The 57168-nt window shown below is 67.8% G+C and carries 50 protein-coding genes and 8 pseudogenes (1 of these 58 only partly in view); 36 read left to right on the top strand and 22 right to left on the bottom strand.

Translation table 11 applies throughout. The features are described from left to right. Positions 1-68, bottom strand: partial view of an alkane 1-monooxygenase gene (locus ACFRIC_RS39985; protein WP_382796734.1) — the start only. The gene continues 1105 nt to the left of window position 1, outside the view; 68 of the gene's 1173 nt are visible here — the first part of the coding sequence; its start codon is at positions 66-68; its stop codon lies beyond the left edge, outside the window. A gap of 278 nt (positions 69-346) precedes the next feature. Here ACFRIC_RS39985 and ACFRIC_RS39980 point away from each other — a divergent pair, with 278 nt between their 5' ends. Beyond that, positions 347-910 (top strand): TetR family transcriptional regulator, encoded by a 564-nt coding sequence (locus ACFRIC_RS39980; RefSeq protein ID WP_382796733.1) that lies wholly within the window; start codon positions 347-349, stop codon positions 908-910. 835 nt (positions 911-1745) lie between these two features. Here ACFRIC_RS39980 and ACFRIC_RS39975 read toward each other — a convergent pair. The 6 genes from ACFRIC_RS39975 to ACFRIC_RS39950 all read right to left on the bottom strand — a co-directional run bounded on the left by ACFRIC_RS39975 (position 1746) and on the right by ACFRIC_RS39950 (position 7346). Then, positions 1746-2111, bottom strand: coding sequence for an STAS domain-containing protein (locus ACFRIC_RS39975; protein ID WP_382796731.1), 366 nt, complete (start codon positions 2109-2111; stop codon positions 1746-1748). After that, positions 2108-3367, bottom strand: a complete 1260-nt coding sequence (locus tag ACFRIC_RS39970; RefSeq protein ID WP_382796729.1) for a PP2C family protein-serine/threonine phosphatase — start codon at positions 3365-3367, stop codon at positions 2108-2110. The genes ACFRIC_RS39975 and ACFRIC_RS39970 overlap by 4 nt, the downstream gene beginning before the upstream one ends. A gap of 381 nt (positions 3368-3748) precedes the next feature. Continuing rightward, positions 3749-4951: an IS110 family transposase gene (locus ACFRIC_RS39965; RefSeq protein WP_382796727.1), complete on the bottom strand. Its 1203-nt coding sequence runs from the start codon at positions 4949-4951 to the stop codon at positions 3749-3751. 551 nt (positions 4952-5502) lie between these two features. Continuing rightward, positions 5503-5643, bottom strand: a complete 141-nt coding sequence (locus ACFRIC_RS39960; RefSeq protein WP_382796725.1) for a hypothetical protein — start codon at positions 5641-5643, stop codon at positions 5503-5505. After that, positions 5640-5864: a hypothetical protein gene (locus ACFRIC_RS39955; protein ID WP_382796723.1), complete on the bottom strand. Its 225-nt coding sequence runs from the start codon at positions 5862-5864 to the stop codon at positions 5640-5642. Before ACFRIC_RS39955 ends, ACFRIC_RS39960 begins: the two co-directional genes overlap by 4 nt. 48 nt (positions 5865-5912) lie before the next feature. Further along, positions 5913-7346, bottom strand: a complete 1434-nt coding sequence (locus ACFRIC_RS39950; protein ID WP_382796721.1) for a cyanophycinase — start codon at positions 7344-7346, stop codon at positions 5913-5915. A 318-nt stretch (positions 7347-7664) separates the two neighbouring features. On the opposite strand from ACFRIC_RS39950, the gene ACFRIC_RS39945 reads away from it, so the two are divergent. From ACFRIC_RS39945 to ACFRIC_RS39895, 11 genes are all read left to right on the top strand, one after another. Further along, a complete protein-coding gene (locus tag ACFRIC_RS39945) occupies positions 7665-8615 on the top strand; it encodes an ABC transporter substrate-binding protein (RefSeq protein ID WP_382796719.1) in 951 nt (316 codons plus the stop codon). 2 nt (positions 8616-8617) lie between these two features. After that, positions 8618-9577: an amino acid ABC transporter permease gene (locus tag ACFRIC_RS39940; protein ID WP_382796717.1), complete on the top strand. Its 960-nt coding sequence runs from the start codon at positions 8618-8620 to the stop codon at positions 9575-9577. Between the two features lie 8 nt (positions 9578-9585). Then, positions 9586-10338 (top strand): amino acid ABC transporter ATP-binding protein, encoded by a 753-nt coding sequence (locus tag ACFRIC_RS39935; protein ID WP_382796798.1) that lies wholly within the window; start codon positions 9586-9588, stop codon positions 10336-10338. Beyond that, positions 10335-11555, top strand: a complete 1221-nt coding sequence (locus tag ACFRIC_RS39930; RefSeq protein ID WP_382796715.1) for a M20 family metallopeptidase — start codon at positions 10335-10337, stop codon at positions 11553-11555. Before ACFRIC_RS39935 ends, ACFRIC_RS39930 begins: the two co-directional genes overlap by 4 nt. Positions 11556-11706: 151 nt before the next feature. Continuing rightward, entirely contained in the window at positions 11707-12999 is a 1293-nt protein-coding gene (locus ACFRIC_RS39925) for a cyanophycinase (protein WP_382796713.1), read from the top strand. A 179-nt stretch (positions 13000-13178) separates the two neighbouring features. Further along, the gene (locus ACFRIC_RS39920) at positions 13179-14057 is read left to right on the top strand and encodes a MurR/RpiR family transcriptional regulator (protein WP_382796712.1); all 879 of its coding nucleotides are present in this window, start codon (positions 13179-13181) and stop codon (positions 14055-14057) included. A 144-nt stretch (positions 14058-14201) separates the two neighbouring features. Then, a complete protein-coding gene (locus ACFRIC_RS39915; protein WP_382796711.1) occupies positions 14202-15158 on the top strand; it encodes an ABC transporter substrate-binding protein in 957 nt (318 codons plus the stop codon). Between the two features lie 506 nt (positions 15159-15664). Further along, positions 15665-17272, top strand: coding sequence for a phospholipase D family protein (locus ACFRIC_RS39910; protein ID WP_382796710.1), 1608 nt, complete (start codon positions 15665-15667; stop codon positions 17270-17272). A gap of 816 nt (positions 17273-18088) precedes the next feature. Then, positions 18089-19246 (top strand): glutathione-independent formaldehyde dehydrogenase, encoded by a 1158-nt coding sequence (locus tag ACFRIC_RS39905; RefSeq protein ID WP_382796709.1) that lies wholly within the window; start codon positions 18089-18091, stop codon positions 19244-19246. Positions 19247-19497: 251 nt separating this feature from the next. After that, on the top strand, positions 19498-19725 hold the full coding sequence (locus ACFRIC_RS39900) for a DUF5133 domain-containing protein (RefSeq protein ID WP_382796707.1): 228 nt from the start codon (positions 19498-19500) through the stop codon (positions 19723-19725). 207 nt (positions 19726-19932) lie between these two features. After that, complete coding sequence (locus ACFRIC_RS39895) at positions 19933-20781, top strand: ANTAR domain-containing protein (RefSeq protein ID WP_382796705.1); 849 nt, start codon at positions 19933-19935, stop codon at positions 20779-20781. A 596-nt stretch (positions 20782-21377) separates the two neighbouring features. Here the strand turns inward: ACFRIC_RS39895 and ACFRIC_RS39890 are convergent. Together ACFRIC_RS39890 and ACFRIC_RS39885 are read right to left on the bottom strand one after the other, a co-directional pair. Then, the gene (locus ACFRIC_RS39890; RefSeq protein WP_382796703.1) at positions 21378-21545 is read right to left on the bottom strand and encodes a DUF6233 domain-containing protein; all 168 of its coding nucleotides are present in this window, start codon (positions 21543-21545) and stop codon (positions 21378-21380) included. Between the two features lie 8 nt (positions 21546-21553). Continuing rightward, on the bottom strand, positions 21554-21751 hold the full coding sequence (locus ACFRIC_RS39885) for a hypothetical protein (RefSeq protein ID WP_382796701.1): 198 nt from the start codon (positions 21749-21751) through the stop codon (positions 21554-21556). An 89-nt stretch (positions 21752-21840) separates the two neighbouring features. Here ACFRIC_RS39885 and ACFRIC_RS39880 point away from each other — a divergent pair, with 89 nt between their 5' ends. The 5 genes and pseudogenes from ACFRIC_RS39880 to ACFRIC_RS39860 all read left to right on the top strand — a co-directional run bounded on the left by ACFRIC_RS39880 (position 21841) and on the right by ACFRIC_RS39860 (position 27047). Beyond that, positions 21841-22533, top strand: coding sequence for a hypothetical protein (locus tag ACFRIC_RS39880; protein WP_382796810.1), 693 nt, complete (start codon positions 21841-21843; stop codon positions 22531-22533). Then, the gene (locus ACFRIC_RS39875) at positions 22440-22847 is read left to right on the top strand and encodes a hypothetical protein (RefSeq protein WP_382796796.1); all 408 of its coding nucleotides are present in this window, start codon (positions 22440-22442) and stop codon (positions 22845-22847) included. Before ACFRIC_RS39880 ends, ACFRIC_RS39875 begins: the two co-directional genes overlap by 94 nt. A 145-nt stretch (positions 22848-22992) precedes the next feature. Beyond that, positions 22993-23388, top strand: a pseudogene (locus ACFRIC_RS39870) (SOS response-associated peptidase family protein); the annotation flags it as partial. A 373-nt stretch (positions 23389-23761) separates the two neighbouring features. Next, positions 23762-24187 (top strand): SRPBCC family protein, encoded by a 426-nt coding sequence (locus ACFRIC_RS39865; RefSeq protein WP_382796700.1) that lies wholly within the window; start codon positions 23762-23764, stop codon positions 24185-24187. A 253-nt stretch (positions 24188-24440) separates the two neighbouring features. Continuing rightward, positions 24441-27047 carry a SpoIIE family protein phosphatase gene (locus tag ACFRIC_RS39860; protein WP_382796794.1) on the top strand — a complete coding sequence of 869 codons (2607 nt, stop codon included), beginning with the start codon at positions 24441-24443 and terminating at the stop codon, positions 27045-27047. A 236-nt stretch (positions 27048-27283) separates the two neighbouring features. Here ACFRIC_RS39860 and ACFRIC_RS39855 read toward each other — a convergent pair. Further along, positions 27284-27854: pseudogene (locus tag ACFRIC_RS39855) on the bottom strand (sigma-70 family RNA polymerase sigma factor); the annotation flags it as partial. Positions 27855-28559: 705 nt separating this feature from the next. Here ACFRIC_RS39855 and ACFRIC_RS39850 point away from each other — a divergent pair. Next, positions 28560-28895, top strand: coding sequence for a MerR family transcriptional regulator (locus ACFRIC_RS39850; protein WP_382796699.1), 336 nt, complete (start codon positions 28560-28562; stop codon positions 28893-28895). A gap of 637 nt (positions 28896-29532) precedes the next feature. Here ACFRIC_RS39850 and ACFRIC_RS39845 read toward each other — a convergent pair. Beyond that, a pseudogene (locus tag ACFRIC_RS39845) lies at positions 29533-29804 on the bottom strand (transposase); the annotation flags it as partial. Between the two features lie 92 nt (positions 29805-29896). On the opposite strand from ACFRIC_RS39845, the pseudogene ACFRIC_RS39840 reads away from it, so the two are divergent. Beyond that, positions 29897-30361: pseudogene (locus tag ACFRIC_RS39840) on the top strand (Tn3 family transposase); the annotation flags it as partial. A 189-nt stretch (positions 30362-30550) separates the two neighbouring features. On the opposite strand, the pseudogene ACFRIC_RS39835 reads toward ACFRIC_RS39840, so the two are convergent. After that, a pseudogene (locus tag ACFRIC_RS39835) lies at positions 30551-31170 on the bottom strand (type III effector protein); the annotation flags it as partial. Between the two features lie 128 nt (positions 31171-31298). On the opposite strand from ACFRIC_RS39835, the gene ACFRIC_RS39830 reads away from it, so the two are divergent. The 3 genes from ACFRIC_RS39830 (at position 31299) to ACFRIC_RS39820 (ending at position 32735) form a co-directional block, all read left to right on the top strand. Beyond that, on the top strand, positions 31299-31730 hold the full coding sequence (locus tag ACFRIC_RS39830; protein WP_382796697.1) for an Hsp20/alpha crystallin family protein: 432 nt from the start codon (positions 31299-31301) through the stop codon (positions 31728-31730). 108 nt (positions 31731-31838) lie between these two features. After that, the gene (locus ACFRIC_RS39825; RefSeq protein WP_382796696.1) at positions 31839-32234 is read left to right on the top strand and encodes a DUF2267 domain-containing protein; all 396 of its coding nucleotides are present in this window, start codon (positions 31839-31841) and stop codon (positions 32232-32234) included. Between the two features lie 57 nt (positions 32235-32291). After that, on the top strand, positions 32292-32735 hold the full coding sequence (locus ACFRIC_RS39820) for a DUF2267 domain-containing protein (protein WP_382796695.1): 444 nt from the start codon (positions 32292-32294) through the stop codon (positions 32733-32735). On the opposite strand, the gene ACFRIC_RS39815 is transcribed toward ACFRIC_RS39820, so the two are convergent. Further along, entirely contained in the window at positions 32719-34122 is a 1404-nt protein-coding gene (locus ACFRIC_RS39815; protein WP_382796694.1) for a PP2C family protein-serine/threonine phosphatase, read from the bottom strand. The genes ACFRIC_RS39820 and ACFRIC_RS39815 overlap by 17 nt on opposite strands. A gap of 313 nt (positions 34123-34435) precedes the next feature. On the opposite strand from ACFRIC_RS39815, the pseudogene ACFRIC_RS39810 reads away from it, so the two are divergent. Continuing rightward, positions 34436-34854 (top strand): annotated as a pseudogene (locus ACFRIC_RS39810) (FKBP-type peptidyl-prolyl cis-trans isomerase). Positions 34855-35377: 523 nt separating this feature from the next. Here the strand turns inward: ACFRIC_RS39810 and ACFRIC_RS39805 are convergent. Next, positions 35378-36064, bottom strand: a complete 687-nt coding sequence (locus tag ACFRIC_RS39805; RefSeq protein WP_382796692.1) for a maleylpyruvate isomerase N-terminal domain-containing protein — start codon at positions 36062-36064, stop codon at positions 35378-35380. A 599-nt stretch (positions 36065-36663) separates the two neighbouring features. Here ACFRIC_RS39805 and ACFRIC_RS39800 point away from each other — a divergent pair. Together ACFRIC_RS39800 and ACFRIC_RS39795 are read left to right on the top strand one after the other, a co-directional pair. Further along, positions 36664-36948 carry a hypothetical protein gene (locus ACFRIC_RS39800; RefSeq protein WP_382796691.1) on the top strand — a complete coding sequence of 95 codons (285 nt, stop codon included), beginning with the start codon at positions 36664-36666 and terminating at the stop codon, positions 36946-36948. Then, entirely contained in the window at positions 36945-37343 is a 399-nt protein-coding gene (locus tag ACFRIC_RS39795) for a hypothetical protein (protein WP_382796689.1), read from the top strand. Before ACFRIC_RS39800 ends, ACFRIC_RS39795 begins: the two co-directional genes overlap by 4 nt. Here ACFRIC_RS39795 and lexA read toward each other — a convergent pair. Both lexA and ACFRIC_RS39785 read right to left on the bottom strand, forming a co-directional pair. Then, positions 37336-37820 (bottom strand): annotated as a pseudogene (lexA, locus tag ACFRIC_RS39790) (transcriptional repressor LexA); the annotation flags it as partial. The gene ACFRIC_RS39795 and the pseudogene lexA overlap by 8 nt on opposite strands. Before the next feature lie 163 nt (positions 37821-37983). After that, a complete protein-coding gene (locus ACFRIC_RS39785) occupies positions 37984-38271 on the bottom strand; it encodes a hypothetical protein (RefSeq protein WP_382796687.1) in 288 nt (95 codons plus the stop codon). A gap of 1582 nt (positions 38272-39853) precedes the next feature. Here ACFRIC_RS39785 and ACFRIC_RS39780 point away from each other — a divergent pair. The 4 genes from ACFRIC_RS39780 to ACFRIC_RS39765 all read left to right on the top strand — a co-directional run bounded on the left by ACFRIC_RS39780 (position 39854) and on the right by ACFRIC_RS39765 (position 44474). Next, the gene (locus ACFRIC_RS39780; RefSeq protein ID WP_382796685.1) at positions 39854-41215 is read left to right on the top strand and encodes a helix-turn-helix domain-containing protein; all 1362 of its coding nucleotides are present in this window, start codon (positions 39854-39856) and stop codon (positions 41213-41215) included. 960 nt (positions 41216-42175) lie between these two features. After that, positions 42176-42427, top strand: a complete 252-nt coding sequence (locus ACFRIC_RS39775; RefSeq protein ID WP_382796683.1) for a hypothetical protein — start codon at positions 42176-42178, stop codon at positions 42425-42427. 400 nt (positions 42428-42827) lie between these two features. After that, positions 42828-43532 carry a GAF and ANTAR domain-containing protein gene (locus ACFRIC_RS39770; RefSeq protein ID WP_382796681.1) on the top strand — a complete coding sequence of 235 codons (705 nt, stop codon included), beginning with the start codon at positions 42828-42830 and terminating at the stop codon, positions 43530-43532. A gap of 300 nt (positions 43533-43832) precedes the next feature. After that, a complete protein-coding gene (locus ACFRIC_RS39765; protein ID WP_382796680.1) occupies positions 43833-44474 on the top strand; it encodes a carbonic anhydrase in 642 nt (213 codons plus the stop codon). Between the two features lie 19 nt (positions 44475-44493). Here the strand turns inward: ACFRIC_RS39765 and ACFRIC_RS39760 are convergent, their stop codons facing one another. Beyond that, entirely contained in the window at positions 44494-45471 is a 978-nt protein-coding gene (locus ACFRIC_RS39760) for an L-threonylcarbamoyladenylate synthase (protein ID WP_382796678.1), read from the bottom strand. A 361-nt stretch (positions 45472-45832) separates the two neighbouring features. On the opposite strand from ACFRIC_RS39760, the gene ACFRIC_RS39755 reads away from it, so the two are divergent. Further along, complete coding sequence (locus ACFRIC_RS39755) at positions 45833-46009, top strand: hypothetical protein (protein ID WP_382796676.1); 177 nt, start codon at positions 45833-45835, stop codon at positions 46007-46009. A 359-nt stretch (positions 46010-46368) separates the two neighbouring features. Here ACFRIC_RS39755 and ACFRIC_RS39750 read toward each other — a convergent pair. Beyond that, a pseudogene (locus ACFRIC_RS39750) lies at positions 46369-46635 on the bottom strand (helix-turn-helix domain-containing protein); the annotation flags it as partial. 69 nt (positions 46636-46704) lie between these two features. On the opposite strand from ACFRIC_RS39750, the gene ACFRIC_RS39745 reads away from it, so the two are divergent. After that, the gene (locus tag ACFRIC_RS39745) at positions 46705-47205 is read left to right on the top strand and encodes an SMI1/KNR4 family protein (protein ID WP_382796675.1); all 501 of its coding nucleotides are present in this window, start codon (positions 46705-46707) and stop codon (positions 47203-47205) included. Positions 47206-47989: 784 nt separating this feature from the next. Here the strand turns inward: ACFRIC_RS39745 and ACFRIC_RS39740 are convergent. From ACFRIC_RS39740 to ACFRIC_RS39730, 3 genes are all read right to left on the bottom strand, one after another. After that, positions 47990-48235, bottom strand: coding sequence for a DUF2630 family protein (locus ACFRIC_RS39740; RefSeq protein ID WP_382796673.1), 246 nt, complete (start codon positions 48233-48235; stop codon positions 47990-47992). 917 nt (positions 48236-49152) lie between these two features. After that, positions 49153-49970 (bottom strand): IS5 family transposase gene (locus ACFRIC_RS39735; protein WP_382796671.1). Its coding sequence is split into 2 segments (ribosomal slippage): positions 49153-49619 and positions 49619-49970, totalling 819 coding nucleotides; the frame shifts between segments, so codons are not numbered across the junction. A gap of 159 nt (positions 49971-50129) precedes the next feature. Next, positions 50130-51335 carry an IS256 family transposase gene (locus ACFRIC_RS39730; RefSeq protein ID WP_382796792.1) on the bottom strand — a complete coding sequence of 402 codons (1206 nt, stop codon included), beginning with the start codon at positions 51333-51335 and terminating at the stop codon, positions 50130-50132. 501 nt (positions 51336-51836) lie between these two features. Here ACFRIC_RS39730 and ACFRIC_RS39725 point away from each other — a divergent pair. From ACFRIC_RS39725 to ACFRIC_RS39705, 5 genes are all read left to right on the top strand, one after another. After that, a complete protein-coding gene (locus ACFRIC_RS39725) occupies positions 51837-52004 on the top strand; it encodes a hypothetical protein (RefSeq protein ID WP_382796669.1) in 168 nt (55 codons plus the stop codon). Between the two features lie 683 nt (positions 52005-52687). Next, positions 52688-53041 (top strand): HNH/endonuclease VII fold putative polymorphic toxin, encoded by a 354-nt coding sequence (locus tag ACFRIC_RS39720; RefSeq protein ID WP_382796668.1) that lies wholly within the window; start codon positions 52688-52690, stop codon positions 53039-53041. A 61-nt stretch (positions 53042-53102) separates the two neighbouring features. Continuing rightward, a complete protein-coding gene (locus ACFRIC_RS39715; RefSeq protein WP_382796666.1) occupies positions 53103-53513 on the top strand; it encodes a hypothetical protein in 411 nt (136 codons plus the stop codon). Between the two features lie 178 nt (positions 53514-53691). After that, positions 53692-53907: a DUF6417 family protein gene (locus ACFRIC_RS39710; RefSeq protein ID WP_382796664.1), complete on the top strand. Its 216-nt coding sequence runs from the start codon at positions 53692-53694 to the stop codon at positions 53905-53907. Between the two features lie 419 nt (positions 53908-54326). Continuing rightward, positions 54327-54872 (top strand): DUF6328 family protein, encoded by a 546-nt coding sequence (locus ACFRIC_RS39705; RefSeq protein ID WP_382796662.1) that lies wholly within the window; start codon positions 54327-54329, stop codon positions 54870-54872. Positions 54873-56077: 1205 nt separating this feature from the next. Here the strand turns inward: ACFRIC_RS39705 and ACFRIC_RS39700 are convergent. Continuing rightward, complete coding sequence (locus tag ACFRIC_RS39700) at positions 56078-56917, bottom strand: RNA polymerase sigma factor SigF (RefSeq protein ID WP_382796660.1); 840 nt, start codon at positions 56915-56917, stop codon at positions 56078-56080. Between the last annotated feature and the right edge of the window lie 251 nt (positions 56918-57168).

Genomic DNA, 57168 nt, shown 5'->3' with positions numbered 1-57168 from the left:
GCGAGTGCCAAAGGCCACCACAGACGCTTGGGGTCCCGCCAGCGAACGCCCTCAGCAGCCTGGCTCATCGCGCCCACTCCTTCATGGTGAGATCCGCGTGCTTCCGCCTCTGCCGACCGGGTGGAGGCGGAAGCACGCGGTGGGGGCCCTCAGACTGGCAGGCGACTGAACGGCTGACAAAGCCAGCACAGTGTAAATATTCTGACTACCTATCAAGAGTGGTAGAGGGCGGAGTGATGTGATGCAGCAGGCAGTCGGCTCTGGGCAGCAAGCTCGGCCGCCCGAAGGACAGTTGGCGCAGGCCGCACAACTTCCAGATCCCCCTCGTGTCGCCTGGCGCAAGGAGATGCGCCAGCGTGTGCTCGATGAGGCGTGGGCCCTTGCTGCGGAGAACGGATGGGACCGGGTGCGGGTCGCCGACCTCGCCCAACGAGCCGATGTCTCCCGCCCCTCGATCTACGCCGAATTCGGCGACCGCGCGGGAGTAGGGCACGCCCTGGTACACCGGGAGTCAGACCGCTTCCTCACCGGCTTGGGGGATGTGCTGGAGCGCCATCGCACTCACGTGGGCTTCGCACTCCAGGCAGGCGTCGGACACGTTCTGGCTGAGGCCGAACGCGATCCGTTCATCAAAGCCGTCCTCAGCGCCGCCCGCGGGGGAACCGACGCCCTCCTACCCTTCCTTACCAGCCGTCCCGAACCGATCCTCACCGCCGCTTGGACCTTGGTCTCCACGTGGCTGGACGACGTCCTGCCGCAAGTGGAGGAGGGCCGGCGTGCCGAGGCCGCCGACCTCTTGGTGCGCCTCAGCATCAGCCACATGCTGCTGCCGCTCCCCGAGCCCGGCACTGCGCCGGCCCGACTGGCACGGGCGGCCTGCGCAGTGCTGGGGATCAGACCGCAGGAGTAGGTTCGCAGCAATTAGTCGGCGCCGGGCCGCAAGGCCAGGCTGCATCGGCGCGACCTGGGCGCTGCGTGGGTGCGGCACAGGGGTGAGGGCCCGAAGCGGGCTCCTCCGTGCTTCGAGCCCTGGAATGGGCGCGCGGGTCTCAAGAGCGTCGATGTCCCGCGCCGATCCGTTCAACGATGTGAGGCTCTGCCCTATACCGCCTCGTTCACTGTCCGTGCCCCATTGTGCAAGGGTGTGCCATTTGCCGTCGGACATGGCGAGTGCTTCACCGGCTGTGAGGCCGTAGGTGTCGGCGTCGAGCAGGAGGCGTACCGGTGCGTCGTCGCGGCTGGCGAGGTCGCGCACGATCCGGGCGATGATCTCAGGTTCGGGGGCTCGCGCCCGACATCTCCTGCAGCAGGGCGGCGGTCTGGCCGGTCTGTGGTTTGCTCACCAGCCATCGGGTTGGGACCCGAGCTTCGTGCTTCAGATCGGAGGCGCGGCGCCGAGTCGGAATCTTCACACGGCTCCCTCTGCGAGCTGGTGAATTTCCGCACGACGGATCTGGCAGACCTCACTCGGGCTGTGCCCGAGCGACGTTCGGGGGATGTTCCGGCCCCGTTCAGGAGCCATCCTGTGCATGCTGCAACGAACTTGCCCGGGCTAGGTGCGCGCGAAGCACGCTGTCCCGCTTCCGGGCTTGGCCCGGACTCGCCGCAACCTTGCTGGTTGGTTCGCGGTCTTGCCTCAAGCGTTGTCAGGGCCGGCCCGTCCTGGGCTGCCCGGGATACGGCCTTGGGAAACACTTGGCCCGCAGAAGGCGTGACCTTAAGGGGCAAGGCCTGACCCCATGGGGTCAGGTCGTGGGCGGAGTGCTGGGAGCGGCCTGCCAGGCTTCGGCCAGGCTGCTGTAGATGGGGAACACGCTGTTGGCGCCTGTGACCGTGAGCAGGCGCATCATCTGAGGCGGTGGTGCGGCCAGGATGAGCTCGCCGCCGGAGTGCTGAGCGTGGCGGCGTAGGCGGATGAGGGTGTTGAGGCCGGAGGAGTCGCAGAAGGTGATGTCGGCCAGATTCAGGATCACGGTGTGACGGCCGTTGATGGCCTGGTCCACGGTGTGCTCCAGGATGGAGGTGGTTTTCAGGTCGAGAGGCCCTGCCACGGTGAGGGCAGCGGCTTGGCTGCGGGCGTCGGTGGTGTCGATGCGCAGGAGGGAGTTCATCGCCGACTATTCCCGTCCGTGGTTGAGATGAGCGGTGGATCGCGGTCCAGCAGTCCGGTCAGGGCCGCCGCTGGTTCGGTGTCCTCGGTGGTGGGGCCCAGCCATTCGCACATCAGCACGGTGGCGTCGTCCTGGAGGCTGCCGTCGTGGTAGTCGAGGACGGCTTTGATCAGGCGGCGCAGGGTTTCGGGAACGGGCAGGCCGTCGGCGTGGTAGCGGATGAGGAAGTCGGTGAAGCGTTCCAGGCCGAATTCGCTGTCGTCGGCGCTGCGGGCTTCGGTGATGCCGTCGGTGTAAAGGACGATGCGGTCACCCGGTTGCAACTGTTCTTGGCACACGGTGCTGGGCAGTCCCAGGTCGGTGCCCATGGGGTGGGTCGGCGGGCACGTGAGGTGGCTGCTCCAGCGGTTGCCGCGGATGATGACCGGCGGGTGGTGACCGCGGTTAACCCAGCTCAGCACCCCGGTTCGCGTGTCGAGGCTGGCCAGGATGCCGGTTACGTAGCGCCGCTGGTGATACTGGTCGATCAGGGCGGCTTCCACGGCTTCCCCCGTGGCGGCGAGGCTGGCGCCCTGACGGCGGGCCTGGCGGCATGCACCGAGCGCGAGGGCTCCGCACAGCCCCGCTGCGTTGTCGTGACCCATAGCGTCGAAGATCGTCAGGTGCACCAAAGGGCCGTCCAGAGCGTACTCGTACACATCACCGCTGATCCGGTAGGCGGGCTCCAGCGACGCAGAGATCACGATGCGACCGTCGGCGTAGGTGCTCGGCGGCATCAGGTTCCACGCCATCTCGGCCCCGATGTTCAGCGGCTCCGTCCGTGTCAGCTTCGCGAGCGCGTCACTGGAGGCCCGCTTCGCGACGATCAGCAGCGCCAGGAGCGCGGCGAGACGGTCGGCGTCCTCGCGGGCGCGGGCATCGTCGTATACAGAGCGCACGCGCAGCACTCCGATGCGCTCGGTGCCGTCCACGATGGGCAGCCACCAGTCGATGCCGACCGCTTCGTTCAGGGAAGAAGAGGTGAGCCAGCCGTACTGGTAGGCCCGTCCCGGGGTGGTGCCCTCGATGCGGATGTCTTGTGCGGTGTCCGGCAGGGGCCCGTTCGGGCCGGTCAGCAGGTGCAGCTCCCGGCGCTCCAGATCAGTCACGTAGATGAGCAGGTCGGTGAAGCCTGCGGCCTGGGCATACTTGCTGGCTTTTTCGGGCAGGGCGTCTAGTGGCATCAGATGGCTAGCGTCCAGCAGGCCGGCGAGCATCGCCCGCCCTCCTGCCTCACGGTCCGTGTCCATGGTCTGCCGTCCTCTGCTGCCCAACGTCCGAGTGCCCGTTTGTGCCGGTTATCCACTTCGACCGCAGCACAGCAAGACCGCGACCGCTAACGCAGCCCACGGGCGCCGCCCTCGTTCAAACGAACTGCTTGCAGTAGGCCGGGCCGCCTGCCCGGGCTCGGACCGTCCAGAAAGGCTCAGTCGTGGCTGGCGTTAGTCCCGCACCTGGGCGGTTCAGGACGAGGGGATCGAGGGGTGCCCCAGAGGGGACGAGCGGGGAGTGTGGAGCGGAAATATCAGCGGCGCCGAATCCGGGCCCAGCACAGCCCTTCTTCTCTAGGTCACGGGGGGGTGCCTCTATGTCTTTCGTCAAGCGAGGCGTGGGGTTCTGGGTTCGTAGAAGGTTCCGTCGCGGAGCATCGCGAACAGCACGTTGATCCGCTGGCGGGCGAGGCGGAGAAGTGCCTGGGTGTGGGTCTTCCCGCGGGTTCGGCAGCGGTCGTAGTAGGTGCGGGAGGCGGGATCATGCAGGGCGGCGAACGCGGACAGGAACATCGCCCGTTTGAGCTGGCGGTTGCCGCCTCTGGGGGCGTGTTCGCCGTGGATCGAGGTTCCGGATTGCCGGGTTGTCGGGGCGAGGCCGGCGTAGGAGGCCAGGTGGGCGGCGGTGGGAAAGGAGCTGCCGTCGCCGACGGTGGACAGGAGGACTGCGGCGGTCCTGACGCCGATGCCGGGCATCGAGGTCAGGACCTGTGAAAGAGGGTGGGCCTCCAGCAGGGCCTCGATTCTGGCCTCCAGGGCCCGGCGTTGTTCGTGGACGGCGGCCAGCGACTTCGCCAGCGACGGCACGATCACGTCGAGGGTGCCGGTGCCGGGGACGAGGACGGTCTGCTCGTCGAGCGCGGTGAAGATGTCGTCGACCAGCCGCTCGGCCATGCGCGGTGCCCTGGGGCGGATGACCTCGACGAGCCTGCGGCGGCCTGCCTTGCGGAGTGCCTGCGGAGATCCGTAGCGCTCGAGGAGCCAGGTGATGGCTGCGTGGTCCAGGCGCGGACCCAGGACGCGTTCGAGGCTGGGGTGGAACTGGGTCAGCAGGCCGCGGATGCGGTTGGAGGTGCGGTTGGCCTCGCTGGCGAGGTCCTGGTCGAAGCCGACGAGCATGGCCAGCTCGGCGGTGACCTCGTCGGTCAGGTCGAGGGTGCGCAGGGTGTGGGGCATGGTGCGGGCGGCATCCGCGATGACGGCGGCGTCCTTCGCGTCGGTCTTGGCTTCGCCGGGGTAGAGGTCGGCGATCCTGCGCATCGCCAGGCCTGGCAGGTAGGCGACCTGACAGTCGGCGTCCCGGGCGACGCTCAGCGGCAGGGCGCCGATGGAGGCGGGCTGGTCCACGACCACCAGGACGGTGCCGAACTTGGCCTTCAGCTTGTCGAAGACCGCCCGCAGCTTCGGTTCGCTGTTCGGCAGCGGCTTGTCGAAGACCGTCTTCCCGGCCGGGGTCAGTCCGTGTCCGTGATGGGTCTGCTTGCCGACGTCCAGGCCCAGGAAGACGCCCACCCCGTCGATGCTGATCACCGTGCCCCCACATGTGTCGACGTATGCCGGCCCCGAGGTCGGGAGCCGTTCTCGCGCAGCCACGTTATGCAGACCTGCCGCCCGCGAGCAGCCGGGCATTTCGCCCGGCCAGGCGGTGATCGGACCTCTGATCAGCGTCTCCGACGGCACCCCTCGGGCCCGGTGACACCACCCCCCAGGTCATCCCTTCGACAGGGGGCAACAGTCATGCCGGGCCCGGAGGCCAGCGGCCCTCTTGCAGGACCGCGAAGAAGATAACGGGGCGGGACCGGGCGCGGCACCGGCCGCCACCCACCCGGGGCTCCGCTCCGGGAAGGCCGCCACGCCGTGGCGTCCTCAGCCTCCGTGCTCCGAGCCGAGGTACGCCCGCCGACGTTGAAGACTGGACTCCCTCGGGAAGAACTGCGTGAAGCACGCCGGGCACGACTTGCCGCGCAGTAGCGGACCGTCGCCTGATGTCCCCGCAGCACCACCTCTGCCGTGCCCGCTCTCTGTTCTCTTCTATCGTCCGGCACAGACTGTCAGCGGCATCATCCGGTCCGGGCTGTTCCCTAGCCCAGGAAGGCCACGATCAGGAAGCCCTGGTCGCTCATCCACGGCACTCCGATCAGACGCACCTTGTGTTCCTGCCCGTTGGCCAAGTGCAGCCAGGACGCAGCACCCTGCACCCGCAGCCCGCCTGCCACGGTCACCGGCTGATGCTCCTGCCGGACCCACCCCAGGTCGTCGCCGGACCGGGCGATTCGCCCGCTTCCTGACGCAGGCGGATGACAGCGCCCATCCAGGCGATCAGCCGGCCGCCGTAGTCGACCGCGGTTAGCGGCCCCGGCCAGTCCCGTCCCATCCGCTCGGCCAGCCGCCAGTAGAACGCCCCGTCGGTGGCCAGCGACCGCGGCCGCCGGGCCCTGCCCACCGCGAGGCAGCCGAACGGCTACGACGCGTCTTCGGACCGTGGCCGTGTTCAGGCCGTGTTCAGGTCGCATGCGTAGGTGGCGGAGCCGGATCCGGCGTATGCCTCGAGGTCCAGGTAGTACGTTCCGCTGCCCGAGGCGGTGCGGGTGTAGGTGAGAGACTCGTCGCTGCCCCGGCCGTCGTTCACCGACCTCGTCAGCGTGGATCCTGACGCATCGAGGAGATAGGCGTCCGCGTCGTATGCATCGGGTATGGCGCAGGAGATGCTCGCGGTCCTGCCTGAGCCCAGGGTGAACTTGAAGTAGTCCCGGTCGGAGGTGGTGCTCAGCGCGCCGGTCAGTGTCACCGGGGGAGTGCTCGATGTGATGTCGTCGGCAGCTGAGCGGGAGTCGTTCGGCTCGCTCTCGCTCACCGTCGTGCCTCCTCCTGTGGTGCCGCAACTGGTCTCGGGTGTGCCGCTGTAGAGGTTGGTGTCGGCGACTCCGTTGGTGACGCTGCGCCGGTAGTAGCCGCAGGTGGGGCGGTTCTTGAAGTCGAACGACTGGCCGCTGGTGAGGTGCCAGATCTTGTATCCGGAGAAGGTCAGGGGCTGGCCGGAGACGGCCTTCTCCGGTTGGTGGTCGCCGAGTACGACGTACGCGTCGCTGCCGTAGAGCGTCGCCAGGCCGTTCTTGTCGATGTAGAGAGAGCTGCCGCCCTCGTCGATGCCGACGCCCCAGGCCTTGCCCTGTGTGGTCAGGCCGTCCTTGAGAGCGCGTGCGACGAATGCCATCGTGCGGCCCATCCGGTCGCGAGCCACGAAGTGGGAGTCGTTGATGGTGTCGCCGTAGTTCGGCCAGTTGAACATGCCGGTGGTGAACGTGAGTGACTTGTCGTACGGGTTGGCGAGCGCACCGGCCGAGGTGGCGCTCGCGGTACAGGCGTCATAGACGATCGAGCTGTTGATGTGCAGGCCTGCGCTGCCGCCGCCTGAGCCGCCGCCCTTGGCGACTACGGACTGCACGGACGCCTGGAGTGCCGTGCCCTTCCAGGCCGCGTAGCGGCACTGGTCGCCGCCGGCGAAGTAGACGAACTCCGCGTTGCGGATATCGGTGTTCAGCTGGGTGTTGTTGCCGTCGGACGCGGCGGTGAGTGTCCAGGTGGTGCAGGAATTGACGCCGGAGAGCGCGGTGATCGTGTCGCACTCGGGTGTTTTGCTGCCCGACGTGGGGGCCGAGCCGGCCAGTACGACCACGTCGAGGCTTCCGGTGTTGCCGCGGATCGCGTCGATGGCTCTGGTCATGGAGCCGCCGACGACGCTGCCGTCGCCGTTCATGGTGAAGGCGGGGCCGGACCAGCTCGATCGGCTCACGTCGGATGTGCTGCCGAGGCGGATGCGGTCGGCGGAGGCGTGGGCGGGGTCGCTGGTGACGGCGAGACTCGTGGCGGTCGCCACGATCACGATGAGTGAGGCGAGGGGTCTGTTCAGGGCGCGTGGCGTCATCGGGGCTCCGGTGGGTGTGGGCCCCGCCCTCCTGCCTGAGGGGCCGACAGCGGGGTTTCGGCTGGCAGTAGCGGAACATACAAGCAGCCGTCTGTTACGGGAAGATGTAATGCAGAATTCTGGAAGCGAGGTTTGCCAAGGCGTCAGAAGTATTCAAAATCGGCACACTTCAGGTCTTTTGGCGGTTCCTAGATCGCGTTGCCGGAATGTAACCAGCGTTACATCTATGCAGAGCCGGTGGGCGCCTGTAGTTTCCTGCTCTGTCAGAGGGTGAGGGCAGACCTTCCCCGGCAGTACTTCCGAGAGGGACCGATCGTGATGCCACATTCCTCCCGCCGTGCCGTGATCACTGTCGCGACCGTAGTCGTGGCGCTGGTGACGGTGAGCGCCTGCGACGACGGGTCGGACACCGGCAAGTCCGCGCCGGCAGCGGCTGTGAAGGTCGCCGGAGTGACCGTGAAGAAGGACCAGGCTCTGCACGACACCCTGCCCTCCGCCATCAAGAAGTCCGGCACGGTCCGCGTCGCCACCGACGTCCCCTACGCACCCTTCGAGATGTTCGTCAGTGAGGGCGCAAAGGAGATCACCGGACTCGACTACGACCTCGGTCAGGCCATCGGGGCCAAGCTCGGTGTGAACTTCGACTTCACCCCGCAGAAGTTCGATGGCATCGTGCCAGCCCTCCAGGCCGGCAAGTTCGACGCCGCGATGTCGGCGATCACGGACAGCAACGACCGTCAGAAGGTGGTCGACTTCGTCGACTACTCCCAGTCCGGGTCCGGCGTCCTCGTGGCGAAGGGCAACCCGAAGAAGATCACCACGCTCACCGACCTGTGCGGGTCGCCGGTCGGTGTGCAGGCCGCCACCAACCAGCTGAAGTTGCTCACCAAGACGCAGGCCGACTGCACCGCGGCTGGCAAGCCCAAGATCGCCATCTCCACCTTCCCGAAGGACTCCGACGCCCAGCTGGCGCTTCGTTCGGGCAAGGTCGTAGCCGACGTGCTGACCAAGCCCGCCGCCGGCTGGACCGCGAAGACGGCCGACGACGGGAAGGCCTTCGAGCTCGTGGAGGACTCCAAGGCGCCCGGCGGTTACAACGCCTCACCCAACGGCATCGCCATCAGCAAGAAGCTTCCCGAACTCACCGAAGCGGTCCAGAAGGCGCTCCAGGCCCTCATCGACGACGGCACGGCCGCCAAGATCTTCGACAAGTACGGTGTCGCCTCGATCGCGGTCAAGGAAGCCACCCGTAACGCGGCGGTGGACTGACGATGGCCGCTCCCTCCACACCCGCGAGCGCAGCGGTGCGCGGCAAGTCAGCCCCCGCAGACCTCGACGTCATCCCGGTCAGGCACTACGGGCGCTGGATCGCCGCCGTCGCGGCCGTGGCGGCCGTCGGCGGACTGATCGGCTCGCTGGCCAAGAACGCCAACCTGCACTGGGACGTCATCCGCCACTACCTCTTCGCCGGCCTCATCTTCGACGGCCTGGTGACGACGCTCTGGCTGACCGCCGCGGCCATGGCCCTCGGTCTGGTGCTGGGCACCCTGATCGCCGTCATGCGCTTGTCGGCCAATCCCGTCCTGTACGCGCTGTCCTCCCTGTTCGTCTGGGTCTTTAGGGGCACACCGCTGCTCGTTCAGATCATCTTCTGGGGCTATGCCGCGGCGCTGTACAAGAAGGTCCTGATCGGCATCCCGTTCACCGGCATCACGTTCGTCGAGGCCGACACCAACTCCCTGCTCACCCCGGCGGTAGCGGCCCTGCTCGCGCTGGGCCTCAACGAGGCCGCCTACGCCAGCGAGATCGTCCGCGCCGGCATCCAGTCGGTCGACCATGGACAGACGGAGGCGGCCCACTCGCTCGGCATGCGGCCTGCCCTGACCATGCGCCGGATCGTCCTGCCCCAGGCGATGCGGGTGATCATCCCGCCGATGGGCAACGAGACCATCAACATGCTGAAGATGACGGCACTCGTCTCCGTCATCGCCGCCCACGACCTGATGTCGAACATCCAGGACGTGTACGCGCAGAACTACCAGGTCATCCCCATGCTCGTGGTCGCCAGCATCTGGTACCTGGCCCTGGTCAGCCTGCTGAGCATCCCGCAGGCCTGGATGGAACGGCGCTACGGCCGCGGCACCTCGGGAAGCGGCAGGATCTCACCCCTGCAGCGCATGCTCGCGGGCGCCGCCGGTCTGAGCCGCGCGAAGAAGGAGTCGCAGCGATGAGCACCCCCATGGTGCACGCACAGGGCGTGCGCAAGCACTTCGGGAAGCTCGAGGTCCTCAAGGGCATCGACCTAACCGTCGGCGCGGGAGAGGTGTGCTGTCTGCTCGGCCCCTCGGGCTCGGGGAAGTCCACGTTCCTGCGGTGCATCAACCACTTGGAGACCGTCGACGGCGGCCGGCTGTCCGTCGACGGCCAGCTCGTCGGCTACCGCCGGCAGGGCGATCGGCTGTACGAACTGCGGGAGAAGGAAGTCGCCTCACGCCGACGCGACATAGGCATGGTCTTCCAGCGGTTCAACCTCTTCCCCCATCTCACAGCCCTGGAGAACGTGACCGAGGCACCCGTACGGGTCACGGGCGCCAACCGCACCGAAGCACGCGAGGACGGTATGCGCCTGTTGCAGCAGGTCGGCCTCGCCGACCGCGCCGGGCACTACCCTGCGCAGCTCTCCGGCGGACAGCAGCAGCGGGTCGCCATCGCCCGCGCCCTGGCCATGAAGCCGAAGCTCATGCTGTTCGACGAGCCGACCTCGGCACTCGACCCGGAACTCGTCGGCGACGTCTTGGATGTCATGCGGCAACTGGCGGGCGACGGCATGACCATGGTCGTCGTCACCCACGAGATCGGCTTCGCCCGCGAGGTGGGCGACACCGCCGTCTTCATGGACGAGGGCGTCGTCGTGGAAGCCGGGCACCCGCAGCAGGTACTGGTCGATCCCGAGCAGGAACGCACCCGCGGATTCCTCTCGAAGGTTCTGTGAGCTCCTCGGTCCGTCAGCAGCCCCGCACGGCCACACTGCTGACGCTCGCCCGCGCCCACAAGTCCCGCTACCTACGGGACCTGGCCGAACTCGTCGCGATCGACTCCGGGTCCTACAGCCCCGATGGTGTCAACCGGGTCGGCGAGATCGTCGGCGAACGGCTGCGCGCTCTCGGGTTTGACACCCGGCGCCTCAGCCCACCGCCGGTCGGTGCCTGCGGCACGGGTGACCTGGTCGTGGCGCGCAAGAGGGGATCGCTGCCGGTCGAGGACGGCGGCCGCCGGATCCTCCTCGCCGCTCACATGGACACGGTGTTCGAGGACGGAACAGCCGCGGCGCGACCGTTCGCCCTGGCCGGCTCGCATGCCCACGGGCCGGGCGTGAGCGACGACAAGGGCGGACTGGTCGCAGGACTCACGGCGCTGCGCATCCTCGAGGAGGCCGGCTTCCATGAGTACGCCGAGCTGGTGTTCCTGGCCGTGCCCGACGAGGAGATCGGATCCCCGGCGAGCCGCCCCCTCACCGAGGAGACGGCACGCGGCATGCACTACGCCCTTGCGCTGGAGTGCGCGCGCCAGAACGGCGACGTCGTGATCGCCCGCAAGGGTGTGGCCGACTTCCGGCTGACCGTCAAGGGGCGGGCCGCCCACGCCGGCATCGAACCGGAACGCGGCGCGAACGCCGCGCTGGCGGCTGCTCATCTCACCGTCGCGCTCCAGGGGCTCAACGGCCGCTGGGGCGACGTGACGGTCAACGTGGGCATGGTGCACGCCGGCACCCGCACCAACATCGTCTGCCCGGAGGCCGAACTGCACGTCGAGGTCCGCTCGGCGACGACTCTAGGCATCCAGCAGGCCCGGCAGGCGATCGAGGAACTAGCCGCGCGCCCGGTCGTGGCCGGAACCAGCGTGACGGTGGAGCAACTCGACCTCTGCCCACCGATGGAGGACACCGACGCCTCACGTCGGATCCTGCGGACCGCCCAGGACATCGGCGAGGAATTGGGATTGTCCTTCGGGGCGGCCGCGACCGGCGGAGTGGGTGACGCAAACTTCATCGCCGGCACGGGAGTTCCCGTTCTCGACGGACTGGGACCGGTCGGCGGCAGCGATCACAGCCCGCAGGAGTGGCTGGACACCACCACGATCGTCACCCGTGTCGCCCTGCTCGCCTCGCTCATCGCCGAACTCGGCCGCGAGAACACCCTGACCGGCTGAACCGGCACTCCTACCCCGTTGGGGCAGCGCCGTCGCCTGGCCGGTCCCGGCCTCGCCGAACAGCACCCGCACCCCTCGAGCCGAAGGCGGCCCAGCACAGGCCTGCCCGACCGTACATCTCCCACGTCAGCACCCATCAAGGAGGCACCTCATGCGCACCCCGCACAGAGCCGGCCGTACCGTACTGGCCGCCGGCACCGCACTTCTGCTGGCCCTCGCAGCCGCCCCGGCCGCCTCGGCACACCCGGCCGCCAAACACCGCTCCATCGGCTCCCTTGTCCTGGTCGGCGGCGGCCTGAAGGACAACAACGACCAGGTGTACGGCGAAATCATCGACCGGGCCGGAGGCGAGGGGCGCGCACGGATCGGCGTGCTGACCGCCGCCTCGGTGCCCGAGAGCCAGGACCCGAACGCCGGTGACCCGGACACCTGCTCCAACTCCGCCTGCAACGGCGCCTATTACGCCGACCTGTTCACCCGTCACGGCGCCGCCGACGCCCAGTGGATCCCCGTCGACATCGACCACCTCTCCGCGGCCGACTCCGACCGTGTCGTCGACCAGGTGAACAGCATGACCGGCTTCTTCTTCGGCGGCGGAGACCAATACCGGTACGTGACCAGCCTGCTGCACGGCTCCGCGCACACCGACTCGAAGGTGCTGGCCGCCATCCGCGCCAAGCTCGCACGCGGTGCCGTGGTGGCCGGGTCGAGCGCCGGCGCGCAGATCGCGGCCGGAGCAGATATGATCACCGGCGGCGACTCCTACGACGCCCTGCGGGACGGCAGCGCCCCCGGCTACTTCGAAGACGCCTCGAAGCTCGGCTACCTGCCCGAGGGCGGTTTCGGCTTCCTGCGCTCGGGGCTGCTGGACACCCACACCGGCACCTCCGGGCGCGAGGGCCGCTCGCTGCGGCTGGCCTCCGACACGGGCCACCAGCGGGTCTACGCGCTGGAGGAGAACACCGCGCTCGTCGTCGAGCACCCTGGTTCGCCCGACGAGAGCATGCGCGTGGTCGGCCCCCAGGGACTCGCAGTGTTTGATCTGCGGCACGCGCATGCAGGCCGACGCGACGGCGGCTGGTCCCTCACCGGGGCGCGGTACAACTACCTCACCGACGGCGACCGCTACGAGCCGCACCGCTGGCTGGTCCGCCCCGCGTCAGACAAGCGCCCGCTCCAGCCGCAGGACCACACTGCCGTCCCCGCGAACAACGACGTCTTCTACTCTCTCGCCAACGCCGACGGCGTCCCTTACAGCTTCCTGGGCACCGCACGAGCCCTCGCGCAGTCCGCCGGGCAGCGTGAGGCCACCGCCACCACCTTCGAGTCCGGGCCGCGGTTCACCGTCACCTTCGACAAGAACCGGCACTTCACCCCGCTGACCGACGACGGCACCACGGCGGACAGCCTCATCGGGATGACCGTGTCCGTCACCCCCAACTGATCTCGCTCTTCGCGCGGAACGGGCCGGGGGTGCCCGGGCATGTCCGACGGGGCGCCCAGCCCCGCAGGGCGGCGTGGACCCGCGCAGAACCCGGTCCACATCTCACGCACCCTCGGCCTCCGATCTGCCCGGTAGGGTTCAAGGACAAGGCCTTTGCGGCTCGGAAAAGGAACTTCACGATGGCTTCTGGCACGCTGGCCGACGAGATCCGGCTCAAGCTGGGCGAACTCAGCCCCGCCGAACGCAAGGTCGGACGGGTCATGCTGGCCGGGTATCCGGCAGCCGGCTTCGAGACCATCGCGACCATCGCTGAACGTGCCGCGGTCAGTGCACCGACCGTCCTCCGGTTCGTGGGACGCCTCGGCTTTCGCGGCTACCCCGACTTCCAGGCCGCTCTGCGCGACGAACTCGAGGAACGCAGCGCCTCACCTCTGTCACTGTACGAATCGGCCGCCTTGACCCGGTCCGACGACCCCGGCCACCCGGAAGACAACGAACCGCTGCTGCAGAGCGGCAGCAGACTGTTCGCAGCCGCTCTCACCCGGTCCCTGGCTGAACTCCCGCCGCACGACCTGGACCGTGCCACCCAGCTCCTCGCCGACCCCAAGCGTCGGATCGTTCTGGCGGGCGGCCGGTTCACCCACCTGCTGGCGCAGTACCTCGGTCTGCACCTCATGCAACTCCGCGACGACGTCACCCTCCTGCCGGACCGTGACGTCGAACGTACCGCCGTCCTCGCCGCACTGACACGACGGGACGTCCTCGTCGTGTTCGACTACCGGCGCTACGAGGACGACAAGGTCGCCATGGCCCGGCTTCTGGGGGAACGGGGCGGCAAGGTGGTCCTTTTCACCGACACCTGGCTCTCCCCGGTGACCACCCACGCGGAGGTCGTCCTGCCCAGCCAGGTCACGTCGCCCTCGCCGTACGACAGCCTGGTCCCGACGATGGCCGTGATCGAGACCGTCGTAGCCGCGGTCATCGTGTCGCTGGGCGAGACGGCGCACCAGCGCCTGCGCCACGGTGAAGACATCGCCCAGCGCATCGGCCTGGTCTGACCGTTCGGACCCTCACCTGGGTCGGTGCGCGACCGGTCGATCCCGTCGCATCGCTGCCCGGGGCACCTCACCCAGAGACCGCACCGCACTTCCGGCCACGCCCGCGGCCCTCCTCCTTGCTCCCTGTCCACCGAAGGATTCGTCATGCCCAGACAGTTCAGGCTGCTCACCCTCATCTCGGTGCCGCTGATCATGGCCGGCTCGCTCGTCCTGACCGCCTGCGGAAGCGACGGGGATGCCGGTCCGTCGTCGGATGCGGCGAAGTCTGCCGAGGTGATACCCGGAGTCACCGTCAAGACCGAATCCAAGCTGCGTGCCGGTCTGAGCCGGCGGATCCGCGAGCGCGGGGTCGTCCAGGTGGCCACCGACGTGCCCTATCCACCGTTCGAGATGTTCACCCAGGTGGGCAGTCGGCAGTTGACCGGGATCGACTACGACATGGGCCGTGCCATCGCCCTGCGGCTCGGCGTCACGTTCAAGTTCTCGCCGCAGAAGTTCGACGGGCTTCTCCCCGCCGTGCAGGCGGGTAAGTTCGACGTGGTGATGTCCGCCATGACCGACAAGAAGGAACGGCAGAGCGCGGTCGACTTCGTCGACTACCTCAATGCCGGGCCTGGCTGGCTGGTGAAGAAGGGCAACCCCACCGGACTCGACGAGATCACCGACGTGTGCGGACAGGCGGTCGGAGTCCAGAGCGGAACCAACCACCAACAACTCCTGAAGGACCGCCAGGCCACCTGCCGAGCGGCCGGTCTCCCTCCGATCAAGGTGCTGGCGTTCGCCAAGGACTCCGAGGCCCAGCTCGCACTGCGCAGCGGACGGGTCGTGGCGGACTACCTGGACGAGGTGACGGCCGCCTGGGTCGCCTCGACCACGGACGGCGGCAAGACGTTCTCCACGGTCATTGGAGACAAGGCGGTGGGCCCCCACAGCCCCTCTCCCATGGGCATCGGGATCTCCAAGACCGACCCACAGCTGACACGGTCGGTCAAGGCGGCGCTCCAGTCCCTGATGGACGACGGCACCTACACCAAGATCCTTGAGAAGTACCACGTGCCGGGAATCGCCATCCCGAAGGCCACCGTCAACGCGGGAACCTGAGCAAGGGGCGCGTACGCCGTTCAGGGAAAACGGTCTACGCCGACCGTCGGGCGTCCTACGCCGGGGAGCGCGGCCGTCATCACACACGCTACTCGAAGGTAATTCTCGGCGGATTCGCCCGTCGCCGACAACAACGCACCGTCACGCGCCGCGAGGCTTACGCCGAAGCCAACGCCACCACCCGGGTAGAAACACCAACGCCAAGAGCGCCCTGGAACGCAGGAAACGGCACGCCACGCCTACAACTTCAACACCCCCAGGCGCGCCCTCTGCGAGAGGAAGGCCCGGGGGATGCAGCCCACCGCGGCAGCAACCTCTGCGCGATTCAGCTGGATGCGGCGGACAGGACGATGTACACGAGCCGGTCCGTCGCATGCGGCCTCGACTCCGGCAATGGAGGTCTTCGCAGGACTGTTCGGAGCAGGACTTGCGTGGGCCGCGCGTTCACGGGGTAACGGACCCACCAGGAGATCCAGGAAGGGGCCGTCGGCTGGAAGGACTGTCACGTGGAACGCGCCGACTGGCTACTCACCCCCGCTCAGCGGGGCAATCCCGCGTCGCGGGTGGACCGCCGTCATGCCGACGGCGCGGCGTGGTCCACGGGCAACGACGTCCGCCCCCTGGTACACGGGGCGGTGTACTTCGCCGAGCTGCTCGCGGCCGTTCGGGCGCAGCGGGCCGGCGACGTATTGATGTTCACGGACTGGCGGGGTGACCCTGACGAACTGCTGGACGGTCCGGACAGCGCTATCGGCGATGTGTTGTGCGACGCCGCACGCCGCGGTGTCGTCGTCAAGGGGCTGGTGTGGCGCTCGCACCTGGATCGGTTCCAGTTCAGTGAACAGGAGAACTACCACCTGGGGGAGGAGATCGAGGAGGCGGGAGGCGAGTGCCTGCTCGACATGCGGGTGCGGCCGGGCGGCTCGCACCATCAAAAGTTCGTGGTGCTGCGTCACCCGGGTCGGCCCGAGCGGGACGTCGCCTTCGTCGGCGGGATCGATCTGTGCCACAGCCGTCGGGACGACGCCGCTCATCAGGGTGACCCGCTGGCGCAACCCATCGCCGACGCCTACGGTTCCCGTCCGCCCTGGCACGACATCCAGCTGGCGGTGCGCGGGCCCGCCGTCGGCGATGTCGAGGCCACGTTCCGTGAGCGGTGGACGGACCCGGCTCCGCTCAGTCGCAGCCCCCGCAGCCGGCTGCGGGCGGCACTCCGGGATGAGGACACGCGGGCGGATCCGCTCCCGGTACAGCAACCCGACCCGGGCCCGCGCGGTTCCCACACGGTCCAGATCCTGCGCACCTACCCGAACCGCCTCCTCAGGGGCTATCCGTTCGCTCCCGACGGTGAACGCAGCATCGCCCGCGCCTACATGAAGTCCCTGCGGCGGGCACGGCGGCTGATCTACCTGGAGGACCAGTACTTGTGGTCGGAGAGTGCTGTCCAGCCATTTGCCCAGGCTCTCGCGGATCATCCGGGCCTGCGGATGATCGCCGTCCTCCCGTCAGTGCCGGACCAGGAGGGGCGTATCAGCACACCGATGAATCTGCTGGGCCGGATCCGCGCCCTGGAAATCCTGCGACGGGCCGGCGGCGACCGGGTGGCCGTCTACAGCCTGGAGAATCACGCCGGGACACCCGTGTACGTCCATGCCAAGGTCTGCGTCATCGACGATGTCTGGGCCGCGGTCGGTTCCGACAACGTCAACCGGCGCTCCTGGACCCACGATTCGGAACTCAGCTGCGCTGTCCTCGACGAGACCCGTGACTCCCGTGAACCGGTGGACCCCGGCGGCCTGGGTGACGGCGCCCGCGTCTTCGCGCGCGAGCTGCGGTTGTCGTTGAATCTCGAACACCTTGACCGCGACGGGGACGGGGAAGCAGCCGCACTCTGCGACCCGGGCCGCGCCTTTGCGGCCTACGCCGACTCGGCCGCCGCTCTGGACGCCTGGCACGACGACGGCCGCCACGGGCCGCGACCGTCGGGACGGCTGCGCACCTATCACCCGCCGCGCCTGTCCCGCCTCACGCGGGCCCTGACCGACCCCCTCTACCGGGTCATCGCCGATCCCGACGGCCGCCCGCGCTCCCTGCGCCGGCAGGGCGCCTACTGACCGGTGTCCCGGACGGCTGAGGTGCCCCGGTGGGACGCGGACGCGGTAGGAGCGGAGTGCCGAGGTAACCGGATCACCTTCAGCCGACGGCTCCGTTACACGCGTGTCATCGAGGTATCGCCCCCGTGGCAGGTAGCCCGGCTGCTCAAGAGGAAGTGATGCGGCGGTCCGGGCCTCAGGGGGGCTCAGCGACCCGGACCGCTGTTCTTCTAATCTGGACCCGAATTCCGGCTGCTGCCATCCCAGGCCACCCGTGAGAGCGGTCTTGTTGGTGCGACACGGGTCTGCAGAGCCGCAATTGCGGACCCGGGCCGCACGGGAGGGCTCCGCACCCACGGCGAACGCAGGCTCTCGGCTGAATGCGCGCTGGCCCGCTGTGATCAAGAAGAGTCACGTTCTCGCGGCCGCAGGACCGGCGCCGGTGGCCGTACACGAGTGTGTGCAGTCGTGTGGCCGCTGACGCCGTCGGCGATCCGTCCAACCCGCAGCGCTACCTCACGCCTGCGCCGGGGCAGCACCCAGACCATGCCGAGTTCCGCAACGTCGCCGCCCGCCACTGCGACACCGACGGACGGTGGGAGCGGGTTAGGCCTTGACCCAGTACCCCCGGAGTCCTTGCGCGCTGTCATGATTGCTAACTTCCCTCGCTGCCGAGGTGGTGCGTACGGGTATGCCGAGTCAACGCCGTTGCCGCAGCAGCCTTTCATTAGTCCGTTTCGTCGGAATGGTGTGCGGGGACCCGGCAGGTGCAGCGACAGCCCGCTCAGGCGCCTTCGGTCGGCCCGATCGGAGTGGCGTGGCGTGAAAGGAGGGATCGTGAAGGCCGCCGTTTACGAGGGACCGCGTACCGTGACCGTCAAGGACGTGCCGGACGCGAAGATCGAGCACCCCTGCGACATCTTGGTCAGGATCACGACTACCAACATCTGCGGCTCGGACCTGCACATGTACGAGGGACGGACGTCCTTCGAGGCGGGCCGCAGCCTGGGGCACGAGAATCTCGGCGAGGTGGTGGAGGTCGGATCCGCCGTCAGCAAGGTGAAGGTCGGTGACTACGTCGTCCTGCCCTTCAATGTCGCCTGCGGGTTCTGCAAGCAGTGCGAGCAGGGCCTGACCAGCTACTGCCTGACCATGCAGCCGGAGCCCACGCTGGCCGGAGCCGCCTACGGCTTCGCGGAGATGGGGCCCTACCAAGGCGGTCAGGCCGAGTACCTGCGCTTTCCCTATGGCGACTTCAACGCTCTGCGGCTCGGTGAGGACGCTGTCGAGCGGCAGAAGGACTACGTGATGCTCGCCGACATCTTCCCGACGGGCTACCACGCCACCGAGATGGCCGATGTAGGTCCCGGCGACCAGACCATCGTCTACGGCGCCGGACCGGTGGGGCTCATGGCCGCCTACTCGGCGATCCTGAAGGGTGCAGGCCGGGTGTGCGTCGCCGACCACCAGCAGGACCGGCTGCGCAAGGCGGAGGAGATCGGTGCCATCCCGATCGACACCAGCAGCCAGGACCCGGCCGAGGTCGTGAAAGAGGCAACCCTCGGGCTCGGTGCCGACAACGGCTGTGAGTGCGTCGGCTACCAGGCTCACGACCCGAGCGGACAGGAAGACGCCGCCCTGACCCTGAACGGTCTGATCGACAGCGTCCGCTTCACCGGATCGCTCGGTGTGGTCGGCGTGTTCCTCCCTGAAGACCCGGGCGGCGCCGAGGCCCAGAGCGACCTGGAGGCCCAGGGCAGGATTCCGTTCGACTACGGCCTGATGTGGTTCAAGGGACAACGCATGGGAACCGGTCAGGCGCCGGTCAAGAAGTACAACCGAGCCCTGCGCGACCTGATTGCCGCAGACAAGGCCGAACCGAGCTTCGTCGTCTCGCACGAACTCAGCCTCGACGAGGCACCATCGGCCTACGAGCACTTCGACAACCGGGACCAGGGCTGGACCAAGGTGGTCCTACATCCCGACGGTCGCTGAGACGGACGGGACGCCGGGCCCGTGGGAGCTTTCCGCAGCCCCATGCCGACGCCGTCGCGCCGGCGGATCTGCGGTCGGGCACGAGAACAACTCGGCGCGCCGCTGTCGGCCTCGCCTGCTCTCCGGTGTGCGGTGCTCCCTGTGCGGTCCACGGCCGCTTTCCCTGAACATGTGGGAATGGCAGGCGGGGCGTGGGGCACAGGGGTTCGTGTACAGGCCTTGGTGATGATGGTGATCAGGGAGACTCTGCGATGCTCATGGCACACCCCGCGGTACTGGCGCGCTTGGTCGAGCAGTACGAGACGTTGCGCATCCTGCAGGCGGAAAAGGGCAGCCCCGAGGTGCGCCGGCGTATGGACGACGTTGCCTACACACTGTGCGTGTCAACAGGCACCCGTGACATCGATGCAGCTCTCATCGCTGCCCGCCACCAGCTGCCCGGCGCCCGTCCGCAAGACGACTCCCTCGTTACGCTCTGACCGATCTTCGCATTGCCGGGCAGCCTCACCGCCTGGAGTGTGCGAGCCCCACCTTTATGCACTGTGATGCCACTCGAGAAGCCGTTTCGCAGTCGCCTGCGGGTGTGCTTGGCTAGCGAGGGTGCTTAGGACACAGGCACGCCGCAGGGCGCTCTATGGAACGCTCTGCGGTCCGCTGTGTCTATACGCTGCTGGGAAGTGATCGTTATGAGCGATGAAACCGCCGTGGTCGGTCAGATCTCTGCTGGGACGTATGAGCGCCGGGGAAACGCTCCGGTTGATCATGTAAGTGCCTTCGAGCTGCGCAACCGCCAGCTGGCCCGGGCGGCCGTCGAGTCAGCCCAGCGGGTATTGGTAGGCCGTTACCGGCTGGCGTCGACTGCGGAGGGCTTCGATCTGCTGCGAGGAGCCTCGCAGCGTTTCAACATCAAATTGCACACGCTTGCTGACCTCGTCGTGCGCGTCGAAGGGCCGGACGCGGGCGCGGTGCGCTGGTTTCCTCGGCGCCCCCGCCTTACTGCTCCCGCGCTTCCAGGTCTGGGTGTCGCGCCTGCGGAGCGTCAGCACGGGGCAGTGCTGACGGCCGCGTTGCGGCGGGTCCTGCACATCACCGAGACCGGGATGGGGAATGTGCAACTTCTGGAGCACGGCATGCTCCGTATGGAGAAACACATCGGACTGAGCCGGGAGTTCACCCAGTTCTTCGCCTTCGTCGAGGATTCGACGACCTCGTGCGCGCAAGCGGCCCAGCAGTGCCAGCAGGTCACCGTCAAGGATGTCGAAGCGGCCGACATCTTTGATGAGGGATCTCGTCAGGCGATCCTTCAAGCTGGCAGCCGTGCCGCGCACAGCCTTCCGCTGACCAGTCCCGCAGGCCGGGTGATTGGCATGATTTCCTCTCACCACGAGCAGCGCCTGCCAGGGCTCAGCGAGCCGCAGCTCGCAACGCTGGCATCCACAGGCGCCGCGGTGGGCCGCTGGCTCCACTGGCATCGCCAGACCGTTGCGCTTGATGCTCTGGAACATCTCCATGCAGCCGCGGCCTCCGCGAACTGATCTCGGCTGGCCCCGAGCTCTATCTGTCACAAACGGCGCCCAGGTTCATCTGAATACTGCTTCTCTAGTCGCGGGCGGCATGCGATGAAAGTGTGTGGAAGTAGGGGTCGGCCTTGGGTGAAGGTACGGCTCTCGCGAACTGGCTCGCGTAGACGCCATTTCAGTTGGTGTGATCTTGCGGCAGTCTGAGGTGATGACTCTGCGCTTGTCGAGCGGATGGCGCCGGATGAGCTGTGGACGTCGTTCCATGGGTGGTGCCGCCGGCACCGGTTTGCCCCAGGGTGGAGGTCACCGTCGGCGAGGCCTCATGAGCCCGGATTCCGGGACCGCGCGTCTTGGGGCGGGCGGGTGCTGGTGAAAGCGGACGTCGGGGCCCAGTCGTCCTGAGCGGGGGCCAGGCGCACTGGCAGTGGCGGGCCGCCATTGCCGTACCTGTGGGTTTGTTGTCGCTGGAACATGGGCCGACCCGGCTGGTGGAGCAAGGGAAGGTGGACGGGTCCGTTCGCTGGCCGGAGGCGGGGGTAGTACTGGTCATCGCGCTGCTTCTTCGGTGATGAGCGGATCGGTCACCGCGAGCGCAGGAGTAGAGCGGCCGGTCAGTGCGTCGCGGTCATAGGCGCTGGGTTGGCGGATAAGTCGAGGATGTTCAGTGCGGTGTCGGGCTGGCAGTGGCCGCAGGCGCGGACGCCTGAGGTGAGGAGTCGGCGTGCTTCGTCGCGGGGCACGGCGCGCCGTCTTTTGCCGGCGGCGTAGCAGCCGCCCACGTGAACCTCTATGGGCGGGCGGCCGTTGCCGATGCCGAGTTCGACGACCCAGTCTGGCTCTGGGGGCCGGTTCTGTGGCCTCGTGCCTGTTCGGCTTCCCGCTGCTGAAGAGCGGCGATCTTGGTGTCGATGCGTTGCAGCCACATGGCGTGCCACACCCGCAGGGTCAGCAGTCGTGCCAGGTCAGGTGGCAAGTCATCGAACATGTTTACGATTCTAGATCCATGTGCGCCTGCTGCGTCACTCGCGTGTTCGAATTTTAGTTCGATAACGTGGGGTGGAGGAGGTGAGTGTCGTGAAGACAGAGATCGGGGCGCGGAGGGTGGCGAGCGTGATGCATGTGCGCTGCCCGGACCGGCTGGGGGAGGACCTCTACCGGCAGGTTCTCGAACAGATGGCGGAGCTGTCGCCGGTCGTCCAGGCGCTGCCCCCGACCGCGGCCCTCGTGGAGCTGAAGGGGGCGCTGCGCTACCACGGTGTGGACGCTGCCCGGCTGGGAGCGGTGCTGCGGGTGCGGACCATCTCACGCCTCGGCGTGGACATCCGGGTCGGGATCGGCCCGTCCATCACCGTCGCGGCCACCGCCTCCGGCCAGATCGCCGGGCCCGGAGGTGTCCTCGCCGTGGCCCTTGGCGAGGTTGCGCAGTGGCTCGGACCGCTGCCGGTCGAGACCCTCCACGGCATCGGCCCCCGGCAGACCCAAATCTTGCGCGACTACGGCGTCCACTGCATCGGCCTGCTCGCGACCCTCCCGCCTGCCACCGTTCAGCGGCTGTTGGGAGGCAGGGCCGGACGGCAGGCCGCCGACCGGGCCCGCGGCATCGACCCCCGCCCCGTCACCCCGCGCGCCCTGCCCGCCACCGCGAGCGTCCATCGCACCTTCCCCCGCACACCCTGGACGGCGCTACCGTCCGCGCCGCCCTCCTCGACACAGTCGTCACCCTCGCCCTCCAACTGCGCCGACGCGACCAGGCCGCCCGCGGGTTGACCCTGGCCCTGCACTTCGCCAGCGGCACCCGCTGGGACAAGACCCGCCGGCTCGCCGAAGCCTCCGCGCACGACGACGACCTGCGCACAACGGCCTACCGACTCATCGACGCAGCCGGCCTGCAACGCGGCAGGATCACTGGCATCACCCTGAAAGCCGAAGACCTCATCGACGCCGGCCAGGTCGCCGAACAGATCAGCCTCGACCACGCGCGCGAAGCCCGCCTGGCCGCCGAGGAAGTCAGCGACCGCATCCGCGCCAAATTCGGCCCCGACGCCGTCCGCCCCGCCACCACCCTGCTCCGCGTCTCCTGACCTCCCGCCCCTCCAGGAAGGCAGCACCGATCCGGCTGCAGGACCCCAGCGGGTACCTGATGGGGCACGGCGGCTGTCCTCGACAGGGCGGCACACGATCCAGGCAAGGCCTGCTGCCCGACGGGCTGCGGTCCCTGGCGACACGATGTCGGCGGTCAGGCGGTACGTATCCACTCGCAGCCCGCAGGATCGGGCGCCGCTCTTCCAGGTGCCCGACGTACACCCACCGGAGACGCTCGCGCCGAGCTGGAATGTCGCCCCGACCGACGACGTGTGGGCTGTCCTCGGACGCGCACCCCGCGGCCAGGACGACACCAGCCCGGTGGAGCGGGAGCTCCGGCTGCTGCGCTGGGGTCTGGTCCCGTTCTGGGCGAAGGACGTGGGGGCCGGGGCCCGGGTGATCAACGCGCGGGTCGAGACGGTGCACGAAAAGCCCGCGTTCCGCCGTGCGTTCACCCGACACGGCTGCCTGCTGCCCGCCGATGGCTTCTACGAATGGGAGCAGGCAAAGACCCCAGGCGCGGGCAAAGTACGCACGCAAGCAGTCGGCCCGAGGGCATCGATGATCCGGTCCGCCGGGCCGCGACCCACCCGCGCGGCCGCACGAAGCGGGGCCCTGCGCTGCTGCAGGAGCCTGGGCAACATCCCCGCCCCTCCCTGACCGCGGGTCGGACGTCCCCGGCCGGATGCCCTTCGGCACTCTGTACCGCCTTTCCCCGCTCCCAGCCCTGCCTGGCGATGACATGGCGGGGCGGCGGCCGCCATCCGCGGGGCGGCCGACCAAGATCGGAGAACCGCCGCCGGCAGGACTGGCACGCTGGGGAGTGTCGTATGGGGCGCGCGGGCGCGGGTAGCCGGGTTCCACCGACTTGGCGCCGCCCTGGCGTCGACCCAAGCACGAGAGAGGTATCAGCGTGTCCGCTTCCCTGGTGGAGACCGTCGACATCCAGGCCCCTGTGTCCGTTGCCTGGGATCTGTGGAGCGATGTGACCCGGTGGCCGTCCTTCCTGAGCCACGTCCGTCTGGTGGAGCCCCTGGGCGACCGCCGGTTCGCCTGGCAGCTGTCCTTGCCGGGCGCGGACAAGAACTTCATCGCTGAACTGACCGAAGTAATCCCCGGGGAGCGGATCGCCTGGCACACCACCCAGGGCGTCCACCACGCGGGTGTCGTGACGTTCCACCATCTGAGCGACGCCTCAAGCCGGGTCGCACTCCAGATCGAGTACGACCCGAAGGGATTCGTCGAGCACCTCGGCGCACTCACCAACCTCGACTCGACCCTGGCCAATTACGACCTCGGCGAATTCCAGAAGCTCGCCGAAACCGCGGCCGCTACGTGATGTCTCCGGCGCCCGCGGACATCGACGCGCCCCGGAGGTACTCGAGGGTGCAGCCCTTCAAGGTGCTCGTCAGTGAGGCTGTGGTGACCACCGCTCCGGCGGCCGTCTAATAATCGCTTCGCGTATCGAAGTCGGCTGGCGGGCGGCGGGCTCTCCCGTAGCAAGCAGATGGCGGGCGACGGGAAATGGATGTGCCCGGGCCCGTGAGTGTCGAGGAGGGCGCCGATTGCCAGGCGACGGACTCTGTGGGCAAATGGGAGTATCTCTGTCGTTCTGGGACCGGAGGCGCGGCCATAGCACAGCCTCTGGTGGCACGCGGCCCATGACTGCACGGCTGCCTTCCGCCCGCCTCGTGGTCGACGAGCGGGCCACCGTCGTGCAGTGGAGCCCAGAGGCTGAGCAGCTTCTTGGCTACTCCGAGAAGGAGGCGCTGGGCAGGCCCGTCTCCCTGTTCCTGGACCAGGAACAGGGAGACGGGCCTGCCGGCGAGCAGATCGCGGCGCGGCACCGGTCCGGCCGACGGGTGATGGTCCGCGCAACGGTCGACACCATGGCCCAGCCTGGTGAGCCCCTGCACTGGGTGGTGCGGTTGAGCACGGTGTCGGACACCGTCCAGGACGAGATCGACACTGCACTGTTGCGGGCGCTGCTGACCGACTCTCCGCTGGGCGTCCAAGTCGTCGACGGGGATCTGCGCCTGCTGCGCCTGAACCTCTCCGGCGTGGGCGTCCGCGGTGCTGTGGGGCACGAGGCCATCGGCCGGCATGTCCGCGACATCGCTCCAGGCCTGGTAGACGAAACGGTCGAGGCGAAGCTGCGCCATACGATCGAGAGCGGTCAGCCCCTGAGCTTTTTGCACAGGGGTCGCCCTCCCTCCGATCCCACCCACGACCACGTTTACTCCGTGACCCTGCTACCGCTGAGGGATTCGGCCGGCCGCATTGTCGGGGCTCTCGTGGCTTCCCAGGACGTGACCGAAAGGGAACAGGCCCGGGCCCGCCTAGACCTCATGGTGGAAGCAGGCGCCCGGATCGGCACCACCCTCGAGGTCCGCACCACGGCGCAGGAACTGGGCGCCGCCGCGGTTCCGGCCGTCGCGGACATCGTCACGGTCGACGTCCTGGACGGCGTCCTTTACGGCGAGGCGTACACACCCGGGCCTGTGGGCGAGCAGACCCGACTGCGCCGCGTGGCCTTCCACACCGCCCGGGACCTCGGGGCCCGAGCGGCCTACGACACCGGAGAACTGGTCGAATACCTGCTCCCCGCCCACATCGCCGCCCTGACCGAACTGCACCCCATCCTGGTGCCGCACCTTCGACACGGCGAAACACCCGCCGACGACCGCCGCACAGCGCGCATCCACGCCGATGGCGCCCACTCCCTGCTGGCCGTCCCGCTCACCGCCCGCGGTGTACTCCTCGGCCTGGCCAGCTTCTACCGGGCCCAAGCGCCCGATCCCTACGACGAGGGCGACCTGGTCCTGGCCTCCGAACTCTGCGCCCGAGCGGCCGTGTGCCTGGACAACGCGCGTCAGTACACCCGTGAGCACAACGCGGCCCAGGCCCTGCAGCGCACCCTCCTGCCGCGCTCCGCGCCGTCGCAGAGCGCCGTGGAGGTGGCCTGGCGGCATGAATCGACGCAGAGCCCGGGTGACTGGTTCGACGTCATTCCCCTCTCCGGCGCGCGAGTCGCGCTGGTCGTGGGCCGTATGGCCGGCGAAGGGATCGACGCGGTCGCCGCGATGGGGCAACTGTGCACGGCCACCAACACACTTGCCGCACAGGACCTCGCGCCCGACGAACTCCTCGGCCGACTGCACGACATGGTCACCGGACGCAGCGACGAGACAGCCGACGATCCTCGTGCGGCATCCGCCAGGAACCACATGCAAGGAGCCTCCTGTCTGTACGCGGTCTACGACCCCGTCTCACGCCGCTGCACGCTCGCCCGAGCCGGTCACCCGGCGGCGGTGGTCGTCGACCCGCAGGGCAGGCCCGAGATCTGCGACATCCCCGAGGGCCCTTTGCTGGGCACAAGCCATCCGCCGTACCGGAGCGTGGACATGCAACTGCCGGAGGGGACCAGCCTGGGACTGTTCAACACCGCTCCGGCACCGGCCAAGAGCGCTGGTCCATCGCCCGCTGCCCAGATCCTGTGCCAGATTCTGAGCAGCGATCCCCGTCGCGATCTGTCGGACAGCTGCGAGGCGTTCATCCGCGCCGGCAAACCCGCCGACGGCGGCTCCCTCGTGCTGCTGGCCCGCACGCGGGTGCTTTCCGCGGACCGGGTGGCGACCTGGACCCTTCCCCCGGACCCGGCCGTCGTCGCCGAGGCACGGGCCATGAGCCTGCAACAACTCGCCGACTGGGGCCTAGGAGACCTGGACTTCTCCACCGAACTGATCGTCAGCGAACTCGTCACCAACGCCATCCGCTACGGAGCCGGGCCCGTCGGCCTCCGCCTGATCCGCGACCGCGGGCTGATCTGCGAAGTCAGCGACAGCAGCAGCACCGCTCCTCATCTGCGATACGCCTATGAGACCGACGAAGGCGGCCGTGGCCTCTTCCTGGTCGCTCAGATCGCCCACCGCTGGGGCACCCGCTACTCCGCCCGGGGAAAAACCATCTGGGCCGAACAGGTCATTGCCGACCCAGTCACGACCAGGCCGGACGCGATGTCTACGAGCCAGCTCGAACCGGCGAAGGAACCGCACGAAGACACGAGCCCGCCGCTTCCCGCTGGACGGTCCCCCGCCAGGCGATCGGGTAAGACCCCGGAGACGCAGGGGAGTGGGCGAACGGCGCGCCTGCAACCGAGAGGATTTCGTACCCGCACGAGACCCTTGCCGAAGCCGTAGGCGGCGTCCACGGTCACCCAGCCGAACGGGTTCTTCTCGGCGATGGCCCGGCAGATCATCGCCTGGGCAGCAGATCCTGGGCGAGTTGCAGATCGAAGCGGATGCCACAGATCCCGACGGGGCACTGGCCGAAGTCAAGCTGAGGGAAGACTCCTCGCCTTAGCGGCCCACACGGATCCGGCGGTGTTCCCCACCGTGCAGGTGGGGAACACCGCCGGATCCTTCGGCTGGGACGGCTAGTCGGTGGCGAGCATGCCTTCGCGGAGCTTGGCGAGGGTGCGGTTGAGGAGTCGGGAGACGTGCATCTGGGAGACGCCGAGGTGTTCGCCGATCTGGGCCTGGGTGAGTTCGTCGACGAACCGCATGTGGATGATGCGGCGTTCACGTTCGTCGAGCTGGGCGATCAGAGGGGCGAGAGCGTTGAAGTCCTCGACGAGTTCGAGGGCCGTGTCGTCCACGCCGATGAAGTCCGCGAGAGCGGTCTCACCGTCTTCGCTGGAGGTGATGGCGGCGTCGAGAGATGCCGAGGTGTAGCCGTTCGCGGCCTTTCGAGCCTCGATGACGTCCCTCTCCGACAGGGACATCAGCTCCGACAGCTCCCGCGTCGTGGGCATGCGTGCGGCCGAGCCGGCTGCGGAGTTCCTCGGTGGCCTTGGCGAGCGCCACGCGTGCCTCCTGCAGGCGGCGCGGGACGTGTACGGCCCAGGTGGTGTCGCGGAAGAAGCGCTTGATCTCGCCGACGATGTAGGGGACGGCGAAGGAGGTGAACTCGACCTCCCGGGTGAGCTCGAACCGGTCGGTTGATCGTCTGGCTATGGTTTCTCTCGTAGTCGAGATCGGAAAGGCCCGGCAGACACGAACTGCCGGGCGGTAGTACCGGTAGTTGCAGTTGGCAGGGCGGTGCGGTGGTGGAGTTCCGAAGCCAGGGTTGTCGCAGGTCGGCGACGGGGCTGACGGCCGGACCGGGTGGCCCGCAGTGATCAGGGGCCGCCGTGAGCAGGACCGCAGTTGAAGTACTGGCAGGTGCAGTTCGCAGGACCCAGCAGTGAAGGTGTGTGAGTGGTACCTCGGTGAAGGCGTCGGCTGCGGGCGCGCGCACCGGGAGGTTCGGCAGTGGGGTTCCAAGCCAGAGCAGATGCACGACGGGCCACGGGGCCGGCTGCCGAAGGGTGACGCTTCCTCAGGTCACCACGGAACACGCAGTAGAGCAGTGCCAGCATGACGCAGTCCCCCTTTGGTAATTGTTGGTCAAGAGGGAAAGAACGGAGGAGCGAGGCGCCATCAGGATCGCCCGGGCGGAATGGCTGAGCCCGGGTACCGCAGGACATCGATAGTGAGGTGGTCCCCGGTCGAACAACCGCGATCCCCGCGCCCCCGACAGCAATCCTGGTCGGGTCCGCGGAAACAGTAGGCCGGTTCAGCATCAGGGCCGGCGGATGGTGTAGCAGTTCCTTCGGGGCCCTGGCACACATGGTGCCAGGGCCCCTCCACGCGTTCCACGAGAGAGGTGCAATGACAGCAGACGACTCGTACGGCCGGCTCGACGACGACGACTACCCCGCCTACACGATGGGTCGGGCCGCCGAGATACTCGGCACCACCCAGGGCTTCCTCCGCGCGATCGGCGAAGCCCGCCTGATCACCCCGCTGCGCTCCGCGGGCGGCCACCGCCGCTACTCCCGCTACCAGCTGCGCATCGCGGCCCGCGCCCGCGAACTCGTCGACCGGGGCACTCCGATCGAGGCCGCGTGCCGCATCGTCATCCTCGAGGACCAACTCGAAGAAGCGCAGCGCATCAACGCCGAATACCGCCGCGCGGCATCAGCCGACCCGCCCACCGCGGGCTGACCCGGTACACCGGCAGCTCGGTCTCCGACGGCGGTGAGGTTGACACACTTTTCTGGGCTTTGTTGCAAGTTTGAGCCTCTAGCTTTCGGCGTGTCAGGGGCGTGCCCAGATGAACGGCTGCCAGATGCAGGGCGAGAAGACCGCGAATGGGAGGGCGCCCACGATGAGAGCAGCATGCACTGACCGCGGTTGCCCCCTAGCCGGTCCGAGCGCAGTCCTACTGGGACTGCAGCACCGTGTTCCACAGCGAGCCGACCATCAATCACGCCGAGCGGGCTCACTGTCGGGGGAGGTAGTAGAAGTCAGCACCGTGCTGCAGGCCACGTGCCGGTCCCGTTCTCAGGTCGGAATCCAGTCAGAGCCGTAGAGTTGCGCCACCGAAGTGCCTTTCAGTGGCAGGGAAAAGCAGACGGATGAATGACCAGGCGTGGCCTTCCGAGAGACGGGTGAAGTTCTCCACGAACGCTCTTCTCATGTGGAGCCTGTCCTGTGCCACGCCGATGGAGCGAGGTGGCTCCCGTGTTCCAGGGCACCCCGATCTACAGCTGCGGTGCCCGGCCGAGGGCCTCATCAGCCCGCGACTGACGCGGACAGGTGTGCCCTGTACGCGCCGCGTCACTTACAGTGCCCCGCCCTGGTGGAGCCAGGCGAGGGTCCGCTCGACGACCCACCGTGTCCTGTCCAGTCCGGATCCGTGCGGGGTACCGCGGCGGGCGATCTTCGGTGTGATGCCGCGGGCTCGAAGCAACCGACGGTAGGTGTCGTAGTCGTAGCCGCGGTCGGCGAACAGACGGCGGGGCCGGTGACGTGGCTGTCCACGGACCTCGCCGAGCGGGGTATCGCGTCCAGCAGAGGCATGAGTTGGGTGACATCGTGACGATTTCCGCTGGTCAGCGAGACGACTACGGGGCAGGCGGCAGGGCGGAGTCCGGCTGGATCGAGTTGAAATCGCCCCCGTAGACCGTCCGATAGCCGGCCGGAGTGGAGTGTACGAATGGACGATGTCCTGCAGCAGCTCGGCTTGTGCCTTGCGCTTCACCCCGTCCGGGTCATCCTCCGCGCTGCGCCAGGGCACCGCTGAGGCCGAGCAAGTCCTGCGCCGCTTCACCCGCGGCGGGCCGAAGCATTCCACGTATCGGGCGATCGAGGAACTGGGGCCGGGGGGCGGTGCGTACGGCGTTCATCTGCGACTATCTCGCGGACGCCGACCTGCGCCGGAGATCAACGACGGGCTCCAGGCCGTGGAGAACTGGAACAGCGCCAACTACGACTTGCTCTATGGCAAGGACGGCGACCTGACCGGCTCCGATAAGGAGTCCCAGGAGATGTCCATGCTCGCGCTGCACCTGCTCCAGTCCATGCTGGTGCACGTCAACACCCTGCTCCTCCAGGGCATGCTGAGCGAGGCGAAGTGGCAGAAGCGGCTCACCGACGCCGACCCGTTGTTCTGGACGCACGTGAACCCCTACGGCCGGTTCGAGCTGGACATGAACTCCTACCTCGTCCTCGCCGCGGCGGCGGCCACGCTGCCGGGCCCCGCACTTCGCCCGAGGCGGAAGCCGCACGGTCGGCGGCGGCCGGTGCGGCCGGGTCGGCAGCCTGAAGACCTCAGGCCCGGCGCCGCCGACGGGCGGCTGGATCGTCGACTCGTGCGACGGGGCTGTGAGGGTGTCGAGCCGGGCGGCGAGATCGGGGTGGGCGGCGGCCAGGTGGGGGCGGGCGGCGGCCAGGGGGCCGATGAGGTCGGCGGGATCAGCGTGGGCGAGGGCCGCGTGCAGTTCGCCGAGCGGGCGGCGGCGGGCAGGTCGGTGAGCGAGGTGATCTGGCCGGCGAGGCGGCGCAGGTCGGCCGCGTTGCGGCGGGCCCAGGCGGCGGCGGTGCGGTCGGCGGCCCGGGCCCGGCGGGTGGCCGTCACGCGCTGCTCGCCAGTGGTCCCGGCCGGGCCGGGGCGGCCGCGCAGGTAACGGCGCTCGGCGGCCTGGCGGCTGGCGACGCCGAGAGGCTGGGCGAGGTCTGCCCAGCTGGCACCCGCGTCGCGGGCGGTCTCGATCAGGCCGGTTTCCCATCCGGCCAGTTGCTCGCGGACCTGCCGCAGCAGCAGCAGGGAGGCTAGGGCCTGCTCCGGGCCAGGGCCGACCTCGGTGCCGTGAGGGGTCTTGTGCTGGGCGGCGCGCAGGGCGTCGTCTATGGCATCAAGGGCCGCCGCGGCAGCGAGGAACGACGCCGGACTGTGGGCGTCGGTGCTGGGCGAGGACGGCTGGTCGGCCGGGGTCACGGGTACCTCCCTCGAGTTGTCATCAGGTAGACGACACCGTGTTTGTCATCCATTAGATGACATGTTACAACGGTGTCAGTGCAGCGCATTGGCAACCACTGCCCTGAACCTGCTGGAGGTGTTTCACGATGTTGATGCGCACTGACCCCTTCCGTGAGCTGGACCGGCTGGCGCAGCAACTGATGGGCCCGGGCACGTGGTCGAAGCCGTCGGCGATGCCGATGGACGCCTACCGCGAGGGTGACGAGTACGTGGTGGCCTTCGACCTGCCCGGTGTCACCGCGGACGCGATCGACATCGACGTCGAGCGGAACATGCTGACCGTCAAGGCCGAGCGGCGGCCGATGGCGAAAGCCGACGACGTGCAGATGGAACTGTCCGAACGGCCGCTGGGCGCCTTCTCCCGCCAGATCGTGCTCGCCGACACCCTCGACACTGAGCACATCCAGGCCGACTACGACGCTGGCGTGCTCACCCTGCGCATCCCGATCGCCGAGCGCGCCAAGCCCCGCAAGATCTCCATCGGCGTCGGATCCGGCCACAAGGAGATCGCCGGCTGACACCGGCCGGCGAAGGTGCGGAGGACGGGACACCTGATCTCCCCCTCACCCCGCCCTCCGCACCCCTGCGGGCAGTTTTGAAGAAGAGAAGAAGGGGTGGCGGTCGAGATGACCCTGCGACGCGAAGCGTTCCTCGCTAGTGTGAAGGAGCGCGGCGAGTACGGCACCGAGGAGGAAGCCGAGCGCGCGGCCCGCGTGGTGCTCGTCCTGCTCGGCGCACATTTGGTCGGCGAGGTCCGCGCCCAGCTCGCAGCACGCCTGCCGGACGAGTTCGCCCTGATCCTCCTCAACCCGCTCCAGAGCGCCGAACCGCTGCCGACGGAGCGGTTCGTGCGGGCGACCGCGGCCTGGATCGAGGGCGCCACCGAGCAGACCGCCACCTGGGACGTCAGCGCTGTGCTGTCCACGGTCGCCGACACCGCCGGCGAGGACCTGCTGGGACAGATCCTGCTTCAGCTCCCCATCGGCTACGACCTGCTCTTCGGACGCCCCCAGCCCACCTGACCACCCGTGCCGACACCAACACCGTCCCACCCTGCTTGACGAAAGGCATGCACTGCAGTGATCACCGACGTGCGCGTACCGCTTGAGCACCGGCAGCCGTACTCCACGGCGTATGAGCAGATGCTGGAGAAGGTCCGCTACGAAGGCGCCTACCCCACCCGTGAGAAGGCCGACGAAGCCGTCCGCCTGGTCCTTTCGGGGCTGGGCCGCCAGCTGACCGGCGACGAACGCGTCGACCTCGCCGCCTGTCTGCCCCTGGAAGCCGCACGTGTGCTGACCGCACAGATCCCCTACACTCAGCCGCTGACCGGCTGGGCCTTCGTCAAGGACCTCGCCGCCCGCACCGGCGCCTCCCAGGCCACCACCCGCTGGGATACCGGATCCGTCTTCTCCGCCGTCGCCGCCCACGCCGGCCCCGACCTCATCACCCGCATCCTGGGCCGGCTCCCCACCGGCTACGCCCTGCTGTTCGGCCGCGCCGAACTCACCCCCGCCGCATAGCCGGCGACGTGCGGGGCGGACGCGAGCGCCGCGGCACTGTCCGCCCCGCGCCTCGGGGCTCCTCAGCCGGGGGTTTCAGGCCTCGGGGCGGAAGGCGGACCGCCAGGAGGGCGATGTCGTCGTTACCGCCATGGACCAGGCCGGCGAGGAGCTCGTCGCAGAAGACCTCCAGCGGTTCGCGGGTCAGGGCTGCGGCATGCTGACGCAGCCGGGCGAGACCGCGGTCGAGGTCTTCGCCAGAGCGTTCGAACAGGCCGTCGGTGTAGAGCAGCAAGGTGGAATCTGGCGCCAGCGTGTGTGTGCTGCTGGGCCGGGGTGTGTCGGGTTCGATGCCGAGCAGGACGCTGTGGCCGGAGCTTAGGTAGCGCGTATCACCGTCGTGCGACACCAGCAGAGGCGGTGGATGGCCGGCGTTGGCGAATGTCAGCTGCCAGCTGTCGTGCGGGCCGGGTTCGAGATGGGCGTAGATACAGGTCGCAGTGTGCCCGCCGTAAAGAGTGTGGCTGATCACGTCCAGGCGTCGCAGAATGTCGCCCGGTGGTTCGAGCCGGTCGCAGACCAGCGCGCGCAACATGTTGCGCATCTGTCCCATGATGACCGCCGCGGACAGATCATGGCCGGTGACATCGCCGATGATCAGTGCAGCAGCGCCGTCCGGAAGCGCGAAGCAGTCGTACCAGTCCCCGCCTACCTCCACCGCTGTGCGGGCCGGCACATACCGAGCAGCGACACTCAGCGGGGCCACATCCAACAGCGTCGGCAGCAGGGACCGCTGCAAATGCTCGGCGGTGCTCTGGACCGAGGCGTGCAGGCGGCTGTTGTCCACTGCCAGGGCCGTGCGGTGCGCCAGATCCTCCACCAGAGCCAGATCATTCTCGGTGAGCGTGAAGGCATCCCCGCTCCTGGCCAAGGTCAAGGCCCCGAGCGTCTGCCGCCGCGCCCTCAGCGGCGCGATCACCGCCGAGCGGGCACCCAGCTCAGAGAACAACGCTCCCTGCGCCGCATGCAAGGCACTGCCGTCTTCCATCGAGGCCATCACCCCGTGATCGACCACCAGCGGCCCCGCCCCCCTCAACACACGCGCCAGCGGGTCGGACGACGCCTCCAAAACGGGCGGGAGCGGTCCCTCCAGATGAGAGGCGGGCAGCCGCTCCCAGTGCGCCACCACCACCCGATGGGCGAGCCCGTGCTCATCGAGCAGATCCGCCGCACACCAGTCCGCCAACTGCGGCAGCAGCACCTGGCACAACCGCCTCAGGGCTACCGCACCGTCCAGGGTGCTCGAGAGCGCATCGGTAGCCTCCGCGAGCAGCGCAAGCCGCTGCAGCGCCGCTTGCAACACCGCATCGACGTCGTCCCCGCCACCGACCGCGCCCTCGCTCGCCATCCACCGATCATCACACGCGGCAGGGGGCAACCTCGTGACGGGGAAAAACGACTTCGCCACGAGGCCATAGGAGAAGCAGCCCTCACGTATGCGCGTCTGGGGGGTCACGGGGTGTCGCCGAGATGAGCGTCAAACCCGCCAAAAACGATCTTGAATGTCAGTGCTGCCGTCGGGCGGCGGGCGGCGTTCGGCGACGTGTCGGGCGACCGCGTCGACATAGGCATTGCCGGTAGCGTGATCGCCTGCCGCATGGAATGGCCATGCGTCCGTCCGGCCCGTGCGAGGGATTCCGGTGGCGAGCGATGGGGCCGCGATGAGCGAACTGGCGAAGCCCGGAATCGAGATTCCGGAGGGTGACGCGCCCACCGAGTTGACGATCCGGGACCTCGTGGTCGGGGACGGCCCCGAGGCGAAGCCGGGCAGGGTCGTCCAGGTTCACTATGTAGGGGTCACGTTCGCGTTCGGAAGAGAGTTCGACTTCTCCTGGGAGCGGGACCGGCCGTTCAAGTTCGCCGTGGGCGGCGGCAGGGCCATCAAGGGCTGGGACCGGGGAGTAAGGGGAATGAAGGTCGGCGGCCGGTGCGAGATTATCGTTCCCCCCGTCTCGGTTAGGGCCAGCAGTCACCCTCTCTGTGGATCCCGGCGGGCTCGACGCTGATTTTCGTCGTGAACCTGCTCACCGTCATGGGCGGGCCTGCCGGAGCGAGGCCCGGCTCGACCGGCTCGGCCTGAACCTGGCGCTCTTGAGGGACCGGGACACCCCGTCGCTGCCACGTAAGGACGGCTGCACTCCTCGAAAGGACACCTCCTCAACCCCGGCACGCGAGATGACAGCCCTCCACGGGCGCGGCACCTGGGTCACCACCGGCCGCAAACGGCCACCAGGCGCAGAGCTGAACCTGCTGACGCGCATCTGCGTGGACTGGAGCACGTGCAGCGCCGGCATCCAGACTTCCTGGCCCTCCCTCTCGGAGCCGGTGAGGTCGCCAACAGGTCGTGGTTGCCTGCGCGCCGCCTTGTCGCCGCGCACGGCGGGCATACGGCGTCCGCCGTGGGCGGGGTTCTTCTCCTGCGGCAAGCCGGTCAGCGGGGACGAAGGCGCTGGGCGTCGGCACGCGGCCCATGCCGAACTTGGCCTGGAGCCGGCCCTGACGGCCCCTCCGGGATGCCGCCCGTGCCTACTCCTGCGGCTGGCTGCCAGGAGCCGAAGGGGATGGGGGCCAGCATGGATTCTCATGCAAGTGAGGTGAAAGCTTCAGCCGAAGAGAGGGAAGCGAGCGGCGTCGGGTTGCAGAGCCTGCCGTTCCGTCTCCGTCAGAGGCACGCGGCCGGTGCCCGCCATCGCATAGTGCTGGTCGTCCCAGTCCAGCGGGACGGGGCGGCCCAGGAGTCCGTCGAGGACGGAACGTACCGAGGAGAGTCCGGCCGGGGACGGTTGGGGAGCGGAGGGAAGGGCGGTGGTGAGATCGAGGTGGTGGATAGTCGCTTCAATGGCGAGGGTGGTCATCAGATCACCGGAAGTCAGCACATGGCCTTGGGTGGATACATACCGTTCTGGATCGGCTAGGGCAGCGGCCGTCACGGTGGCCGCCGCGGTCTCCAGGTACAGCTCACGCAGTTGATGGAAGTCGAGAAACATGCTCGCGTTCACCCGGGCCCAGCGTCGGCCGTTCGCCGCGCCCACGGTGTCGGGCTTCCAGTCCTGCCAGTACGTGACCGCGTCCCGGTCCGCTGGGCCGGATGACGGGGTGTGCAAGGCGACCAGTCCGCGCTGGGCGTCTGCGAGGCAGTGGAAGACCAGGTCTCGAACTGCCCAACCCGTACAGCCGGTGGGCAGCCAGGAAGCCTGGTCTTCGAGGCGGGCTACTACAGCGGCGAAAGCCTCATATGCGCTGCGCAGCACCTGGGCCGGCTTCGTGCAGTCCTGGGAACCTTCCATCATCAGGCCAGCCTAGAAGGTCCCCGGTGCCGCTGGCCGGGACGAAACTGCCGGCCAACGGATATGACCGAGGCGGCCACTAACGACTCCTAATCAGCACGCGCTCGAGCCGCAGCGCGTGGGCGTCGCTTAACAGGATCCGTCCGTGGCGGTCGCTCTGTTCGAACTGATGCCAGCTCATCTCCCTTGCCTCCCCGGCCGGTTGCCGTTCCGGGTCCGCGTCCGCGAAGCAGACGGCCAACTGTTGAACCGTCTATTGAAGGATCGTTGAACAATCCATACTTTGGAGCGCGTGCACCACAGCCGACGGTTTCGTCGAAAGGGCCAGCCGACGAGGTAGCGCGCGGCGTCCTGGTCAGCGGCGAGCTGCTCCGTGGTGCAACACCGGCCCAAGCCATACACGGCCCGTCAGGCCGAAACCCAACAGGATGGCTCACCTTCAAAACGACAGCGCGGATCCCGTGTGGCTTTGGACGTCCGCCCTGGGGCAAGTGACAGGGCGGCCGGGCTCACGAGTTCACACTGCCTCATTCCGGTTCGAAGCAGAGATGCGGTAGAGGACGGCCCTTCGGCTATCTCCATGGATTGGCTATAGTGGGTCTATGGCTACGACGACGATCCAAGTGTCCCGCGAAGTGAGAGATCACCTGGCCGAACTCGCCAAGGAGCGGGGGCTGAGCCTGGGCCAGCTGGTCGAGGCCTTGGCGGCTGAGCAGCCCACCGCTGCGCAGCGCGCTGAGCGTCTGGCGGCCGACCGGGATGTTGTACGGCGGCTCGTGGGCATTGAGCTGACCGACGAAGACTTTGAGCAGGCTCCGGACGTTCTGGGCAACATCTACAAGATTGCTGCAGAGAAGGCTCGTTCGGCCCGGGACACGGCTGCGTGATCATTCTTGATACGAGTGCCGTGCGGGCTTTGGCGGACGGGCACAAAGCATTGAACCTGCTCGCCGGCAACATGGCCCACAGTCCCCATGAGCAGCTCCGCATCCCTGCCCTGTGCCTCATGCAGGCTGAAGCCGATGAAGAACATCTGCACCGGCGTGTGCTGGCCTTCTCTTCCGTTCTTGTCGATCCCCTCGACACGCTGGCCGCCACCACCGTGGGAACCATGATCCGTGACGGCTACGGCGGCCCTGACACATGCCACGCGTTGTACTGCGCACTGCCGCGAGCAGAGTTCACCGGCATGTCGATCCTGCTCACCGAGCACGAGGACCGCTACCCCCCGGGCGTCGTCACTGTCGATATCAATTCACCCGGAATGCTCGGCTTCCACTGAGGCCGAGCATCTGCAATTCCCCGGCCGGCCTACACGACCCCACGAGTTGGCGGGGGAGAGGGAAGACGTCCTCGACGACTCCTCGGCGAGGATCGGGCCACCGGCGGCGATCCGGCCGACGAGCGGTACGTACGACGCGGCCGGCTTGCCCGCGGTGTCCGTCGGCTGCACCGACGACTGGTCCGAGCCCCGCACCTCGTAGGCACGAGGGCAGTGCGGGTCGCGCCGCAGGAAGCCCTTGCGCTCCAGCGCCATGAGCTGGTGCGCGACGGAGGAGGTGCTGGAGAGGCCGACGGCCTGCCCGATCTCCCGCATCGACGGCGGGTAGCCGCGGCGCTGCACGGAGTCCCGGATCACCTCGATCACCCGGCGTTGCCGGTCCGTGAGTCCCGAGCTGTCGGCCCGGATGCCTGGACGTCGGTGTATGAGCCGTCGGAGGTCACCCACTACGCGTTCGCCGGTGCTGTTGACGCTGATCTTGCGGGGCTTGGCCTGCTCGGTGATCGGGATATGGAGCGTTCAGGGCGCAGGCCTCGGGGTCCGCGGAGATGTCTCGGTGTCGAGGGTGTCGACCGGGGCGAGCTAGCGGGAGAAGATGCCGGGCCGGACAGTGCCTACCGGCATCCGCGTTTCGCTCATGTCAGGTCGCGGGCAGGGGTGGTGGGCACGGGCCGAGTGGCGATCTCCTGCGCTTCGCGCGCGTCATGCCGAACATGCACAGGAGGCGGACGGCCAGTTGATCGGTGATGCGCTCGGCGTCGAGGTCGGGGCGGATCTCCAGGAGGTGGAGCACGCCGAGCAGGGCGCCGCCGGCCATGGCGACCGCGGGGCGTGCGTCGTCGATGTCTAGCCGTCCGTTGTCGGCGGCTGTCTGTAGGTCCCGCATCGCGAGCGGGGCCAGGCCGCTGTCGGAGGTCAGGTAGGGCATGCCGGTGCATGAGGATTCTGGCGATTTGCGGGTGGGTGCGCTGCAGGCGGCCGGTCAGACGGACGCTGGCGGCGAAGATCTCCGCCGGGTCCTTCAGGTCTCCCACGGCGGAGTCCAGAAGTGTGCCGTGTTCCTCCAGAGTGCGGGCGACGGCGGCTTCGAACAGCTCGTCCTTGCTGGTGAAGTGGTTGTAGAAGGAGCCGAAGCCGACGTCCGCCGCCTCGGTGATCTCCTGGATGCTCACGTCGGCCCGCCCCTGCTCGGCGAGAATCAGCTGCGCGGCGGCGACTAGCGCGGCTCGCGTGCGCGCCTTGCGCCGGTCCAGGCGATTTGGCGCGGGTTTGGGCGTTAGATTGTCGGCTCCGCCCTGTCGGTCGGTACTCTGTGGGCGCCGAGCCGGTACGCGTACCCGTTCGGGTCACACGGATTTCGGGCTGTGTCTCGTTGCTCACGACATGAGAATGCAGGACGTATCGAGCATGCCCGCCGGTCGAGACCTACCCGCAGGATCTCCGTCGCCTTACAACAACGATCAAGCCCGCCTCGCGCTGCGGGGTCTGCTGGACGATGCCTTCGCCCGCTTGCTGTTCCTGTACCCCCTTACCCATCCAGGCCGAACATCCCAGATTCCCAATGCTCCGCACACAACAGGGACAGATGCTGGCCGGGAATCGGTGAGGCGGCCCGGCATCGGAGGGTGAGTCGGCGCCGGACCGCAACGTCAGCCTGCATCAGCGAGAACGCCAGCGCCACGCGGATGCGGCACAAGGGGGAGAGGCTCGAAGCGGATGCGCCCTTCCGAGGGCAGACGAGTGGGTCTTGCCGGTGGCCGACGACTGTCTTGGGCGAGTCGTCGCCCCGGAGGCAGACGGCTGCGGGACGATTCGGTCGTCACTTCGTCTCTCACTTTCAGATTTGGCGAGGGCGGCTCTCTGCCGTTGTGGCCAGCGACGGCAGGACCAGGCGGTCGCCTCTCCACGTCAAGGCGACCGCCTGCAAGTCGTCCAGTCACGCCCAACATCGCCCGTCCGGCCACCTCCGGGGATAGACAGCGGCATTCCTTTCGCCGGGGCTGCCCGCTCGCTCGCTAGGACGATCTTCTAAATCCGGTGACAGACGCCGACGGGTCGGGAGAGCCACCTCGGCCATTGTGGTCGCCCCTCGCTCCCGACGTCTGGAAGGACTCCTCGAAGCCAGGCTGGACGCCTCTCATACGCCCACTTGCTGCGCTGAAGACGAACGCTGTCTGCGAGTCCAACGCCTTGGAGTTCGGCTGGGTGCACGGTGCATGCTGGGACCAGATCCTGGGCATCGCCTACAGTGATCACGATCTGGTCGTGTTCTACGAGAACGCCGCCATCCCGGACCCCGATGAGGTCCTGGACGATCCGCGGTGGGTAAGAGACGCGAGCAGGCATGTCCGGACCCCAGGGACGGCTGCGGCACACGCTTCGGCCAAGCGTGGGGACCGCCTCGATGGAGCTGCCCACTCTCGGCAGTTCACGGCCGACGGCAAGCCGAGACGATGCACCTTCCCCTGGGCCGGCCGGTGTTGTCAGTGCCAGGCCCTAGGGTGCCGGGCATGGCCGGTTCCTGGACACGACTGCATGAGCACCTCGGTGCTGCGCCCGGCCCCGTGGATTTCGGCATGGTCGCCAGGGCTGCCGCCGACCGGCTGGCGGAGTCCGACGACTTGGACTGGAAGGAACAGCTTCCGCAGCCCCCGCGTGAGGGCCGTTGGAACGGACTGGCCAAGGACGTTGCCGCGATGGCCAACACCCGCGGCGGCCTGATCATCTTCGGCGTGCGGGACACCACGTGGGAACTGGTCGGCATCGACCCGGGCGCGGTGAACATCGAGCAGTACGCCCAGTGGGTCCGCGACCACGTCCAGCCCTACCTGCCCGACCTCACCTTCACGGTCCTCACCTCGGCCGACGGCGCCACCAGCGTGCTGGTCGCCGACGTCCCGGCCAGCCCCATGGCCCCCCACCTCGTCTACGGCACCGCCGCACGGGACAAGGACCAGCAGGCCGCCGTCGCCCCCTACCGCGACCGGGACCACACCGCCTGGATGGCCGAACACCAACTCGAACGCGCCTACCGCGACCGCTTCACCCGCGCTCAGCGCACCGAGGACGAAGCACACCACCTGCTCGCCTACGCTCAGGAGACCGTGTCTGCCCAGCAAAGGGAGCCGGCCGCCTACTTCTTCGCCCTGGCCCGCCCCGAGCGCCCGCTGCCGCGCACCGCTCCGCGTCTGACCCGCGAGGAAGCCACCGCCGTGGCCCAGGCCGGCCGCTGCCAGGGTGGTGATCCGATGCGGCCCGGCCCCCTGGCCAGTCTGGAGATCGTCACCGGCAATCCGCGGCCCGGACTGCGCCGCTGGGTTCTGAGCACTCTGCTGTTGCAGGGCGCCCGCGAGGTCCACGCCGAACTGCACCACGACGGGACGGTGCTGCTGGCCGCGAACGCCTCCTGGCACGCCGCACGCAACCTGGCCGCCGATGACCTGCCCGACGCGGGCGTCGCGGTGTCCCAGAACTTCATCGGCGCCTGCTGCCGCGACCTGACCACCACTGCCTGGAACCTGGCCCGTCGGCTGCGGGTGGACAGCGCTGCATCTGACCGCGACGCTCACCGCCCTCACTCCCTCTCCCACGACACCGACGCCAGCCCTGGTCCCGGTTATTACCAGTTTCGGCGGCTTCACCGATGTTCCCGACCACGCCCGCCACCCCCGCCGGATCCAGCCCGTCACCGCCTCACTGACCCCGCTCGACGAGGCCGAAGCCCTGCCAGAGACCGCACAGGAGCTGTTCACCGATGTGATGAACCAGTTCGGCCTCGACCCGCAGCTCTGAAGCCCCCCAATACCGCCCCCGAGATGAAACGAGCAGACCCTCCGTGTTCCAGGACACCCCGATCTACAGCCGCCTCATAGCCGAGCGCGGCGACATCCCCGCCCAGGTACGCGGTGAAGCCGACCGCATACACCGCCAACTGGCACAGACGATGCGCCTGCCCGTACCGCACGGCACACCCAGCCCGGGCCCCGGCCGGCCGGCCGTCGCGCCGTGACCCCGGCAGGGCCACCGTCGTTGTCCTGGCTGGTGCCGCCTGTCGCGCTGTGACGGTGCCCGGCCGAGTGCCGCTTCAGCCCACGACTGACGCGGACAGGTGGGCCCCGGGCGCGCTGCGGCCGGTACGCGGCCGGCTCCAGCGCCATCTCGATGCCGTCGCCGCTGGTGAGGAAGACGCCGACCCGACAGGGTCAGCGGAACCGCGGGCGCCGCACCCTCATCTCTCTGGTTCTGGTTTCCACCACCAGCCAGGAGTTTTGCGACGTTCTTCCCAGACCGACGGAGCGCCGTCCAAGGTGGCTCCAAGACTGTCACTCAGTCGCGATACTGCCATCCGTAGACGTTCTAGCTCGTCTGGCATTTGCTCTTCATACAGCCATGCATATTTCTGGGCGTGCTCAGTCTCTTCATCGCACCGTGAGGAAAGGCGCCGGTGAAGCGACTGTCGGGACACCTCGAGGCGCCCGGCCATGGCGTCCCATGACATGCCAGCCTGGCGCAGGACGGCGCAAGAGAGCGCTTCCAGTCGAGCAGATCGATGAGCCATACCTGAGCCGTAGTTGATGGCGTAAGACGGTCCGTGCAGCGGGTCGGCAACAGCTACCGCGTCCTCTGCCACCTCTATCGCAGCATGGGCAAGGGTCAGGAGAAGGTTGCGCATACGCTCGTCAGTGGGTGACTGCATATCAGTATGCTGCCTGCTCCTTGTCAGCAAAGTGCTGACAAATGCATAGACTCCCGCAAGCCATGCTGGAAGCGAGAAGGGCGGCTGCCTGTTTGCCCAGGAGCCGCCCGTAGTCATCGCGTCCAGAGGAGACCCAGTGACCAAGGCCAAGGTTACCGAACCCCAGGCGATCGACGAGGAGGAGGAAGGGGCCGTACGCCCCGACGGGCGACGGAAGGTCATCCCCTTCCACAACTGGGGGATCGCAGTGATCGCTATCGCTGTCGTGATCAAGGTTCCCGCAGATCAGCTACCCGCAGCACTACCTAGCCTGGCGGGACTGGTGGCCCTACTCATGGGAGGGGGCAGTACAGCGGTGAGGTATAGCAACCGTTTGAACCGCAAGTGACCTTTCCTGGCCGCTGGCGTCTCGGTGACCAGCCGTAGAAGCTTCAGAGACCGTCCGGCCCATAGTTCGCATCCAGTGAGTCAGGGGCTTCGCACGCTCGTCGGTCGCGTCCCACGACTGAGGGGCCCCTGATCGGACAGGCATCACCTTATTAGCTCGAAAGAGGCCGGGTCTGCGAGCGACGATGCGAGGTGCTTGTATGGATTAGCGGGTACTTGGACGCTTCAGGCTGAGACGTTTTGTTCGATCGCTGCCGCCGGGCGTCACTGACGCAAGCGTGGGTGCCGTTTTCTAGAGATCCGACCCTAAATCTGTCCGACGTGGGTATCGGTTTGTCCTGACCCGATGCGAAGCGGAGGATGAAGTGGACTGGGGACAGTTCGGACAGAAGCTAGCAGCGATGGCGCAGGACCTCCTGGCACAGGATTCGCTCGACGCCACCCTGCAGCGGATCACGGAATCAGCTGTGGAGCTGGTCGAGGGCTGCGATGCGGCGGGCATCCTCGTGCTGCACGACCACGAGGTGGAGACTCTCGCGCCGACCGATTCTCTGGTGGTCGACAGCGATCGGCTCCAAGCGGAGCTGGGGCAAGGCCCGTGTTTCGACACGGCTCACAGCGCGGAGGGGGAGCGGGTCTTTCGGATCACCGATATCACGGAGGAGAGGCCGCGCTGGCCGCTGTTCGCCCCACGAGCGTTCGAGTTGGGCGTGGGAAGCATGATGGGATTCCTGCTGTTCACCGATGTCGAGGAATTCGGTGCGCTGAACTTTTACTCACGCAAGACCGGCTCTTTCACCGCGGACAGTGAACAGGCCGGCCTGCTGCTTGCCTCCCACGCGGCGATCGCCTTTTCGAGCGCCCGTACCCATGCCCAGATGGAGCAGGCCATTGGCACCCGCCACGTCATCGGTGAGGCCATGGGCATCCTTATGGGCCGACACGACCTCACCGAAGACCAAGCGTTTGACGTGCTGCGCCGTTACTCTCAAGAGACCAACACCAAGCTTCGTGAGGTCGCCCGCCAGGTCTGCGACTCGGGTGGTGTCCCGCGCATCCCACCCGGCGAACACCCGTTTCACAACCACGACGACCGTCGAAGCTAGGGACTCGCTGTACAGCAGCGAAGTACAGCAACCACCACATGCAGCCCCGACCGCCATCGACCCTGAGCTTCTATCCGACCGCATGATCAAGCTCCCGACCCGTGCCACGGCCGTGCCAGAACAGGCGGGGAACAGCGGAGAGCGGCAGACACTGGCGTGAGTCGGGAACGAGAACGGGACGGTTGAAGACCCATACGGAGCTGGGCATCTGCGCTGCGCGCTGAGGTTCCGCATTGAGACCGTCCGCGCCCCGCGGGACCAATGGCTGCGAGGGCGGGTGCCGCCTCGTAGGCTGCGGCCATGACCGAGATCCACACCCCGACGCCCCGCGAAGCCTTCGACCTGCTCATGGCTGGCAACCAGCGCTTCGTCTCAGGCACTCCCGAGCACCCGAACCAGGACGCGACGCGCCGCACTGAGATCGCACCGTCCCAGCAGCCTTTCGCCGTGCTGTTCGGGTGCTCCGACTCCCGGCTGGCCGCCGAGATCATCTTCGACCGCGGCCTGGGCGACCTGTTCGTGGTCCGCACTGCCGGGCACGTCGCCGGTACCGAAGTCCTCGGGTCCATAGAGTTCGGCGTGAGCGTCCTCAGCGCGCCGCTGGTCGTTGTCCTCGGCCACGACTCGTGCGGCGCGGTCGCGGCGGCTTGCTCCGCCCTGGAGAACGGGCAGACGCCGGGCGGTTTTGTCCGGGACGTTGTCGAACGGGTGACCCCGAGCGTGCTGGCAGCCCGGGCCGCCGGACGCGACACGGCCGAAGAGATCCTGGCCGAGCACATCGAGCACACCGTGGACCTGCTGCTGGAACGCTCCCGTATCCTGGCCGACGCGGTCGCTGCGGGCCGCCTGGCCGTGGTGGGGCTGTCCTACCGCCTGTCCGACGGCAGCGCCCAACTGGTCGCCACCCGCGGCCTCGACGCGGCGGTCCCCACCGCATCCTGACCGCGCCGGCCGTGGGCACTTACGCGGAGGGCCGGGGCCCCGCTGCCCGGCGGAGCCGGTTGGCGACGGCCAGCCCCAGCCCCTCCTCCACGGGCAGGGACGCGACGATGAGGTCGCACCCTTGTCGGTCGAGTTCACGCAGGAACCCGTACAGTCCGCGCGCGTAGGCGTCCAGTGAATCGGGCAGGGCCACCATGGCGTGCGCCTTCACCGCTGCGTCGGCGAGGCACGGGGGCAGCAGGACGCCCACCTGGTGCCCCGTTGCCTGGGCGAGCTCGGCTTCGGCGACGACTTTCTCCGGCTCGGCGAGGAGGACCCGCGCACGCGGCGCGTAGTGCGACGGGTGCTGGCCCGGCACCCGGACATCGCTCGTAGCCGGGACCGCGACCGGGTGTCCCAGCACCGCTTCGAGGTCCTCACGCGTCACCCCGCCTGGCCGGAGGATGCTCGGCATCTCGCCCGTGACGTCGACGATGGTCGACTCGACGCCGACCTGGCAGGAGCCGCCGTCCAGGACGAAATCGACGGCGTCACCGAGCTCTGCCCGGACGTGGTCCGCGGTCGTGGGGCTGACCGAGCCGAAGCGGTTGGCGGACGGGGCCGTGACACCGCCGCCGAAAGCCGACAGCAGCGCGAGAGCCACAGGGTGGTCGGGCACACGCACGGCCACCGTCTCCAGACCACCAGTCGCCTCGAGCGGCACGCGGTGGCCGCGACGCAAGACCAGGGTCAGCGGCCCGGGCCAGAAGTGTTCGGCCAGCAGGCGCGCGGTCGCGGGCACCTCCTCGACCCAGTCATCCAGCTGGTCAGCGGCGGCGATGTGGACGATCAGCGGGTGAGAGGGCGGCCGGCCCTTGACCTGGAAGATCCGCGCAACGGCGACGGGGTCCTCGGCGTTCGCGCCCAGACCGTAGACGGTCTCGGTCGGCAAGGCCACCAGGCCTCCCGCGCGCAGCACACCCGCTGCCCTCTCGATGTCAGTGGCTATTGTCGTCACCCTTGTACTTCTCTCTCACGGTTCCGTTCACCACGTACCTGATCTCGCCGTCCCATGACGACGAAGCCCATGCGCGCCCCACAGCCCTCCATGATGCCGCGCAGGCCGATGGCCCCGTCGACCGGACCGACATCTGTGCAGGCCTCGAAACAGATCGGACCGAACGTGGTGCGGCCCCGAGAGCCGGGCAGGTACCGGGGTCGCCGGCCTGCACAGGTCCATGAAGGCTTTTACGACCTGCACACGCGTCATCCCACCAACGCCACCATGCCGGCCTGGACACGCCCGGCGTCAACTCCGCGCCGCCCCCGCCTGAAACTGTGCCCCTCATGCAGTCGCTGCCCAGGCTGTGCCCGCCGACTTGGTCACCGACGCCACCACGGTCGACGCCTTCAACGCCGCATGCAATCAGGCCAAGCGCCCTAACGCGGTGTTCATCGCCGTCGAGAACCAGAGCCAGCGCTGGACGGGGAAAGCTGACGCACTGACTGTCGCCGACAAGGCGTACGACGCAGTCCGTGGCGCCGTCTCCATCTGATACGCGCCCGGGAGATCCGCTCTGACTCCTCTCGGTCTCTACGCGTACAGCACGAAGCAGACAGAGCCAGCGCGCCAGACGTCGTCTGACAGGCGCGACTTTGCGGACATGACTCAGGGGGCTCGATGAACCGTCGAGTCGCTCTCACTCTGTCCGTTCGGGACGGACATCCTGGAGACCGATGCTCCCGGCAGCACATCTGGCGTCGCCCCCAGCCGGACAGTTCGGAGTCGGCGTCCCGAGGGCGCGGCGCTACGCGAGATGGTCGCCCCGCGGGCACTCTTCCACCTGTCGACAGGGCACCGCTTGCGTGTGCCTGCCTGCGGACTGGTCCGCAGCGCCCTCTCCTGAGGTTCCTACGTGAAGGTTCTGGGACGGCCGCCCTTGTACTTTGGATAGAGCGAGTCGAAGCCGTTCGCGTTGAAGTTGTGGATCACGTCGCGAACCCGGTCCGCGCTGGTGAACGTCACCGCAGCGGTCTTGTCCACCGGCATGCCCTGCGCGGACAGCAGCACCGTCTGCGCCCGCCGCCAGGTCACCACCGACCCGGTGCCCCGGCGAACGATCCGCAGCAAGCGCCGCCCCTCGTCGTCATCGATCGCCAGCACGCGCAGTCTTTCAGCCACGTGATCATTCTGGACGCCTGAGCCACCTCGGGCGGTCAACCGCAGCCCTTAGCTCCTACGATTCGAGTCATGGCTCGTTCTGACGATGGGCAGCCCGCGTTCTGGGATGCCGGCAGCAACTACGGGGTGCAGCAGTCACTGACCGACCAGGCTGTGCGTGACGCAGAGCGGCTGCTCGATGTCACGCTCCCTGGCTCGCTGCTTGATCTGTTGCGCGTTCAGAACGGCGGCCAGGTCACAGACGCTCGGAACGCTTTCCGGACAGACAGGCCGAGCTCATGGAGCGAGGACCACGTCCCGTTCGACCATGTGATGGGCATCGGCCACCGCGAAGACACGGTCTCGTTGCTCGACAGTCCCTACCTCGTCGAGGAATGGGGTTTGCCCTCACCTGTCGTGCTCCTCTCGGGTGACGGTCCCTGCTGGATCGCGCTGGACTACCGGGCTTGCGGCCGACACGGGGAACCTTCCGTCGCATGGTTCGACGCTGACTTCAGCGTGGAGCTGACCCTCGCCGCGGACTTCGGATCCTTCGTCGCGGGCCTCACCTCCGCCAGCGACTTCGACTGAAGCGCCACCGGGACTCACCCGGCTGACCTCGCGAACAGTGGGACAGTTCCCGCCCGCGTCCCAGCAGGGCGAACGTTGCTTGATGCGGCACTAGTGCCGCGGTCGCGGCACCCGTCAGGGTCAGTACCCGGGCGGCGCGCAGCCGCGTGCCCGCGCGTCCTTCGCGCCAGGTCTCGGCGACCATGCCGAGGCGTAGTTGGGCCGCCTCGGCGGAGCGGCCGTCGACCGTCACCATGCACTCGCTGTGCTCCTCGCCGAGTGAGCCTTTGCCACTGCCTGGTCCTGCGAAGACTGACGGCCGGCCCTTGAAAAGGAGCCCGTAAAGCTGGCTCAACTCCAAGCCCTTCGAGGTAGATCTGCCCTGGGAAAGCCGCTCTGCTTGATCGGCTTCGACGACTGCCCCGGGCCCACCCACCCCAGACGAGACGAGAGGGAGATCCTCAGCATGGACTCCGTCCTGCACGCTTCGGGTCAGCATCCGCACGACCGTCTTCAGCTCTCGGTGAAGACGCGCACCGCGTCGGAGAACTCCTGAGAGAGGGCCGCCTCGCAGCCGTCGCAGTCGTACCGATCCCGGATTCGCTGCTCTTCGCGATCGCCGGCTCCGCGCTTGCGCTTGGTGTCGCGCCCGAGGACACCCTGATGGTCAGCGACGACCGGCAGGCAGACCGCGGAGCGGCGACGCTGGATGCGCGGTGCACCCGTCGACCTTCTGCCCGTCGCAGACCGCCCGGACGGGCTCCGTCCGGTGCTCGGACTGACGGGCTGACCGGGAGCCCGAAGCTCAGCCCAGATAGCCCTCGACCTGCGACGACGACCTCGGCTGCGCCTCATCCGGGTTCTCGCCGAACTCGGACTTCGCGCGCCGCTGGCGCAGCAGGTCCCAGCACTGGTCGAGCTCGCGCTCCAGCTCCGCGAGGCGCGCGTGCTCCGTGGAGCTGTCGATCTCACCCGCCGCCACGGAGTCACGCAGCCGTCGCTCGTCGGCCACCATCGCCGTGATCCTGCTCAGGATCTGCTCTTGATCCATGTCCGTACGCCTCCTCGGGGCTCCAGGCCACTCTATGAAGAACCCGAGGTCTCGGCGAGCGAGAGAGACGGCTTCGCGGCGGGTTGCACGGCTCGGCTGCCACCCCTACTCGCCCGACCGCCGCGACGCCTGCCCCGACTGCTACGCCGGGGCACCAGCGCCGTTTCGCGGTGGTGGTGCTGGGCGAGTGCATGGGCTGTCTCGGAAGTCCATGACCGCCGATTGGCTCGATCAGTGACCACAGTTCATCCGACACTACCCACGGTCGCGACTGACGTTTCCCCACGATCAGACCAACCACCACCCCAGCTGAAACTCGCATGATCAACAGCTTCTGTCAGGACCTCTTAGCTTCGCATTTATCCCTGCGGCGTCTTATCGTAGGTCTTGGGGCTGTTTTGACTGCGGGATGGCGGGTGGCTGGGCCTCGTCGGGTGCCTTGTGGACGACCCGTGGAGCGTCCGCAGCGTTGTGGCAGTTTGGCCGGTGTTCCCACTGCTGTCTGAACGTGACGAAATCGTCGGCAAACGCGGCCGTGTGTGAGCTGGGTCTGCGGCAACGGCTGTTCCCAGGGCAGCCGTTGGTCGGCTACCAGTCGTCGGGCAAGGCGGAGTTGGGTGTAGGCGGTGATGACCAGCCAGGTCCATCGGTCGGCCTGCTCCGGAGTGCGGGGTCGGGGCAGGATCCAGTTCAGGGTCGGGCGGGCGAACCGGAAGGTGCGCTCGATGTCGAACCGGCCGGCTGCCAGCAGGGCGTCGGTCAGCTCGAACAGCGCATCCCCCGCCGGGCCAGGCAGTCGTACCAACCCCTGCGGAACGGTGCCAAGCCGGCCTTGCGATGGCCGTTCCATGTCCCGGCTACCTAGCAGCCAACCGTGCTCGACCAGAGAGCAGGGATAAAAGCGAAGCTAAGAGGTCCTAACAAAGGCGTTGGACGTGCCGGTGGGTGATCAGGCAGGTGGCGAGGCCGAGGAAGGCTTCGTGGATGTCGTCGCGTCGCTCCCAGCGGATCCGCAGTCGTCGGAACCCGTGCAGCCAGGCGATGATGCGCTCCACGACCCATCGGAAGGTGCCGAGGCCGGAGCCGTGCCCGACGCCTCGTTCGGCGATCACGGGTCGGATGCCGCGGGCCCAGAGCAGCCGACGGTACTTGTCGTGATCGTAGGCGCGGTCGGCGAGGAGCGCGTCGGGTCGGCGTCTGGGCCGGTCGACGGCGCCCGCCACGGCTGGGATCTTGTCGATCAGGGGCAGCAACTGGGTGACGTCGTTGCGGTTTCCGCCGGTCAGCGACACCGCGAGCGGGATGCCCTGGGCGTCGGTGACGACGTGGTGCTTGCTGCCCAGTCGTGCGCGGTCGACGGGGCTGGGCCCGCTTTTGGGCCCCGTCGAGCGGCCCGCACGTGGGAGGGGTCGATCACCGCCCGCGACCAGTCCAGCTGCTTCGCGGCCCGCAGCTTCCTCAGCAGCACCAGATGCAGTTGATCCCACACGCCGGCTTCGTTCCACGCGGCAAGACGCCGCCAGCACGTCATCCCCGAACCGAAGCCCAACTCCTGGGGCAAGTACTCCCATTGGATACCGGTATGCAGCACAAACAGGATCCCGCACAAGGCCTGCCGGTCCGGCACCCGAGGTCTGCCCTCCACCAGCTTCGGACCCGGCTCCGGAAGCAACGGCTCGATGAGCGAGCACAGTTCATCCGACACGATCCACGGCCGCGACTGACGTTTCCCCACGACCGGACCAACGACCACCCAACCCGAAAGTCACATGATCAACAGCTTCTGTTAGGACCCCTAAGAGAGGCCCGGGGATGCACTGGAGGGGCGTTCCGGGCCGCCTATCAGGATCAGCCGGGTGTGTCAATTTAACGGCTGATCTTGGTTGTTGAGTGGTCAGTTGTTGCTCGGGGTCAGGCGACCCTCGAAGGCGATCTGGAACGCGTTCAGGGGTGCTTTCCAGCGCATGGTCCACCGCTTGCGGCCCTTGCCCGTCGGGTCCAGGCTCATCAGCGCCATGTAGATGCACTTGAGGGCGGCGGCCTCGTTGGGGAAGTGGCCGCGGGCGCGGACAGACCTGCGGATGCGGGCGTTGACGCTTTCGATCGCGTTCGTGCTGCAGATGACCTTGCGGATCTCGACGTCGAAGGAGAGGAAGGGCACGAACTCGGCCCAGGCGTCCGACCACAGCTTCACGATCGCCGGATACTTCCGGCCCCATGCCTCCTGGAACTCCAGGAACCGCTCCGTCGCCGCGTCCTCGCCGGGTGCGGTGTAGACGGGCCTGAGGGCCCCTGCGACCTTGTCCCAGTCCTGACGGGCGGCGTAACGGAACGAATTCCGCAGCAGGTGAACCACACACGTCTGGACAATCGTGCGAGGCCAGACGGCCTCCACCGCATCGGGAAGGCCCTTGAGCCCGTCGCAGACCAGCATCAGCACGTCGTCCAGGCCGCGGTTCTTCAGCTCCGTGAACACGTGCAGCCAGTACTTCGCGCCCTCGCCGCCGTCGCCGGCCCAGATGCCGAGGATGTCGCGGGTGCCGTCCACGGTCACCGCCATCACCACGTAGATGGGACGGTTCGCGACCTTCCCGTCCCTGATCTTGACGTTGATGGCATCGACGAACAAAACGGGGTAAACACGGTCGAGAGGACGGCTCTGCCATTCCGCCATGCCGTCCATGACCTTGTCGGTGATGGTGGAGATGGTCTGCTTGGACACCTCCGCCCCGTAGACCTCGGCCAGGTGAGCGGCGATCTCCCCATGGGTGAGGCCCTTCGCCGAGAGCGACAGGACCATCTCGTCCACGCCCGTCAGCCGCCGCTGCCGCTTCTTGACGATCTGCGGCTCGAACGTGCCCGAGGTGTCACGCGGGACCTTGACCTCGACCGGCCCGACGTCGGTCAGCACCGTCTTGGCCCGGCTCCCGTTGCGGGAGTTGCCGCTGCCCCGGCCGCCGGCATCGTGCTTCTCGTAGCCGAGGTGATCGGTGATCTCACCTTCCAGGGCCGATTCCAGGACCCGCTTGGTCAGCTGCTGCAGCAGCCCGCCCTGCCCGGTCAGCTGCAGTCCCTCCGACCGGGCCCGTTCCACCAGCATCGCGACCAGCTGCTCGTCGGACACGGGCTCAGGCTGCCCCAACAGGGCACTCTCGACAGGCTCCACGGTCTCCAACTCCACGGCGGTGTCAGTCACTTGACGTCTCTCCCATGATCGTCGGATCCGCCGTTAGATTTACACTCCCGATCAGCCTTGCCTTGAACGCCCAGCGCCGCGATACCGGCAGGCCAGACGGGTGACGGGTATTGCTGAAGGGAGGGTGCGACCCGGGCCTGCAGAGCCTGGCTCTGTTCACGAGAACCGGCCCTCTGGCACAGCTGTTGTGGGGCGTCAGCAGTGGCAGTGCACTCGTACAAGGATCGTGTCGTGAGGCAGCTGCGACAGGTGTGCCTCGCTGCCAGGCCAGACAGGTGGCCCGGAGGGTTCGTGAGGACACGAGTCCGGGTCGCAGTACGCGTGAAGGGCGCCTCCGTCGCTCTCCCGCCACCAGCCGTCCACGGTGAGCACGTCGGTCTCCCACGGAACGGCACGGCCCGATCCATGGACCGCACCGCCGGGACCCACTACTTCACCCAGGATCGCCAGAACTCCGTCAGCGCCGTATACGACGCGGCAGGCGCCGACAACTACCACTACACCTACAGCGCCTGGGGCACCCCCACCGGCAGCGCCACCATCACCGGCGGCCAGGCCAGCACCTTCGGCTAGACCGGCCAGTACAAAGACCAGTCCCTGCCCGACCGCCTCCAACTCCGAGCCCGATCCTACGACAGCACCCAGCGCCGCTTCACCACCCAAGACCCCGTGGCCGCGGACGCCGACAGCCCCAACCAAGGCGGCCTACAACTACGCCGACAACGATCCTGTCAACCTCTCCGGTAACTGCCCGATGTGCATCGGCGCAGCCATCGGCGGCGTAGTCAGCGGCGGTGTCTACGCATTCACGCACCGGGACGACTTCGACTGGGGTGACTTCGCCGCCGCCACCGGCGAGGGAATGGCCGTCGGCGCAGCTGGCGGATTCCTCGCCCCGGCCGGCGCAAGCCTGGCGACGCAACTCGGTTTGCAAGGCGGACGAGCTCTTGCGGTCACTGCGGTCACCGACGCTGCGATCGGCATGGGCTTCACCTGGGCTATCAACACCGCTCAATGCCAGCCCACCCCCCCCCTCGACCTCCTCGTCGGCGGCCTCACGGGCGGACTCGGGAGTCTGATAGGACCGGCCTGGCGGTGGGGCAAAGGCCTCTTCGGCAAGCCTTCGACAGTTCCAAGGGGCTTCGGGCCCGGTGCCGCCCGTACAGGTGATCCAGCATTGCTGCCGAAGGGGGAGATAAGGTAACCCCTTCGCACTCCGGGAGGATGCGGAAGCAGCAGCGTTTGACCTGGCTGGTGTGCCGTACGGGACTTTGCCTGATGCCGAATGGATTGTCACAGGAAACGTCAAGCTTTCTCATGTGCCCGGATATTTTTACTCAAGCAACCCGACTCACTGGGGCCGTTTTCGGCAGTTTGAAACCGTGAACGGGTCGAGGGTCATCGTTGAGCACACCTTCGACAGGGCCGGAACGCATTTTCATGCGGGGCAGCCTAAGGTCGTTCCGAGCAGGACTGGCGTAAACTTTGGATGGGAAAATTCGCCAGGTGTGGGGCGGCGCTACAAGGACTATGCGAGGTACGGGAAGATGAACAAACCCGGCGGCGATCACCACTTCTTCTATGTGAATGGTTGGGGAACATGGGGCTGATCCGGAAAACGCTCAGGGAAACGGTAAATCCATGAAGCTACCGTCAAGTCGTGTACGAGCAGTGCTTGATTCGGTCGGTCTTCAGCTATTTGTCGATGAAATTCCATCAGTAAAATTCACTGCGCTCGAATCTCTTCAGCTCATGGAGAGTGCATATTCACAACCGGTGGCCTCTGTCAAGAAATCTTCGCTAAATGCGGTGGAGGAAATTGGCGAAGAATGGTGTCGTGTGGCAGAACGTGCAGGGCTGTTCGGGGCGGGCGGGAAGTTTTTCGTACTACTGGCCGGTGATGAAATCGACGATGTGGGATGGTTGTGTGTGAAGGATCTGATCGGCGCGAATCTACCCGGCCGTCTGCTCTCCGAAAATGGGTCAATTGAGTTTGTTGCCATGTCCGGAAACGGCAGGGTGGTCTGTTCTGTCATGGATGAAGGAGACGACTACTGGGTGCTCAGCGAAGAGGTCCAGTGACATCGGCGCCGCAGTTCATGAACTACGAGTTTCCGTCCACTCGGCGCAACGAACGGCGGAGTCCCTAAGCATGACCTGAGCCGAGTACGGGCTACCGAATGAGTTCTGCCTGCCTCACCGCACACTCCTGGCTGAGCGCAGGCAGAGCCAGCCCGTAACGCAAGCACGGGCAGGGGAGTTGGCCCCGGCAGGACAACTACGTCACCTCCACGTCGACGAGATCGACTTTGCACCGATGGACGACGCCACCGAGCGGCTCGCCTTGCTAACGCTGCAGGAAGCACGCGCCCTGCTCCAGCTCCTGCTGACGATCGCGCAAGACAGTCATCCCCTTTCTCCGCAAGCGGACCGGCTGGCTCGGGAGATCGCCGCTCGGATCCCGTCAGAGAACTGACCGTCGCACCGCCCGGCTTGAGGCCTTGCACACTGCACCCGGGCCGGCAGCGAGCGCGCGGCGCCAGCGAACCAAGGGATCGCGGACGTAACCCGAGCTGCCGAAGCCCGCCGCTGGTCTGGAGATGACCGGCATGCTCGGATCCGGCGCACACACGTGGCCGGGATCTGCCCGCCCCGCACCACACGCCACACGGAGCCGGTGCGGCCGCATGTCCGGTAAGCCGGACACTTTTCTGTCCGTGCGACCACCTCAACGCACGACAGGAGAACATCGCAGCATTGGTGCACGCCGTGAACGCGTAGTTCCATGTATGGCGCCGCTCAACGCGAGGTCAAGGAAAAGCCAATTCGGGGTGCACGTTGGCGGCGAATGGGGGTATCCGCTCGCCCATACGGACGAACACACCGGGAGGGGTCGTGGCGGACAGCGGGGTCGCAGAAGCGAGACCGGCGGCGAGTCAGGCGGAGGGTGCCCAGGAGGCGCAGCGGGAGGAGTCCGAGGCCGAGCGGGCCGACCGGCAGTGGAACGAACTGATGCAGGAGATCCGGGTCGCACAGACCGGTGTCCAGATCCTCTTCGGCTTCCTGCTGAGCGTGGCGTTCACCCCGGCCTTCGGGCACCTGTCGCACGCGGACCGGTTCATCTACATCACGACGGTCGTCCTCGGCGCGACGGCGACAGGCGCCCTCATCGCGCCCGTCCCCTTCCACCGGCTGATCTCCGGCCGCAGCATCAAGGCGCAGGCGGTGCGCTGGGCGGCGCGGCTCATCTTCCTCGGCCTGGCGCTGCTGGTCGCCACGCTCACCTCCGCCCTGTTCCTGATCCTCCGGGTGGCCACGCACGACGGCTTCGTACCCTGGCTGGTGGGCACGGTGGTGGCCTGGTACCTCGCGTGCTGGGTCGCGCTGCCGCTTTGGGCACGGCACCGGTACAGCACGGTGCCGGAGGAGCCCGCCGGCTGACGGGACACGGCCGCCGCCGACGGCTTGAAGTGTGAGCCCCGTCCTGGAGTCGCTGTGCAGGAACCCGAGGTCAGGAGCCGGTGACACCCACCATGCTTCGAGCGCTACTGGTGACAGAAGCGCGCCGATCTGGTGACAGCCAACGTGCTTTGCCGGTCGAAGTCGCAGGCCAGCGGATACCGATGGTGACAGCCAATGCGCCTTGGCGCACCTGGGTGCGGCTGTCCCTGGCCAACACCCGCCCCCAGGAACGCCGTTCCGCCTGCGCGGGTGTGGGTGGCAGGGCCGGGACGGAGGGGAGCGCGGAGCCTGTCGCCGTGCCGCCGGCTGTTCCGGCGCCACATGATCACCGGCAGCCGGTCCTGTTCGAGCCCGCCGCGCCTGGTGACAGCCTCCACTGGTGTGCCGCTCGATCTGGTACGTCCCGCCGGCTGGAGGCAGAGCCGGCCCGCTGGGGGACCTGCACGGCTGGACGCGCTCGACGCTGACCCGCGCCCGGCGGGTCCAGCGGATCCTGCTGGCCATCCAGGTCACCCCCGGCGGACCCGTGCCGGCCGGCGTGCTCCAGCAGCTCTCGGGCAAAAGCCTTGCAGCCCACCTGCTGCGTGGGTTCCTCACCGCCCACGGTTCCTCGAGGACGACCTCCTTCAGACCCTCGAGGTCTGGCTCGCCCGCCAGATGGCTGCTCTCCCTGCGCTCAGGGTTTGCCGGCTTGCACACCCGGCCAACTCCGTCGTGGCGCGGTAACCGCCTGTCAGGTCATACGCCTGAAGGATCTCCCTGCTCTTCCTTACCCGCCCTGAGCCGCCCAGAGCGGACTTTCCCGAAGCAGGCGGGGAAGTCCTGACCAGCCGCGCGCGGGGAACCTCGAGGCCGCCAACGGGGCGCTAAATGGCTGCATATGGGGAACTTGGCATGGCCGCCGCCACCGGGCAGCGGAAGCCGAATTCTCAGCAGCCGCGCGACAGGATCGCTCGCAGCGCGCGATCTCTCGCGAAACGACATCCGCCGGCGACAGGCATGCCACGACCCTGCTGGCAGCGACTGCCTTGAGAACGTCGGCTACTGACTTCGCGGTGGGGGTTGCCCAGCCACATGAGGGGAGGGTTTGTGTCGGGCGCCGGGCTCCACCGATGAACGACGCGGCGGCGCTGCCCACGTCGAACCGTGGGGGCGCCGCCGGTGTGTGTGGCGAACGAGTGGGCTCAGTGGGTGGCGAGCATGCCTTCGCGGAGCTTGGCGAGGGTGCGGTTGAGGAGGCGGGAGACGTGCATCTGGGAGATGCAGAGGTGTTCGCCGATCTGGGCCTGGGTGAGTTCATCGACGAACCGCATGTGGATGATGCGGCGTTCGCGGTCGTCGAGCTGGGCGATCATCGGGGTGAGGGCATGGAAGTCCTCCACCAGTTCGAGGGCGTTGTCGTCCACTCCGATGAAGTCGGCTAGTGCGGTTTCGCCGTCTTCGCTGGACGTGATGGCGGCATCGAGGGAGGTTGATGTGTAGCCGTTGGAGGCCTTTCGGGCCTCGATGACGTCCTGCTCCGACAGTGACATCAGCTGGGACAGTTCATGGGTGGTGGGCGTGCGCCCGAGCCTGCTGCGGAGTTCTTCCGTGGCTTTGGCGAGCTGGACGCGGGCTTCCTGGAGGCGTCGGGGGACGTGGACGGCCCAGGAGGTGTCGCGGAAGAAGCGCTTGATCTCACCGACGATGTAGGGGACCGCGAAGGAGGTGAACTCGACTTCGCGGGACAGCTCGAACCGGTCGATGGCCTTGATCAGTCCGATCGTGCCGACCTGGACGATGTCCTCCATCTCGTCCTGGCCGCGGCTGCGGAAACGTCCCGCGGCGTACTGAACGAGGGTGATGTTCATTTCGATGAGGGTGTTGCGGGCGTACTGGTACTCGGGTGTGCCCTCTTCCAGGACGGCGAGCCGGTCGAAGAACAGCCGGGACAACTGCCGGGCATCCTTGGGGGCGATCTGGGAAGGGTCCGCTATCTCGGGCAGCACCTCGGTGCGTGCTTCTGCTGTCTTCGTCACTGCCATATCAGGCCCCTCCTGCGTGATCCAGCCCTTGATCGCCGGCTCCGTGCACGCCGGCGACAGACGGTGTACCCGGGTCCGAACAATGCATGCCGGCAGATTTTAGAACGGACTCAGCGCGCCCGAGCGACCACTTGGCGGACGGTCTCTGGCGCACGAGAAGTGGGGGCGGGCGGGGGGGGGCCCGGGGGCCCCCCCGCGGGGGTGGTGGGTGGGGGGACAGTCCCCCCGGGGGCGGGGGGTTTGTGGCGCCC

The sequence above is a fragment of the Streptomyces sp. NPDC056738 genome, from assembly GCF_042790435.1.
GTDB lineage: Bacteria > Actinomycetota > Actinomycetes > Streptomycetales > Streptomycetaceae > Streptomyces.
The sequence above is the reverse complement of the archived record's forward strand: the minus strand, read 5'-3'. Positions and strand labels throughout refer to the sequence as shown.

Bases quoted from the DNA above. Each gene is read 5' to 3' on its own strand.
- ACFRIC_RS39980 (WP_382796733.1), top strand. From the start codon at position 347: ATGCGCCAGCGTGTGCTCGATGAGGCGTGGGCCCTTGCTGCGGAGAAC.
- ACFRIC_RS39975 (WP_382796731.1), bottom strand. From the start codon at position 2,111: ATGAACTCCCTCCTGCGCATCGACACCACCGACGCCCGCAGCCAAGCC.
- ACFRIC_RS39970 (WP_382796729.1), bottom strand. From the start codon at position 3,367: ATGCTCGCCGGCCTGCTGGACGCTAGCCATCTGATGCCACTAGACGCC.
- ACFRIC_RS39950 (WP_382796721.1), bottom strand. From the start codon at position 7,346: ATGACGCCACGCGCCCTGAACAGACCCCTCGCCTCACTCATCGTGATC.
- ACFRIC_RS39945 (WP_382796719.1), top strand. From the start codon at position 7,665: ATGCCACATTCCTCCCGCCGTGCCGTGATCACTGTCGCGACCGTAGTC.
- ACFRIC_RS39940 (WP_382796717.1), top strand. From the start codon at position 8,618: ATGGCCGCTCCCTCCACACCCGCGAGCGCAGCGGTGCGCGGCAAGTCA.
- ACFRIC_RS39935 (WP_382796798.1), top strand. From the start codon at position 9,586: ATGGTGCACGCACAGGGCGTGCGCAAGCACTTCGGGAAGCTCGAGGTC.
- ACFRIC_RS39925 (WP_382796713.1), top strand. From the start codon at position 11,707: ATGCGCACCCCGCACAGAGCCGGCCGTACCGTACTGGCCGCCGGCACC.
- ACFRIC_RS39920 (WP_382796712.1), top strand. From the start codon at position 13,179: ATGGCTTCTGGCACGCTGGCCGACGAGATCCGGCTCAAGCTGGGCGAA.
- ACFRIC_RS39915 (WP_382796711.1), top strand. From the start codon at position 14,202: ATGCCCAGACAGTTCAGGCTGCTCACCCTCATCTCGGTGCCGCTGATC.
- ACFRIC_RS39900 (WP_382796707.1), top strand. From the start codon at position 19,498: ATGCTCATGGCACACCCCGCGGTACTGGCGCGCTTGGTCGAGCAGTAC.
- ACFRIC_RS39895 (WP_382796705.1), top strand. From the start codon at position 19,933: ATGAGCGATGAAACCGCCGTGGTCGGTCAGATCTCTGCTGGGACGTAT.
- ACFRIC_RS39885 (WP_382796701.1), bottom strand. From the start codon at position 21,751: ATGTTCGATGACTTGCCACCTGACCTGGCACGACTGCTGACCCTGCGG.
- ACFRIC_RS39860 (WP_382796794.1), top strand. From the start codon at position 24,441: ATGGGAGTATCTCTGTCGTTCTGGGACCGGAGGCGCGGCCATAGCACA.
- ACFRIC_RS39850 (WP_382796699.1), top strand. From the start codon at position 28,560: ATGACAGCAGACGACTCGTACGGCCGGCTCGACGACGACGACTACCCC.
- ACFRIC_RS39830 (WP_382796697.1), top strand. From the start codon at position 31,299: ATGTTGATGCGCACTGACCCCTTCCGTGAGCTGGACCGGCTGGCGCAG.
- ACFRIC_RS39825 (WP_382796696.1), top strand. From the start codon at position 31,839: ATGACCCTGCGACGCGAAGCGTTCCTCGCTAGTGTGAAGGAGCGCGGC.
- ACFRIC_RS39815 (WP_382796694.1), bottom strand. From the start codon at position 34,122: ATGGCGAGCGAGGGCGCGGTCGGTGGCGGGGACGACGTCGATGCGGTG.
- ACFRIC_RS39805 (WP_382796692.1), bottom strand. From the start codon at position 36,064: ATGATGGAAGGTTCCCAGGACTGCACGAAGCCGGCCCAGGTGCTGCGC.
- ACFRIC_RS39800 (WP_382796691.1), top strand. From the start codon at position 36,664: ATGGCTACGACGACGATCCAAGTGTCCCGCGAAGTGAGAGATCACCTG.
- ACFRIC_RS39785 (WP_382796687.1), bottom strand. From the start codon at position 38,271: ATGCCCTACCTGACCTCCGACAGCGGCCTGGCCCCGCTCGCGATGCGG.
- ACFRIC_RS39780 (WP_382796685.1), top strand. From the start codon at position 39,854: ATGGCCGGTTCCTGGACACGACTGCATGAGCACCTCGGTGCTGCGCCC.
- ACFRIC_RS39770 (WP_382796681.1), top strand. From the start codon at position 42,828: ATGGCGCAGGACCTCCTGGCACAGGATTCGCTCGACGCCACCCTGCAG.
- ACFRIC_RS39765 (WP_382796680.1), top strand. From the start codon at position 43,833: ATGACCGAGATCCACACCCCGACGCCCCGCGAAGCCTTCGACCTGCTC.
- ACFRIC_RS39745 (WP_382796675.1), top strand. From the start codon at position 46,705: ATGGCTCGTTCTGACGATGGGCAGCCCGCGTTCTGGGATGCCGGCAGC.
- ACFRIC_RS39740 (WP_382796673.1), bottom strand. From the start codon at position 48,235: ATGGATCAAGAGCAGATCCTGAGCAGGATCACGGCGATGGTGGCCGAC.
- ACFRIC_RS39730 (WP_382796792.1), bottom strand. From the start codon at position 51,335: ATGCTGGTGGAACGGGCCCGGTCGGAGGGACTGCAGCTGACCGGGCAG.
- ACFRIC_RS39725 (WP_382796669.1), top strand. From the start codon at position 51,837: ATGGACCGCACCGCCGGGACCCACTACTTCACCCAGGATCGCCAGAAC.
- ACFRIC_RS39700 (WP_382796660.1), bottom strand. From the start codon at position 56,917: ATGGCAGTGACGAAGACAGCAGAAGCACGCACCGAGGTGCTGCCCGAG.